The following is a 57671-nucleotide window of genomic DNA, read 5'->3' as shown; positions in this document are numbered from 1 at the left end:
GAAGTAAATAATAAACAAAGAGTCGGAGTTGCAAAGCAACAAAGCCTTCAAAATATTAAAAAGCTGTTTGCAATTCTTGCAAACAGCTTTTTATTTACACCTTTGAACCTTCAAAAGAATGTTAAACCCCATTCTCTTTTCATCAGATATTCGTAAATTTAAGACATGAAAAAGTGCATTTCCATATTAATTGTTTTATTTACCATTATTGCGTGTTCATCGGCTTCTAAGAATATCGCCAGTACAGATACTGCTACACCAAACAAAAAAGTAAATGATACCGTTAGAATTGCAAATGATTCATTAGAATACGAAGTTATCATCATTGATAATGGATTCTCTACTTGGCTCGCTTCTAGAGCCTATCCACGAAACTATTATTCATTGCAATATCTTGAAAACAAAAACAATCTGTACGTAACCGAATGGAACAATCGTGTTTTACAACCACAGCGTTACAATCCAAATTTATACGAAATGTCTATTGATTATCGCCCAGATATTCATTATGGCTACGAAGTAAATTACTTAATTTACAATTACATGATTTATTTTCAAAATACTTACAAACAAAAGCTTTGGGGTTATGTTCCCTCAAGATAATATACTATATTTGTAATCATTACAAATAGCAATGAACAGATTAAAAAAACGCTGGGGAATCACCTCCAATTTACAAGCCATAATTATATTTATCGTTTTTGCCATCACAGGATCGGCATCTGCGTGGCTGTCTAAACCATTCTGCGTTTGGCTGGGAATTACTAAAGAAGATTTTGGAGGCTGGTTTACACTCATTCGCCTTATAATTATCTTTCCAATTTACCAAGTTTTATTAGTTGCGATCGGAACTATTTTTGGGCAATTTAAATTCTTTTGGAACTTCGAAAAGAAAATGCTTAAAAACATGGGACTTGGTTTTTTATTTAAGGATTAGTTCCTTTCTATAGCTCTTAACTTTTTTATTTTTTCTGGAAGAAATAAGTATAAATCCAAGTAAGAGTAAAAGACGGAATAACATCAGTAAAAGGCAGTATTTCCTCCAGAAAAGTCAAGACTCCTGCCACTTTCCCTACTCTTCCTTTATACATTCTTGACATAATTAGAGCAGCAATCGGCGCCCAAATTACATCTGAAAACTCCCCTAGAAACGGAATCGAAAAAGAAATCATACCAATTCCGTCCAAAACCAATCCAATGAGTAGTTTCGACATTCTGTCATCTTCTGCAACTTCTAAATCTTGCATAACACATTCATTTTTAAGTTAATCGAAATTAAAAATTATTCTCGAAATACTATTATTTCTTTTCTAAATTTAATTTTCAATATTCCCATATCAATTTACGTACCGATTTTAAATTTTAGATTTTATAAAATCAACTCGCTCTTTTTGGAATTTGGGATTTTACATATTGTAATTTGATTTTGAGCATAATCTTCGTTTCTTTGTAAAAACAGTTTCATCAAATGATACACGCAAAAAACATTCATAAATTCTACGACAAACTTGAAGTATTAAAAGGTGTCGATTTACATATTAAAAAAGGCGAAATTGTTTCTATCGTTGGTGCTTCGGGTGCTGGAAAAACAACTTTGTTACAAATTCTAGGAACTTTAGATAAACCCGATCATAATCCAGATTCATCTCTAACTATTAACGGAAAAAATGTTTTGGAACTGCAAAACATCAAAAATGACAACTCAAACCAAGAAAAAGCATTCAAAATCATTACTTGGTTAGGAGCTTTTTACTTTGTTTTATTAGCAGTTTTTGTATTATTTTTTAGAAGTAAAATAGAAAATGATATTTTCGGTTATGGCACATGGGCAGTGATACTTGCACCTACTCTATTATTGTTTTTTTATTACAGCCGATATTTCAAAAAGAAAAGCAAACAAGACAAAGTTTTATCCGATTTTAGAAATTTAAATTTAGGATTCATTTTTCAATTCCATCAGCTTTTGCCTGAGTTTACAGCCTTAGAAAATGTCTGCATTCCAGCTCATATTGCAGGCAAAAAAACAGCCGAAACAGAAGAAGAAGCAAAAAAATTATTGAATTATCTTGGGCTTTCGCACAGAATTAATCATAAACCAAGCGAACTCTCTGGCGGAGAACAACAGCGTGTTGCCGTTGCGAGAGCTTTAATCAATAAACCAGATGTCATTTTTGCCGATGAACCTTCTGGAAATCTAGATACTCATTCTGCAGAAAACCTGCATCAGCTATTTTTCCAGCTTCGTGATGAGTTCGGACAAACTTTTGTTATTGTAACACATAACGAAGAATTAGCCAACATGGCTGATAGAAAATTAGTTATGGTTGACGGCCAAATCAGTAATTAGAATAATCAGGAGCTATTTCCTGCTGTCCTTCCAATCTTTTATGCCGAACCCCGGCATAAAAGGATTTTCCCTCCCATCAGGGCTAGGGCACTCGAACACATAAGAAGATTTCATTTCAATATGAACCAAAAAGAACTCAAAGAATTTCTAGACGAAAAAGTCATTCAATATAACAATCAGGATTTCATCGAAAGTGACCCTGTTCAAATTCCGCATCTCTTCACTCAAAAAGAAGATATTGAAATCGCAGGTTTCTTAAGCGCTTCTATTGCTTGGGGAAATCGTAAAATGATTATCAAGAATTCGCATAAAATGATGGAATTAATGGGCAATACGCCATACGATTTTGTTATGTCACATTCAGATGAGGACTTGGCAAGATTGGAAACATTCGTCCATAGAACTTTTAACGGACATGATTTTGCGGGTTTCATAAAAGGTTTAAATAACATTTACAAAAATCACAACGGATTAGAATCTGTTTTTGCTAAAAATCAAGAAAAAGACAGTTTACAGAAAAGCATCAGCGAATTCAAAAAGATATTTTTTGAAACAGATCATTTAGCAAGAACTCAGAAACATATTTCAGATCCGTTGAACAATTCAGCGGCTAAGAGAATCAACATGTATCTGCGATGGATGGTGCGACAAGATGCTAAAGGAGTCGATTTAGGAATTTGGAAAAGCATTTCTCCTTCAGTTTTATCTTGCCCATTAGATGTTCATTCTGGAAATGTTGCCCGCAAACTTGGTATTCTTTCGCGAAAGCAAAATGATGCCAAAGCTCTATTGGAATTAGACACCAAATTGAGAGAAATGGATGCAAAAGATCCTGTAAAATATGATTTTGCTTTATTTGGATTGGGTGTTTTTGAAGGTTTTTAAACTTTTTAAAATCTAAAAATATACAACTGTCAGGCTGAGCGAAGTCGAAGCCCACGTTCCAATTGTTACGCTCTTCGACTTCGCTCAGAGTGACATTCAAAGTGATAATACGACATCAAAAATTACAAATTCAACAAAAAACCATGAATTTAACGTACATTTGCACAAAATTTAAAGCAAATGAGCACTTTCGAAAAATTTAATCTTCCAAAATCATTACAAAAAGCAGTTGACGAATTAGGATTTGTTACGCCTACTCCTATTCAAGAAAAATCTTTTTCTGTAATCATGTCTGGACGTGATATGATGGGAATTGCACAAACCGGAACTGGTAAAACATTTGCTTATTTACTGCCTCTTTTAAAGCTGTACAAATTTACTCATACCAATACACCAAAGATTGTAATCCTTGTTCCAACTCGTGAATTAGTAGTTCAGGTTGTAGAAGAAGTAGAGAAACTGACTACATACATGTCGGTTAAAACTTTAGGTATTTACGGTGGTGTAAACATCAATACTCAAAAAAAAGCCGTTTATGAAGGTGTCGACATTTTAGTTGGAACACCAGGACGTACTATGGATTTAGCACTTGACGCGGTAGTTCGTTTTGACGAAACACAAAAATTAGTAATTGACGAGTTTGACGAAATGCTGAATTTAGGTTTCAGACCACAGCTTACTTCGCTTTTTGCAATGATGAAAACTAAACGTCAAAATATTCTGTTCTCTGCAACAATGACAGATGAAGTTGATGATTTGTTAAATGATTATTTTGATTTTCCTGAAGAGGTGACATTAGCTCCATCAGGAACTCCACTAGAAAAAATTACACAGCTTACTTATAACGTTCCGAATTTTAATACCAAAGTAAACCTTTTAAAATATTTACTGGAAACTGACGAAAGCATGAGCCGTATTCTAGTTTTCGTAAATAACAAAAAGATTTCGGATATGCTTTTCAATCGTATCGACGAGCTTTTTGATGGACAATTTGGTGTAATTCACTCCAACAAATCTCAAAATTACCGTTTGAGTACAATGGCCGAATTTCAAGAAGGAAATCTTCGCGGTTTAATTACAACCGACGTTATGGCAAGAGGTTTGGATATTTCGAATATTACCCACATAATTAACTTCGAACTTCCAGAAGAACCAGAATTGTATATGCACAGAATTGGTCGTACGGGTCGTGCAGACGCAACGGGAACAGCAATTAGTTTTGTTACTCCAAGAGAAGAAGAATTTAAAATAGAAACGGAACTTTTAATGGATCAAGAGCTTGAAATTGCCGATTTTCCTGAAGAAGTTGAAATTTCAGAAAAGTTAATTGAAGCTGAAAAAGATAAATTACCTAGAAAGTTTCTACTGAAAAAACCAAAACTAGAAGGTGACGGTGCTTTCCATGAAAAATCTAAAAAGAACCAAAAAGTCAATCTTGGTGGTCCTTCAAAAACCAAAAAGAAAACGCATGGTTCTGTTAACAGAAATATGTTGAAGACAAGAAATGAGAAGAAGAAAAAAAAATAACTTTTTTTTAGATGCTAAGGTACTAAGTTGCTAAGGTTCTAAGTTTTTTATATAACACTAAAAAAGGGTAAAGATTCTTTGAATCTTTACCCTTTTTTAACCTTAGAAGCTTAGCAGCATCTCAGCACCTTAGAATCTTTTTTACTAAATCTTCGTAAAAACCAATCCAACTGGCGAACACAACTGGATTCTTCTGCCAGTATCTGTAAGTTTTCCTGTTGCTATATCTCTTTTAAAAATAACTATATCATTAGTATATTGATGACCTACTAAAAGGTAATTTCCTGTAGGATCGATAGCAAAATCTCTTGGACCTTTTCCTAATGTGCTTTGTTGTTCTACCAATTCTAAAGCTCCTGTTTTAAGAATTTTGTAAACCGAAATTGCATTTGCATCTACACGATCGGTAACATATAAAAAGTTTCCGTCTGGCGAAAGTTTAATTGCAGCCGCTCCTGTTCCTCCTTTAAAGTCTTTTGGAAGAATACTTGTTTCTGCTACAACTTTTAAAACTCCAGTTTTATCCCAGCTTAAAGTCGTCAAAGTTCCATCTAGCTCTTGAACTAAATACACAAATTTTCCATCTTTACTAAAAGTCAAATGTCTTGGCCCACTTCCTGGTTTTACGTCAACACTTCCTTTCAATGTCAAAATTTCGTTTTTAGCCGTTGGATTGTATTTATAAATAAACACTTTATCTAACCCCAAATCATTAGAAATCACGAACTTTTTGTCTGGAGAAAAAACCACCATGTGTACGTGAGCTTTTTCCTGACGCGCCGCATTTGGCCCTTTCCCTTCGTGCTGAATCAATTGTTGTGCTTCTGTAATGCTCCCATCAGCATTCTTTTTAAAAACTGCAATGCTTCCGCCAGAATAATTAGCCGCGATGACATGTTTATCATCATTTATCAAATGGCAAGGATCTGCTCCTAAAGCATCATTTTTATTCAAAAGATTAATTTTTCCAGACTGCGAATCATAAGAAAAAGAGCTTACAGTACTTTGAGTTCCATTTTCGTTTACGGCATAAATAAACTTATTATCTGCTGATACAGATAAATAACTCGGACTTACAACATTTTCAGAAGAACTTTTTAGCTTATATTCGCCATTAGAAGCATCAAATTCATACACATAAACACCATTGCTTTGGCAAGTATTCGTGTAAGTTCCAACCAATAAATTGAATTTATTTTGAGCTTTAACAGCTGTAATTGATAAAGCTGAAAATAAGACTAGATATATTTTTTTCATAATTTGTTTTTTTTGATTAGCTAAAATAAGCAATATATCCATTTGAAACAGTCCCTTTATTGCAAGAAATTACAAAAGTTACATTTTTTTTTGCCTCGTAAGTTCATCACAGTTATAAGTCTTACATTCTACTTTTAAGTTTACTTACAATCTCTTACACGAACTTATATGGTTTAATAAATTTTTAATTTGTATTTTTGACCAGCATCTTCGCGAAAAACAAAACGTAGTGAAGTAAATCGAAGCCAGAATGCATTTTAAACATCCCGAAATTCTATACTTTCTGTTTTTATTGATCGTTCCAATTTTGGTTCACTTATTTCAATTAAGACGATTTAAAACTTCCTATTTCACCAACGTTCGATTCTTAAAAGAACTTGCTATTCAGACTCGCAAGAGTTCTAAAATCAAAAAACGTCTTTTATTAGCTACACGATTATTATTGCTTGCTTGCGCAATTATTGCATTTGCACAGCCTTTTTTTGCAGCTGCTGATAGCAAAAACGCTTCAAATGAAATGTATATTGTTCTAGACAATTCTTTTAGCATGCAGGCAAAAGGAAAAAAAGGCGAATTACTAAAAAGGGCCGTTCAAGAATTACTTGAAAATACTCCAGAAAACACTCAATTTTCGCTTTTAACAAACACCGAAAATTTTTTGAATACTGATATTAAATCATCAAAAAATGCTTTACAAAATCTAAAATATAGCGCAACCTCTTTTGATCTTGCAACAATTACAGCCAAAATAAAAGCTCACAAATCGGCTCATAAAAAAGATATTGTCATTATTACAGATGCTGTTGGTTTAAAAGAAGCAGCTATTAAGAATCTAGATTTTGAAGAAAAGCCGTATTTCATAGTTCCAAAAGCAGAACAAAAAAACAATGTATCAATTGACAGCGTTTACATCAATCAGACTTTAGAAAATTTTTATGAAATCGGAATTAATTTATCCGCTTATGGCGAAGATTTTAAACCTGTTTCAACGGCACTTTACAATCAAAACAAATTGATTGCCAAAACGATTGTAACTTTTGATGCAAAGAAAAAGAAAATCAATTTCACGATTCCAAAAGAAGCTTTTCATGGTTACGTTGCAATTGAAGATAATGGTCTGACTTATGACAACAAATTGTTTTTTAGCATTTCTAAAAACAAAAAAACAAATGTTATTAGTATTGGTGAACCAGAAAAAAGCAATTTCTTATCGAGAATATATACTTCTGGCGAATTTAACTATAATAATTATTCTATCAGCGCTTTAGATTACAATAGTTTAGAAAAACAAAATACTATTATTTTAAACGAGTTGATTGACATTCCGCAAGCCTTGCAAACCACTTTAAAAGCTTTTGTTTCTAAAGGCGGAAATTTGGTTATCATTCCTTCTGACAAAACTTCTCTTTCAAGCTTAAATGCATTGCTGGGGAATTTTGGAAAAATTCAATTTGGGAATTTAGAGACCAACAGTAAATTAATCACTAAAATTAATTTTGACCATCCTTTATTTTCAGGTGTTTTTGAAAATAAAATAACGAATTTCCAATATCCAAAAGTAAACAGTTCATTTGCTGTTTCTAGTCCTTATCCAGCTGCTCTTTCATTTGAAGACCAGACTGCTTTTGTTACTTCTCTTCAAAACCCAGTTTCTGGAATAACCGTTTTTACAGCACCAATAAATAGCGCCAATTCAAATTTTCAGCAATCGCCTTTAATTGTTCCGTTATTTTATAAAATCGCGCAAAACAATCAGAAAACTGGCGTAAATGCTTTGACAATTGGAAACAATCAGCCTTATTTTGTTGATGTTTTATTGACTAAAGATGCTATTTTGGAAGTAAAAGGAACCGACGATTCGTTTATCCCAATTCAGCAGATTCTAAACAATAAAGTCAAATTAACCTTTAATGATTTCCCTGAAACCGCAGGAAACTACAGTATTTTTGACAAAAAAGAATGGGTTGAGAATATCAGTTTTAATTACAAAAGAACCGAAAGCGATTTGAGTCAGGTAAACACGAACGTGGTCTCTGATTTTAAAACTGCTGATACAATTTCGACTATTTTTAATACGTTACAAACAGAACGAACTGACAGCCAAATTTGGAAATGGTTTGTTATCTTTGCACTGTTATTTTTAGCATTAGAAATGGCAATTATAAAATTTGTAAAATAGAATTCGCCTTTGTTTGAAAGGCCTTTTACTTTTACAAAAATCATTTTACGACAAAAAATTATCTACATATGAAACTAATCATCAAAAGCGCCAAAATTATCGACTCCAAAAGTCCGTTTCACAATCAGACCGTTGATCTTTTAATTGCAGATGGTGTAATAGAAAAAATAGGAGTTTCTCTTCCTAATGACGATGCAGAAGTGGTACGATTTGACGATCTTCATGTTTCTCAAGGATGGTTTGACAGTAGCGTTTCTCTTGGAGAACCTGGTTACGAAGACAGAGAAACTATCTCAAACGGATTGAATGTTGCCGCAAAAAGCGGTTTTACAGCAATTGCCTTACAGCCAAATTCATTACCTATTATTGACAACCAATCTCAGGTAAATTTTGTAAAAAATAAAGCAAATGGTTTTGCAACAGAAATTTTCCCAATAGGCGCTTTAACTAAAGCTAGTGAAGGAAAAGACATGGCCGAACTTTTTGATATGAAAAACTCGGGAGCAATCGCTTTTGGAGATTACAATAAAAGTATCGACAATGCCAATATCTTGAAAATCGCTTTACAATACGTGCAAGATTTCGACGGATTAGTTATCGCATATTCGCAAGATCCGAACATTAAAGGAAACGGAGTTGTAAACGAGGGTATTGTTTCTACAAGATTAGGTTTAAAGGGAATTCCGAATTTGGCGGAAGAACTTCAAATTTCAAGAAACTTATTTTTATTAGAATATACTGGGGGAAAACTTCATATTCCGACTATTTCTACTGCAAAATCGGTAGAATTAATTCGAGAAGCTAAAGCTAAAGGTTTAAACGTAACTTGTAGCGCATCTGTTCATCATTTGGTTTTAACTGATGAAAAACTAGACGGATTTGATACTCGTTTTAAAGTAACACCTCCGTTAAGAACCGAAGTTGACAGACAAGCTTTATTGAACGGAATTGCTGATGGAACAATCGATATGATTACTTCAGACCATAATCCGATTGATATCGAATTCAAAAAAATGGAATTTGATACTGCTAAAAACGGAACTATTGGTTTAGAAAGTGCTTTTGGAGCTTTATTGACCGTTTTACCTGTAGAAACAATTGTAGCAAAACTAACTGCTGCCAGAAAGGTTTTTGGTTTGGAAAGTCATATAATTGAAGAAGGCGCAAAAGCAAACATCACTTTATTTTCAACAGAAGAAAAATCAACTTTTGCGAAAGAAAACATTCTTTCAAAATCTAAAAATTCTGCTTTTTTAGGAACCGAAATTAAAGGTTCTGTTTACGGAATTTTAAATCAAAATCAATTAGTTACAAAATAATACAAATGAATAATTCAGTCGAAGAAGGAAAACCGATCGCTATCACGAGTTATATTCTAATCATTGGCGTTTTGATTGCCATGAGTATGAATTCTGAAAACAAAAATAGTTTTGCTTCTTTTCATATCCGTCAGTCTTTAGGCTTGTCTTTAACTTTTATCTCCTTCGGAGCAATAATCAGTAATTTTGATAGTTTTTTTATCACTTTCCCAATGTGGATTTGTATTTCAATTCTGTGGACTTTCGGTATTTTTAATGCTATTCAAGGGCAAATGAGACCGATTCCTTTAGTTGGAGAATTGTTTCAAAAATGGTTTAAGAAAATCGGATAAATTTTTCAAAATTCAATTAAAAAATTCGAAATTCCAAAGTTGGAAAATTCACAATTCACAACTTACAACTCACAATTAAAAAATGAATCTATCTTTAGAATATAAAATAAGAGAACCAAAAGCAATTTTAGATAAAAATCCGTTATTGCTTTTATTGCACGGATATGGAAGTAATGAGGCCGATTTATTCTCTTTTGCTTCTGAGCTTCCAGATAACTATTATATCATTTCTGCAAGAGCTCCTTACGATTTACAGTATGGCGCTTACGCTTGGTACGCGATCAACTTTGATGCAGATCAGAATAAATTTTCAGATAATGAACAAGCCAAAACTTCAAGAGATTTAATTGCAAAGTTTATTGATGAACTAACAGCAAATTATCCAATTGATGCCAATAATGTAACTTTAATCGGATTCAGCCAAGGATCTATTTTAAGTTATGCAACCGCGCTTTCTTATCCAGAAAAAATTCAGAGAGTTGTCGCAATGAGTGGTTATTTTAATGAAGAAATTATCAAAGAAGGTTTTGAAAACAATGATTTCAAAAATTTAAAGTTTTTCGCTTCACACGGAACTGTAGATCAAGTTATTCCGATTGAATGGGCGAGAAAAACACCTGCTGCTTTAGAAAAATTAAATATTCCGCTTACTTATAAAGAATATCCTGTTGGACATGGAGTTGCTCCTCAGAATTTCTTTGATTTTAGGAACTGGCTGCTTAGTTAGTATTCAGTCATAGTTTAAGGTCGCAGTTTTTTACTAAATAATTTATTTTATGGCAACAGATTGGTATCGAAGAAAATCTTGGTCAAAAACAGATGAAGAAGAATTCTTTGCGAAACTTTCTCGTGCCAGAAAAGATGGAAGAGCTCAATATCTTAAAGTTCAAGCAATAGAATTAGTTGACACTAAAAAACCCAAGCTTTTACAAGTTGCGAAGGAGTTATTAAGCAAAGTTCTAAATGAATATCCAGACGACAACTTCAACAAAGGTTCTGTTTATCATACTTTTGGAAATATTTTTCAACTTGAAAACAATACAGAGAAAGCACTTGAATATTTTAAAAAAGCTGTTGATTTTGAAAAAATATTTCCAAATGTAATTACTCAATCGTATTTAGATTATGCTGAAATTGTAGTTAAAAATCAATTCAAAGATTTATATCCAGTAGCTGAAGAAATGCTGGAAAATAAAATTTCAGGATTGTTATTTCCTAATGAAAAATATATTGCTTTCTCTTTACTTGCAATAATAAACTTTTACAATTCTAAAACAGAGATTGGCAAAAAATATGCTGAAATGGCAAATGAAAATGCAAACGCAGAAACCTCTGGCTTGAGTTATCATAAATACTTGGGAATCGTCTTAAAACGAGATAGCCTACTAGACAAAGTAACTAAATCATTTTTAAAATCTTAATTAAAATGAATACAAAACTTGATAATCCAGCATTAATTTTAATTGATATCCAAAAAGGTTTTCACGATGTTGCGTATTGGGGAGGAGATCGAAATAATGTTGATGCAGAGCAAAAAGCGGGCGAACTTCTGAAAATTTGGAGAAGCAAAAAATTGCCTATTTTTCATGTTCAGCATTGTTCTTCAAATCCAAATTCGATTTTAAACGAAACAAATCTAGGTAATGAATTTCAAGATATTGTAAAACCTCTTGAAGGAGAAACAATCATCAAAAAGAATGTCAATAGTGCTTTTATTGGAACGAATTTAAAAGAGCTAATTGACACTGCCAAAATCACAAATCTTGTAATTGTAGGTTTAACTACAGATCATTGCGTTTCTACCACAACAAGAATGGCAGGAAATTTTGGTTACAATGTTTACGTAGTTTCTAACGCAACAGCTACTTTCAATAAAAAAGGCGTAAACGGAGAAAATTTCTCTGCCGAATTAATACATCAAACCGCTTTAGCAAGTTTAAACGATGAATTTGCTCAAGTAGTAACTTCTAAATTTATTAAAACGAATATTTAGTCTTTGTTTTATCTGTCATGTTTTCAGTTTCTACAGAGTAAAAATTAAAAACATAACAGAAAACTAAAATTTTCCTTCTCATAAAAAAGATGTCTTTTGAGTAAACTACTTATTTATAAGTTTTTAGTTCATCTTCAAAATCGAGAAAATCTTCATGAAGTCCAGATATAATTTTTTCGGTTAAGTTACCTTCTTTATCTGTTTTTACCAGTACCCAGCCTATTTCGCCGTCAGAATTGCAATTGCCATAATCCAACAAATCAATGACATTGCTTATTATTCCCTTTGAAAAAGTCTTTAAAAAATCTGATAATTTTTCTTCCCCAACTAATTTTTGAATATCTAAATATTTCTCTTCTACCTCTTCATCAAAATCATATGCCAAAGAAATGTTTTCCTCAGGTGATTTTATAATATCAAAAAGACCTTTTAAAACCAAAAAGCGTCCAGCTTGCGGAATACCTTCTTTAATTTCACTAAAGGCCCAACCCAAAGGATCCAATGCTCCTGCTTCTTCAAGTTGTAATGCCAATCTTTCAAAATCATTTAATTCTGATTTACTAAATCCTTTGATGGCATGACGATAATATTTTTGCTCTTTTGAGCCCAAAATAAGTCTTTCAATTTCTTCCATGCTCTTAATAATTAGCAATAAACATCTTTATTCCCCTGTATAAAGAATCTTTACTCCTTTCTTCAAAACATATCCTTTCCACGGAATTAATTGCCAATCACCATTAACCCAAGAATCACCTTCAGATTTTCTTTCTAAAATGATAGATTCTTTTTGAGTATCAAGAAAAAGCTCAGCTTTATTTCCGTCAAAAATTACATAGGAAACTGTAGAATACGTTTTTCCATCTTCTGCATGATTCAGTCTTGTGCTATTTTCAAAAACTCTGATACACTCTTTTTTCAAAACCGACCAAGTATAACCAGCTGAAGCTTTACAGCCATGAGAATCAGAATCTCCGCCAACGACAGTTTCTTTTTTCGGTTCTTTTGGAGTTGTACTTACATTTTCTTGAGAAACTTTTTTCCCACACGAAATTGTACTAGCAATAATCAAAAACAAAAACATCTTTTTCATAATCCTATTTATTTAAAGGCCAAAAAAAATAGGATTATAAAATCCTATTTTTGATATAACCAAGTTTGATTTACTTCAAAGGTAATATTATCATCGTTATCAACAAAATATTTTAACAAGACTTCTCCCCATAATTCTCCATTGCTATAATCTGCAATAATCCATCTGTGGTTTAAAATTTTCACTTTATTAATGATAAATTTAGTTGGCCCAATCTGGTCTTGCCCTGTATATGGATTCCCTTTTGGATTTGAATTGAAATCTAATAGCTTTTCTGTTACAACCGGAATTAGTTTTTCATACAAAATCACTTTTCCTCCAGAGGCGCTATTATCAAAGTAATTTTGAGCATTTTCGTTATGCTCTAAAGAAAAATAATCAGCTTCAGCCAATTTGTTTTTCATGAGGCTAATGCTGTCTCTTAATTTCTTAGTTGTTTTATCATATCGGTCTTGTCCAAATTTCACTTCTCCGCTGTAAAATGCATACGTAAAGACATTCATTAAAATGGCAAGAATAAAAAGATAAAGCATTAAGGATTTTTTCATTGTGTGGTATATAATTAAATTGTAATTTCTAAATTGTCATAAGCCAAGAAAACATTATCTGGAAGTGTTTTCTGCACTTCTTCGTGAAACCCTAAAACATGGCTAATATGAGTTAAATAAGCTCTTTCAGGTTTAACAAGATTAATAAAATCAAGTGCTTCTTGTAGATTAAAATGCGTATTGTGAGGTTCGACACGCAGAGCATTGACTACTAAAACTTTCAAACCTTTTAGCTTTTCAACCTCAACTTGTTCGACTGTTTTTACATCTGTTAGATAGGCAAAATCATCTATTCGGTATCCAAAAACCTGAAGATCTCCGTGCATTACATTTATCGGAATTGCTGTTTTATCTCCAACAGCAAAAGGTGCATTATTTTGCACTTCTATTGTTTTTACGCTTGGAGCTCCTGGATATTTGTTTACCGTTTCAAAAACATAATCAAAGCGGCGTCTTAAATTATCTAGGACGCGTTTATGTCCATAAATCGGAATTTCACCCTGTCTAAAATTAAATGGGCGTATATCGTCTAAACCAGCAGTGTGATCTGCATGCTCATGAGTAAAGAGAATTGCATCCAGTTTCTGGCATCCGCAAGAAAGCATTTGCTGTCTAAAATCGGGGCCACAATCTACAACATACGAATGATCGTCCCATGTTATCCAAATGGATACACGAAGCCTTTTATCCTTAGCATCAGTGCTTTTGCAAACAGGATGATCGATTCCTATAATTGGAATGCCTTGAGAAGTACCTGTACCTAAAAAATAAACCTTCAATTGAACTTAATTTTTTTACAAAAATAGGATTATTTCTCTTTCATTAGAAGCCTAATTTACTAACTTTGTAACAAATCTATTTAAAACAAAATGGGTACAGAAATAAAACTCAAGGGTGACAAGGTCATCGAACAGATTCCTTCTATAAAAGACAAAGCGTTACGCATTAATTTAAACGAAAATATTTACGGAACATTTGCTGAGATAGGCGCTGGACAAGAGACAGTTAGACACTTTTTCAGATCAGGAGGTTCGTCGGGAACTATTGCAAAAGCGATGTCTGCCTATGATAAAGATTTTAGTGATGCCATTTATGGAACTGAAAGTGACGGAAGATATGTTACTGAAGAACGATTAAAAAAAATGCTTACTCATGAAGGACAAATCATTGAAGAGCGTTTAAGTCGTGAAAAACACCCTACAAAACTTTTTTTTAGCTACGCCAACACTGTTGCCACAATAGATTTTGCTAAACAATTTAAAGGTCACGGCTGGGTCGGAATTAGATATCAAATTGAACCCGATGAAGCTTATAACGAAATTATCCTGCATATTCGTTTTAAAGAGACTGATGCTAGACTACAACAAGAAACACTTGGTATTTTAGGAGTAAACTTAATTTACGGTGCTTTTTACAAATACAACGATCCAAAACGATTACTTCGTTACTTATATGATCACTTAGATAAAGATCAATTAGAGATCGATACTATCAACTTTTCTGGACCTCGTTTTGCTGATGTAGACAATCGTTTGATGAGTTTACAATTGGTTAAAAACGGAATGACAGATGCTGTAATGTTTAACCCAGAAGGTAAAAACATTCTTCCTGCAGCTATTTTATACAAAAAGAACCTTTTAGCTTTAAGAGGAAGCTTCCGTCCTGTTACAAAAGTAAATATGGACATGTATGAAAAGTCGTTAGAAATGTTCCTCAAAGAAAACAAGGTTGAAGAAAAGAATACTCTTGTAATTTTTGAAATTACGCTTTCGAATTTACGCTCTGATGGAGAAATTGACGAAAGAGACTTTATGGACAGAGCAGAATTGCTATGTTCTCTTGGTCAAACGGTTATGATTTCTAATTTCCAAGAATATTATAAAGTTGTAGAATACTTTGCAAATTATACCAAAGCCCGTATGGGATTGGCAATGGGCGTAAATAACCTTGTTGATATTTTTGATGAGAAATACTACCGCCATTTAAGTGGTGGAATTCTTGAAGCTTTCGGAAAATTATTCTACCGTGATATGAAAGTATTCTTATATCCAATGTTAGATGAAGATGGCTCATTAATGAACTCGAATAACTTAAAAGTTCATCCTAGAATGAAAGAATTGTATAAATTCTTTAAATTCAACGGAAAAGTGGTTGATATTGAAGATTACGATCCGAATATCTTGGATGTTTTCTCTAGAGAAATCTTAAAAATGATCAATCAAGGTAAAACCGGATGGGAACCAATGCTTCCTCCAGGAATTCCTGAAATTATAAAAGAACATCATCTTTTTGGATATCATCCGCAGAAAGAATTAGAACAAAATACATAATAAAAAAAGTCCCTTTTTCAGGGACTTTTTTTATTCAAGTTTCAAGTTATTCTCGGAACGATATTTTTTTAACGCAAAGCACGCTAAGTTTTTTTTACTTAAGCTTGTGCTAAAAAACGCAAAGTTCGCAAAGCTTTATGTAAATTCAGCTTTGCCAACTTTGCGGGTTTATTAGGTTTTGCATATAAAAAAACTTAGCGTGCTTTGCGTTAAACTAAACATTAAGTAAAGCAACTTGAAACCTGAAACAAAGAAAACCTGAAACAAAAATCTCTATTTCAAAATCTGCGAAGCGTGTTCTTTTGTTTTTACTTTTTCGATTACTTCTTCTATAATTCCTTTTTCGTCGATTACGAAAGTTGTTCTGTGAATTCCATCGTATTCTTTACCCATAAATTTCTTTGGTCCCCAAACTCCAAATGCGTTGATAACCGATTTGTCTTCGTCTGCAATTAAAGGAAATGGCAATTCGTATTTTTCTTTGAATTTTACTTGTGCTTTTTGGCTATCAGCACTTACTCCAAGAAGTTCGTAATTATTGGCTTGAAAACGGTGATAATTATCTCTCAAATCGCAAGCCTCAGCTGTACAGCCAGGCGTACTTGCTTTCGGATAAAAGAAAACAACTAATTTTTTCCCAGCGTAATCTGCCAGTTTATGTGTTTTTCCGTCTTGATCTGTACCTGAAAAATTTGGCGCTTTATCTCCTGCTTTTAGTGTTGTCATGTGTCTTTTATTTTAGATTGTTGATTTCAGATTTTAGATTAAAAGCAAAGATAACTTATAACTAATAATTCTTTATTTTTACAGGCATTAAAATCACCGAAATGAATAAAGAAGCTCGCGTACAATTTGTTATTGATAAATTAAAAGAACTCTACCCTACTATACCAGTTCCGCTTGACCACAAAGATCCTTATACACTTTTAATTGCTGTTTTATTATCAGCACAATGTACCGACGTTCGTGTGAACCAAATTACGCCACTTTTGTTTGCAAAAGCTGATAATCCGTATGATATGGTTAAAATGTCGATAGAAGAAATTAAGGAAATTATTCGTCCGTGTGGTTTATCTCCTATGAAATCTAAAGGAATTCATGGTTTATCTGAAATTTTGATTGAGAAACATAATGGCGAAGTTCCACAGAGTTTTGAAGCGCTTGAAGCTTTGCCTGCTGTTGGACACAAAACGGCAAGTGTGGTAATGTCTCAGGCTTTTGGCGTTCCAGCTTTTCCTGTAGACACGCATATTCACCGATTGATGTACAGATGGAATTTGTCTAATGGAAAAAATGTCGCTCAAACTGAAAAAGATGCAAAACGATTGTTTCCTAGAGATTTATGGAATGATTTACATTTGCAGATTATTTGGTACGGACGTGAATATTCGCCTGCAAGAGGCTGGAGTCTTGAAAAAGATATTATAACGAAAACCGTTGGAAAGAAATCTCTTATTGAAGAGCTTGAAAAGACAGTTTCAAAAAAATAAAGGTGCAGAGATAAAAACCTTTACACCTTTGTTACTTTGCACCTTTGCCCCTTTAAAAAAACTACATTCCTGCTTTTAAAGCATTGTATTCTGAATTCATATCAAGAGACCTGTAAACACCCAATAATGTTTTGGTTGCATCTGGATTTTTTGGTTCAAGAACAAGCACTTTCTTAAGATATGGAATTGCGCTTCTGGCAATATCATCTTTTTGTGCATTTAGTTTATCGTATTTCTTCATCTCTGATGGCGTAGTTCCTAATGATGATATTTCTTCTGCCAAATCCTTTTTCATTTGTAGTTTCAAATAGGCCAAGTTAATATAAGCATCAATATAATTCGGATCTAATTCTAAAACATAGTTATAAACTGATTCTGCTCTTGCATAATCTTTCTTTTCAAGATAAGCATAAGCCAAATTATTGTTTATTTCTATCTTTTTAGAAGGCACAGATTCTGTTCTTGGCTTTTCGTAAAGACCTTGCTGTATTGCCGACTCTCTTGCTTTTGGAGAAATAAAAGCATCTTCTTCTTTTGTTTTTTTGTTGGTAGCAAAATATCGAACTCCTTTTCCAGAAAAATTAATCTTTTTCAAAAGTTCGTAATAGGTCACAGCAGCGTTGTAATCTTTTCCGTTTATAGACGAAGCTGCAGCATTACACAAGTTTATAGTATCTTTTTTATCGAACAAATATACCTTATAACTCTTTTCTGCGCTTTCTTTGAATTTTCCTTCTTTAAAATCTGCCATTGCACCATTTACAAGGCTGGCTTTCATGTCTTTTAAAGCTATGTTAGCTTTAACTGTCCATTTAAATTTTCCTGATTCATTTTCGTATAAAAATACATCTTGATACGATTGCGATGCCAATGTGAAATTATTGGCTGCATCTATATTTTTTACGGCCAAATCTTTTAAAACATTTCCTTTTAAGAAGTAATAATCAGATTTGTCTTCATCAGATGCATTAAGAATAAGATATTCTGTTTTAGTTAAAATTGCCAAAGCTTCCTGGCTATTTCCTTTGTCAAATAAAGATTGTGCTTCTTTAATTTTGTCTTTTTGGGCAAATGCGCCAATACTTATCATCAATAAGCATGACAACATCTTAATGTTCTCTTTCATTTTGCGGTTAAGTTTTGGTGGTTAAATAATTTTCTAAGTTTCTTTTGAAACATAGTAAGAGGATAATTAAACTGGTCTAAAAATTATCTTACTCACTATTTTATCGAATAAACATTTGCTGGTTCAAATATTTTTTCAAAATCAAATAAGCAATAAACTTAACGCAATAAAGTTGGGTAGTTTTTCTTCATAAATAATTTGGGTTTTGGTTAAATATTTAATTTTTAAAATATTATGTTTCTATTTTTTAATCAAACAAACTTTCTAATACGAATAACACTTAATAAAAGCATATTTATCAAATAAAAAAGTAGTTTTTTAACTAAAATAGAATTAAAAACCAAATAAACACATAAATTCCGATCAAAATATTAAATTTTAACAAAACAAGAGAAAAATGCTGTAAAAAACTTATATTTTTAATTCGGAAAAAAGAAGAAATAAAAAAACTCACTACTTGTACATAAAATATACAAATAGTGAGCTCTTAAACCAAAACGACCATTTGGTTTCTTTTTTATAAACATCCGACAGGAGCAGTGGGCTGTTTAGTTAGCTATAATCTCAAAATTTTTATCTTCAATCTTAACTACTGTCAAGGCTTTAGAATAATTCAATAAAAAAGAAACGACTTCTTTTTTAGGTTTAAGATTTTTAGAAGCTAATGCTTTTTTTGAGTAAATTTTCCCCATACTATCAAAAATGTTTTATAGTAGTATAACGGACTAATTATCAAAATAGTATTAGTTGGTTAAAATAATTTGATGTTTTTCTATAATTTTTCTCAAATTCATTAATGCATAGCGCATTCTTCCTAATGCTGTGTTGATGCTTACGCCAGTAACTTCAGAGATTTCTTTGAAACTCATGTCTTGATACATACGCATAACCAATACTTCTTTTTGATCATCTGGAAGCTCTCCTATTAATTTTTTTAAATCAAGTTCGACTTGATCTACGATCATTTTGCCTTCAATTGTCAATGCGTCGTCAGACATGATAGAGAAAATAGAAAACTCTTCTGTTTCTCTGTACATTGGCATTTTCTTTGTTTTTCTAAAATGATCTACAATTAGGTTATGAGAAATACGCATTACCCAAGGCAGAAATTTACCTTCTTCGTTATAAGAATTACTTTTTAAAGTTTTAATTACTTTAATAAATGTGTCTTGAAAAATATCATTTGAAATATCTCTATCAGCAATCTTAGAATATATGAATCCATATATTTTAGACTCGTGCCTCTTTATTAATGTTGCAAGTGCAGCTTCACTACCGTCAACATAATTTTTTACTAATAGAGCGTCTGGAGTATGCAGATCAGCCATAATAACTACTTTTTTTTAGTTTTAAAATTTAAAATTTGGAGTATTTTCTAAAAAGTAGTTTTTTTATATAGGCGTTTCTTTTTTATTGGGTTATGTTAATATTTTGACCAAATTTAACAAATATTTATTTTAAAAAGCAAACAAAAGCAATAATAATTAATAATAAATCGTTAAGTTTTTTACTGCAAAGTTTGATTTTAATAAAAATAGCTAAAAAAAATGAATTCTGATGATTTTTTTTACTTAAATAAAAAACAGATGTAAATAACTCACAATTAACATTTTAAATCATTTTCATCTGTCTTATTTTTTAGTTTATACTGTCAATATATTACTGATAAACGCGTACATAATCAACGTAATATTTTTGCGGTAAAACAGAATCGTCTACCTCTGGTCCTCCAAAATTACCTCCAATTGCCAAATTTACAATGATATAAAATGGTTTGTCAAATGGCCATGTATCTTCGTTTTTAACTTCGGGATTAAAAGTATAAACTAGTTTTGTATCAACAAAAAAATCAATTTTGTCTTTGTTCCATTCGATAGCGTAAACATGATAACCTTCTTCAATATTTGGAAATTCAGTTCGTTTTGTATTGATCGTATTTCCATGACTGTCCTGCGTATGAAGCGTTGTGTATACCATATGAGGATCTCTTCCGATATATTCTAGAATATCAATTTCACCCGTTTTTGGCCATTTTACCTCATCAATATTGGCGCCAAGCATCCAAAACGCAGGCCATAAACCATGTCCGATAGGGAGTTTTGCCCTAGCTTCGATTCGGCCGTATTTAAACTCTTTTTTGCCTTTCGTTGTAATTTTAGTCGAAGTATATTTATCTCCTTCTTTTCTGGCTTCAATAATTAGATTTCCGTCTTTAAATTCGTGGTTTGTTTTTGTATAAATCTGTCTTTCATTATTTCCATAACCACATAAATTTGGACAACCGTCTCCCAATTCAAAATTCCAAACCGATTCGTTTAAGCTTTTTTTATTAAAATTTTCTTCCCAAACAAGTTTTCTTTTCGCCTCTTGGGCAAAGCCAAAACTAGTAATGAGTAATACTAAAATTATTTTCTTCATCGTATTCTTGTATTAAAAAAAGAAGGCCAGTAACCAACTGGCCTTCAAAATTACTAATTAATCAACCTATTGATAAACTCTAACATAATCAATCTCCATTGTAGATTGAGTGAAAGCAGGATCAATATTGCCTCCCATATTACCTCCCATAGCAAAATTTAAAATCAAGAAAAATTCGCTGTTAAAAGGTAAAGAACTTGTATTTGCTAATGTATGGATCAACACATCGTCTGCGTAAAGCTGGATAGTTTCTGCACTCCAAACTGCTTTGTAAACATGAAACTCTGTTGAAACATTTGGAATAGTTTTAGAAGCCGTATTGGCATTTCCGCCTGAACGACCAGGATAATGAAAAGTTCCATGAACTAAATTCTGGCTGTTTCCAACGTGCTCCATAATATCAATTTCACCACATTCTGGCCATTCTTTAGTTGCATAGTTTTGTCCAAGCATCCAGATTGCAGGCCAAGTTCCTCCACCTGATGGCAATTTAGCTCGAACCTCAACTTTACCATATTTAAAAGCATATTTCCCATCTGATTTTAATCTTGCAGATGAATATTCTGCACCGCCAGAATTTTCTTTTTTAGCCGTGATTTTCAAAAACCCACCTTCAACTACAATATTTGAAGCTGAGTTGGTATAGTTTTGTTTTTCATTATTTCCCCAGCCATTATTTCCACGTCCTAAATCGTAGGTCCATTTTGTTGGATCTGGTGCTCCATCTTTATCAAAATTATCTTCGAAAACCAGTTTTGTATAATCAATAGATGGTTCTGGATTTGGATTTGGTGGTGTAGTTGTAAAAGTATGATACCAAGCTAATGAAGGGTTTCCTCCCATTACAGCTCTAACTACCATTCTATTGGCTGTAAGCGATAAAATTTCATAAGAACTTTGACCAATATAATAGCCCATAAATCCGTTATCAGAGAAGTTCATTGTTGTTCCTCTTGTTTGTTCTGCATGGTCTGGATTATTCATTACAACAGATTCTGAAGGACTTAATGAAACTATTTTTGCAGCACCAGTATTATAGCTTAAACACATATCTTCTGATAGACCTGATGCTCCAGCAACGCTTCCAAAATCTTTATTGAAGAATGTTGCACCACCGTTATCCAATTGGAATTTAAGCACTTCACCATCAAGAGAGAATGTTAATACATTATCATACAAACAGCTGCTGTTTGGAGAACCTGCTTTTTCAAATGGTCCTGCTTTATAATAATTAGGGAAGAAGTTATTCGCTGCATCACCATCGTTCTGTCCTACACCAAGATGTGCTGGTTCTGCTGCTGCCCAATACCATTTTTTAGAAGAACCGCCTGTAAGCAATTGAACTGCTTCATCGTCGCTGAAATCACTTTGCACCTCAACATCGATTGTGGTATTTGTAGCCACTCCTCCTGCTCCTGTTGCTAGAACAGTTACTGTATAGGTATTAACTCCAGTTTTGGTAAATCTTTTAGTGATTTTCCCACTTGGAGCATTATCTGAAGATCCATCTGGATAAACATATTTATACGAAATGGCATTATCTGCTGTTGCTACAAACTTTACTATTCCAGATCCGTCTCCATAAGGAGCATCGGCTGTTTTACCCACAATTTCGGCTGTTACCTTTAAATTAGATGGCGTAGTTATTGATCCGAATGTATAATCGTCTTTCTGACAACCCGTCATCAAGAGAATCGTAAATAAGGATACTATCTTTATAATTAATTTTTTGCTCATGATTTCTTGTTTTAATTGGATTGTTTTATATCATCAAAGTAATACGTTTCTCCTGTTCCTGTTGTTCCAAAATCTGGAAACAAAATTACTCTGTCGTATTTTATAGTGCTATTGAAAGAAGCTTCAGTTGTAAGATCAAATGTCAATACTTCCCAGCCATTAGCAACCGTTGTCGGCACCTCTACCTGCACAAAAACAGTTGGATTTCCATTACCGTCTTTTGGTGACGTAGAAAGCTCCATTTTGTATAATATTTTTGCTCCTGCTTTTGGCGACCAAACTGTTACTTTTACTTTAGTTCCTTTTGAAGCGTCAAATGAATTTTCAAGATTTAAACTTGCTCCTCCCCAAGTTTCTGCTCCTATCTTTTTGTCTAATTTGACTACTTTATCAGAAACATTTAGTCCGGTTTTATTAGGATTTGCAACGACAGAAGCATCTACACTTCCAAATCCGCCCCAAGCGTAAGTTAAACTCGTAGATTCGAAATCAATTGGCAACCCTATTGATTGAGAAGCTGTTTTATAGAAATAAATATTATCGATATAAATATTCTTACCTGGTGTTGGATCTGAGTCTAATTTTAATTGGTAAATATCTGTAACTGTAAAACCAGTCTGACTTGTAAAGTCCGAAATTGGAATATCAATACTTGTCCATTGTTTTGCCGTAAGATCTTTTACAACCTTTCTTTCTCCATTTGGTTTATTTTGACTAATAAGGAATATGGCCAATTTATCTAAATCTGCTGTCCATACGTCCATGTGAATGTATTCCATTTCTGAAACATCTATAGTTACACCGTCTGCCAAACCAATTCCTTGATAGTTTAGGTTATTATAGTTCAACATTTTATCTCCGTCTAAATCAAATTCAGCAAACGTTGTTGATTGTCCCCATCCTGGATTAAAATTAGTTCCTGCAAGGTCTGTATATTTAGAACTGAAAATAGAAATAACATCTCCCGCTTGTCTACCTGGCTGCGCAGGTGCAGATGTTGTTGGGTTTAACACCAATTTTGCGGTAACTTCTTCTGTATGTTCAGTTGTTTTAATAGCTGCACTTTTAGAAACTACTCTAATCGTATAAACTCCTGGTGCCTGATAAGTATATGAAGCTGGCTCTCCATTATTAGCCGAAATTGGATCAGGATGTCCTGCTTCTCCAAAATACACATCGTAAAACAAAGCAAAATCTGCAGTTGCTGTAACGGTTACTTTATTAGAAACTAATTTATCATTTGTTACTACAACTTTTAAATTTTCTGGAGCTCTAAAAGAAACCACTACTTCTTTTTCTATTTCGGCTGTTTTTCCGTTAAGTCCAGATGCAATAATTTTAGACTTATAAACACCTTCTTTATAAATATGAGAAATAGTCGATCCAACTCCTGCATAATCAGAGTCAGGTGTTCCGTCGCCAAAACTAATTTTGTACTGTGATGCACCTTCACCTTTTGGCAGGAAAGTAACTTTTCCAGTATTATCCTGCGTAACTGTTGTTAAAACCGAAATATTTGTTGGTGCAGCTATTCCGTCTAAATCAATATCTAAGTCATCGTTTGCACAGCCTATGAGTACTGCCAAAACGAAAAAATTTATAATAAAATGTATTTTTTTCATAATTGATGTTTTTTAGTATCCAGGATTTTGTGCCCAGTTTCCGTTTGCAAACTGAATTTCTTCAATTGGAATTGGAAATAATTCGTTTTTATTTGCTTTAAAGCCAGGAATAGTTCCTGCAGCTTTACCAGTTCTTACTAAGTCAAAGAAACGATGTCCTTCTCCAAAAAGCTCAAGTCTTCTTTCGTCTAAAATATTATCTGTAAGAGCTGCGCCAGAAGTTGCAATGTCATGATTTGTATCTCCAAATGCACGTCTTCTCACCTCATTTAAATACGTTCTTGCTTTTCCATCATCAATTCCGCCTCTATTATAAGCCTCTGCAGCCATTAACAATACATCTGCATAACGAATCGCTCTGTAGTTGTTTGGATTTGTTAAATTCAAATCTCCTGCTGCATCTTTACTTCTTTTTCTTGGCAGATATTTTCTATTGAAGAAACCTGTATCTTCATTTCCTTTTCCGAATGTAATACCGTTTCCATTGTCGTAAGAAGCATTAGCCAAAGCCCATGCGTTGATATCTAAGATGGCAACGTCTTTACGTTTATCTCCAGTTTTAAAGGCATCAAACGAATCTTGAGTTGGAATATTAAAACTGTACCCAGAAGAAAATAAAGGACCTGAATAGTTACGAATACCGTTAAAACCAACTGCTACGTTTCCTTCACTACACTGCAAACATCCAAATCCTGCTCCTTCAACATCTGTATACTGAACTTCAAAAATAGATTCTGTTCCGTTTTCTCCTTCTGCTTCAAACATTGAGTTGTAATCTGTTACCAATTTGTATTTTCCAGAAGTAATAACAGCGTCAAACGAAGCTGCTGCCTGTGCAAATTTATTTTGGTACAAATATGCTTTTCCTAATAATGCCTGAGCTGCACCTTTTGTTATACGTCCTTGCTGTGCTGCGTTTGGAGATAGATTAGCAGATGCGAAAATTAAATCGGCTTCTATAGAAGCGTAAACTTCTTCAACAGACGATCGGGGAATTGTCTTTTCATCGCCAATTTTAAATCTCGCATCGCCTTTCATTGGGATACCTCCAAACCATTTAACTAACTCAAACTGATAGTACGCTCTTAAAAAACGTGCTTCTGCAATAACTTGGGCTTTTCCCGGAAAATCTGTTTTGTTTTGAAATTCAAGAATATAATTGGCTCTTTGAACACCAGCAAACATCCAATTCCAGATGTCTCTTAAATTGCTATTTACAGGTGTATGAATCATATCATCGATCTGCTGAAAACCAATTACATCGGTTGGACTTTCTCCTCCACAAAGTGTATTATCTGAAGCAATTTCTCCTAATAAAACATTTACATAAGAAGACTGCAGTAAATCGTAAGCTGCAATTAATGCATTGTCATATTCTTCTTTAGAATTAAAATAATTCTCTGAGTCGATAGAATATTCTGGTTTTGGATCTACAAACTCATCCGAACATGATGTTAGTACGGTCGAGAAAAAAACCAGTGTTATAGTGGATATAAATAAATACTTTTTCATTTTAACTGAAATTAAAAATTAATGTTTAAGCCCATTAAATATGTTCTTGGAATTGGATAGAAACCATAATCGATTCCAGCTCCAATAGGAGACTGTGAAGTATTGTCTCTATTAGTAGGACCAAAAGAAGCACCTGGATCAAAACCTTTGTATTTTGTAAAGGTGTAAAGATTATTTACTCCTGCATAAAGTCTTAATTTAGAAACTCCTGCTCTTTTTGATATTTCCGGATTAAGTGTATAACCAAGTTGTACATTTTGAATTCTTAAATAAGAAGCATCTTCTACAAAATAATCAGAGAATACATTATTAGATGTTGCTCCTGTTGTTACTCTTGGCGTAGAATTACTTGTGCCTGGTCCTGTCCATCTGTCTAAAACATAATTAATACGATTAGCATCAGAAAGTGTTCTTTCGTAGTTACGAACCATATCGTTTCCTATTGATGCAAATGTAAATACAGCAAAATCAAGAGCTTTGTAATTTAATTGCAAATTGAAACCCATTGTAGCATCTGGAATTGGATCTCCAATATTGGTTTTATCTTTTGTATCAATTACACCGTCTCCGTTTAAATCAACATAACGAATGTCTCCAGGCGCAGCATTTGCTCCTAAAGCTAACTGTGATGGATGTGCATCAACTTCGGCTTGGCTTTGAAAAATTCCATCGGTTTTATATCCATAAAAATATCCCATTGGTCTACCTACTTCCATTCTTGAAGGAGCTGGCTGTCCGACACCAAAAGCACCGCCTTCAATAAATCCTGTTCCGTTATTTACTTCAGTAACTTTGTTTTTCAGGAAAGTAACATTGTAACCTATACTGAAAGTAAAATCATCAGAAAATTTATCTTTATAATCGATCGCAAATTCAAAACCAGAATTTTTAACTGTTCCTGCGTTCAAAGTTGGCGCGCTGGCACCCGGCGCTCCGGTACCGTTAATACCTGAAACTGGAATATTAGGAATCAATAAATCTTTTCTGATATCTGAAAAATAATCTGCTGCGATAAATATTTTATCATTTAATATTTTTAAATCTAAACCAACATCAAACTTTTGAGCTTGTTCCCATTTTAAATTTGGATTTGGCACTTGCCCGTTTGCTGTTCCGTTTACTAAAGTACCATCAAATACGTAGGTTGCTTCTCCATTTAAAAGTCCTAAATAGCCAAGATTAGGAATCTGATCATTTCCTAAAGTTCCATAACTTGCTCTAAATTTCAAGAAGTTTACAAATTTTGACTCTCCAAAGAAACTCTCATCAGAAACTACCCATCCTGCCGTTACAGAAGGAAAATAACCTACTTTATTGCCAGGGCCAAATTTTGTAGAAGAATCACGTCTAATTATAGCAGAAAGTAAATATTTTCCTTTGAAATCGTATTGTAATCTTCCAAAATAAGAAAGTCTTCTTTGATCATACACATAAGCACTGTTTGTAAGTGTATTTGAAATTCCTTTTGTTAAAGAGATATCTGCATTTTCCCATGCATTATTTGGTACATCAAAACCAGTTGCATATAATCCGTTACCCCATTCTTTAAAAATTGTTGTTCCTAAAGTTCCGGTAATATTATGTGCTTCTGCAATTTTTGTATTGTATGTTCCAAAAAGGTCAAATGAATAATTGTTATCATTTACAGCTCCTTGAGTAACAGAACTTCTCTGTACATCAAAAACTTTTCCGCCATAACTAATTTGTTTATTAAACGTTTTTGATTCGCTGTTTGACGTATTAAAACCTATAGAACTTGATAAGGTAAATCCTTTAAAGATTTTATAATCTAAACCAAAATTTCCGTTTAATTTTTTGTAGTTATAATCATTGTACGTATTTGCAATTTGTGCTAACGGGTTAATAATTTCTGTTCCTAAACCTGTTGTACTAGGTACTAGACTAAAATCACCATTTGCATCGTACGGACTTAAGGTTGCCGGAACGTTTAAAGCATTAAATAGTACAGAACCCAGACCATTTTCATTTAATGTATTTCTCGTAAAATACGTATAAATAACGTTAGTCTTTAATTTGATTTTATCACTTAAATCAGCACCAAGAGCAATTCTGGCTGTATTTCTTAAAAAGCCAGATTTATCTCCGCCAACAATACCTTCCTGATCTAAATGAGAACCACTGATAGAATAAGTAATTTTATCTGATCCTCCAGAAATTGTCAAATCGTTATTAATAATTGGAGCATTTTGAAAAACTTCATCCTGCCAATCTGTTCCTTTTCCTAACCCACTTACATTAGGATAAGGGATTGGTTTTCCACCGTTTGCATAACTTTCATTTAAAAGCAAAGCATATTCTGTAGCATTTAAAGTTGGCATTTTTCTTGAAGTCTGCTGAAAACCGGCATAACTATTAAAAGAAACTCTAGTTTTAGAATTCTTTTTCCCCATTTTAGTAGTAACCAAAATGATTCCGTTTGCTCCAAGAACTCCATAAATAGCTGCCTGCGAATCTTTTAAAACCGTAATTGTTTCAATGTCGTTAGGATTCAAAAGTCCTAAATCACCAACATATCCATCAATAATAGTGGCAGGTTTGTTTTCACCATTTGTGGCTATACCACGAATACGGATATCAAGCGGTGCTCCTGGCGCTCCTGACTGCGTCGTGACATTCACACCCGAAATTGTTCCTTGTAGAGCTTGTTCGATTCTTGCTGGTTTCAAGACATCTAGTGTTTTACTGTCTACAACAGCTACAGCTCCAGTAACCTCTCTTTTCTTTTGAGTACCGTAACCAATAACAACGACTTCGTCAAGTGACTTGGTATCGTCGTTCATTCTAATCGTCATTTTAGTTCCAGAAACAGCAACTTCTTGCGTTCTGTAACCAATATAACTTACAACAATTGTGGTTCCTTTTGGAACATCAGTCAGTTTAAAAGATCCGTCAAAGTCTGTGGTTGTACTTTTAGACGAATTTTTAACCTTTACGTTTACGCCTGGCAATGATAATCCAGAAGCATCAAGTACCGTTCCTGATACATCTAAGTTTTGCGAAAATGCAAAAGATGTAAACAGTAATAATACTGGCAGTAATAATTTAGATTTCATAATTAGTTAGTTTTTATTGAAAGCTAAATTTATTTGTTCCATTTATGAAAACGATAAAATTAACCTCAACAAAAAACATACATCACAAAAAAATATACTGCAAAATCAGGATATAATAAAAAATACCGTTGTATAACTATAATTTATCAATGTTAATTTTCTTAACATTTAGCGCGCAATTTCCCAACAAAAGCTTAATGTTGAGGTAATGTATAGTTATTTAGAGCCGTTTTTTAAAATACTATACAGCCAAAATATATTCAACTAAACCGTTTTCGTGCTGCAAATCCATTTTCTTTCTCAAACGGTATCTTTTTATTTCAACGCTTCTCACTGAAATATTAAACATTGGAGCTATTTCTTTTGATGAAAGATTTAGTCTCAAATAGGCACATAAACGCAGGTCGTTAGGCGTTAAGGCGGGATGCATTTGTTTAATCCTTTTCAAGAAATCTTTGTCGGCGTTATCAAATGCTTCCTTAAATACATTCCAAGAATCTTCTTCGGTAATATTTTTATTTATGGTGCTAATTACAGATTTGATATTTGAACTATCGTTTTGAGCAGTTTTTTTCAAATCTTCCTTAATAAAAGCCAATAATTCGTTTTTACTATTCAAACTCATGGTCGAAACTGCCAATTCGCGGTTTTTATTATCAACATCCTGCGAAAGCTGTTCGTTGCGAAGTTTCATTAACTGCTGTTCGTTTTCAAGCTCTTTAATTTCTAACAAAAGATTATTTTCTTCTATTAGTTTTTCTTTTTGCTTTTGATAATAATTTCGATATGCCTTATTAATAAAATAAGCCATTGTTAGCAGTAAGAGGAAATAAATAAAGTAAGCCAGATTTGTTAAATACCAAGGTTTTAAAACTACAAATGTATACGAAGCAGTATTCTGCAAAATGGTATTCGCATATTTAGCTCTTACTCTAAAGGTATATTTTCCTGGAGGTAGATTTTTAAAATTTACAGTTGCTTTTGTACTCCATTCGCTCCATTCATTCTGAAAACCTTCCAATAAATATTGGTATTCAGAATTAATGTACTTATTATATTCTGGAACTGTATAATTGAGCGTTATATTATTTTCATCAAATTTGAAGCTTCCTTCACTTAAAATACCCACATTTTTAAAAGTTTCATTTTGCTTATTGATGGTAATATCTGTAATAAAAACATTGTAGTTTTTAAAACTTAAGTCGTCAATATTTAATGTATAATACCCGTCTGTAGTTCCTATTAAATAAGTAGATTTAGAAATCTGCGTGATATTCTCATAACCTAACATCGAGTTGGTCAAAGAAGAAGGTATCGGAATTAAATTTTCTTTTAATTGATTACTTAGTTTACTTGCCGAGAAATAATGAATGTAGTTTTTGGAGAAAAGCCAGATTTTATTAGAATTATCAACTATTAATTTACCAGATGTATATTCGTCTTTTTCAAAAATGGAACTTAATACGCTGTCTTTTACAAATTGTCTTGTCTTAGCATTCAATTTAAAAATACCGCCTTTATAAGCATAGTAAATCGAATTGTTGAATTTTGTTAAACTAGCATATTTACCTTTATCTGGACTTTTGTAAGCAAAAAAGCCTTGTGTTTTTAATAATGATTTATCAAGTTTTAATCTAAAAATTCCTTTGTATTCATGGCTTACATAAACATCAAAATCGTTTCCTATTTCAAAATATCGAGAAGAATAATCAAAACCTTGAATTTTATTTCTAAAAACCCATTGATTGTTTCTTTTTTCTAAAACCGAAATGCCATAATAATTTCCTTGAAGCAACTGATTTTTATTTCCTGGAATATGCTCGAATTTCCAGGTTCCAGAAGCCGAAAATATACTCTTGGCGGTTTCATTTACCACAATAAAAGTTCCCGAATCATGTCCGCAGAAAAGCGTATTATCATAAACAAATAAAGACCATACCTGCCCTTTTGTTCCATTTATAAACTTAAATTCTGAATTACTTTGATTAGGCTTGCAAAACAATCCCTGATTGGTTCCTATATATAGCATTCCGTTATGAATGGCAGATGCATAAACCGTTCCTAAAACTCCCGTATCATCTGTAAAACTATGCACTGGCGACTGCATATTGATGCAGTTGATTCCGTTATCAAGTCCCGTCCATAAATTTTGGTCTTTATCTTCAAAAAGCGATAAAGCAGTGTTATTACTTAAACCTTTACTCTGCGTAAGATGGTATTTGAGCTTTCCTTTATCAGATAAAATAAAAATTCCGTTTGATACAGTTCCTAAAGCAAAACTTCCGTCCTGCAAGCGCTGGCTGCTGTATACAAAACTCGATTTTAATTCAGCATCAACATCAGTAACAACATGGGTTAAAGAATTTCCCGAAAGTTTGTAAATACCATCTAATTGCGTTTGAAGCAATAAACCATCATCTATCGTAAAAATATTGGCAACTGTAAACTTTTTTAAAATCGGATCATCTGAAATTAATTTTGCTCTACCGCTTTCAATTTCAAAAAGCCCTTCTTTAGAAGTTTGAAAATAAATTGCATTTGTCGAGGCAAACGATTTTACAACACCATTTTTGGGCGCAATTATTTTAAACTTTCCCGTTTTGGTATCGTAAATATAAATTCGGTTTAAAGACTGAAATAAAATCCAATGATCATATTTAAGAATATTCCAAAACTGTTCATCATCTAGGATCTTATTTTTTATACCGTCGCTTAGCGAAGTATATTTAAGTTTTCCATCTTCTTTTCTGGTCCAAAAACCAAAATTCATATAACTTCCTGTATAAATTTTATTGCCAATTACTTTTACAGAACGAATAATAGTTTCGTTTGGCCCCGGATATAATTGCCAACTAGTTCCGTTATATTCTAATAATCCGTCGTTATTGGCGAAATACAAATAATTATTATGATCCTGCGAAATCATCCAGCTTTGATTTCCAGCTCCATAAACAGAAGGAGAATATTTAATGATTGGCGGAAATTCCTGAGAAAACAACAGGGAATTTATTAAAAAAAGTAAGGTAGTTAGTGTAGTTTTCAAAATTTGGTCAGGATATTAAAATAATACTAAAACAATTCTAAAGTAGGGTATTTTAATATGAAATAACAAATTTTGCCGAAAAAAAATCCCCATAAAATCAAAAACATATGTCGTAATTCTGTTAAGATTTGGAACAATATCCTTAACAAAACTCTACTCAAAATTGATTACTTTTGTAAAAATTGACTTTTTTATGCAAATTGACCTTTCTAAAATAGATCCAAAATCAAATATTATAATTAAAGGAGCACAAGTACATAATTTAAAAAATGTAGATGTGGTTATTCCGAGAAATAAACTGGTTGTTATTACAGGTCTTTCAGGATCAGGAAAATCGAGTTTAGCTTTTGACACTTTATATGCAGAAGGACAAAGACGTTATGTAGAAAGTCTATCTTCTTATGCACGTCAGTTTTTGGGCCGTTTAGACAAACCAAAAGTAGAATACATTAAAGGTATTGCTCCAGCAATTGCCATAGAGCAAAAAGTTAACACAACCAATGCTCGTTCAACCGTTGGAACTTCTACTGAAATTTACGACTATATCAAACTTCTGTTTGCTAGAATTGGGCGTACCTATTCTCCTATTTCTGGACAAGAAGTCAAAAAAAATACCGTTACAGATGTAATCTCTGATGTTAAGAGTCTTCCTCTTGACAGCAGGTGGCTATTACTTGCTCCTATTCATCTTGAAGAAGGCAGACTTTTAGAAGACAAACTGAAAGTGCTTTTGCAACAAGGTTTTGCTCGTATTTTAGTGGATAACGAAATGGTTCGTTTAGATGAATTTTCTGCTTCAGACTTACATCAACTTGACAATAAAGACATTTTACTGATTATTGATCGTATCGTTGTAAAAGAAGAAGAAGAATTCTTCAATCGTCTTGCTGATGCTGTTCAAACTGCTTTTTTTGAAGGAAAAGGAATTTGCTATTTGCAAGAATTAAATGCTGAAAAGAGATTTTCTTATTCTAATAATTTTGAGCTTGACGGAATGACTTTTCTAGAGCCAAATGTTCACTTGTTCAGTTTTAATAATCCGTATGGAGCTTGTCCAGTCTGTGAAGGTTATGGAAACATAATCGGCATTGATGCTGATTTAGTTGTTCCAAATACTTCATTATCGATTTACGAAAGTGCTGTATATCCTTGGCGTGGCGATAGCATGAGCTGGTATAAAGACGAATTGGTAAAACACGCTTACAAATTTGATTTTCCAATTCACAAACCTTATTTCCAATTAACTGATGAACAAAAAGATTTAATTTGGACTGGAAATCAGTATTTTCAAGGACTTAATGATTTCTTTAGAGAACTAGAAGAGAAAAACTATAAGATACAAAACCGAGTAATGCTCTCGCGCTATCGTGGTAAAACAAAATGCCATACTTGTAAAGGAAAACGCTTACGAGAAGAAGCATCTTATGTAAAAATAAACGGAAAAACAGTTTCTGATCTGGTTGATTTACCAATTAAACATTTGGTTACTTTCTTTAAAAACATCGAATTAAATCAATACGAACAGCAGATTGCTAAACGTTTAATGGTCGAAATCAATAATCGTTTGTCATTTTTAACAGAAGTTGGTTTAGATTATCTTACTTTAAATAGAAATTCTGCCACTCTTTCTGGAGGAGAATCACAACGTATCAATCTAGCAACTTCTCTTGGAAGCAGCTTGGTTGGATCAATGTATATTCTTGATGAGCCAAGTATTGGTCTTCACCCAAAAGATTCTGAAAGATTAATTAAAGTTTTGCTTTCTCTACGCGATCTAGGTAACACTGTAATTGTGGTTGAACACGATGAAGATATCATGAAAGCTGCCGATATGATTATTGACATTGGTCCAGAAGCTGGAACTTTTGGAGGAAAGTTGGTTGCACAAGGAACTTATGACGAAATCCTAAAATCGGATTCTTTAACTGCAAAATATTTAAATGGAGATTTAGAGATTTCTGTACCTAAGAAGAGAAGAAAATTCAAGAATCATATCGACATAATTGGCGCGCGCGAAAACAACTTAAAAAATATTAACGTTACTTTTCCTTTAGACGTTTTAACCGTAGTTACAGGTGTTTCTGGAAGTGGAAAAAGTACTTTAATTAAGAAAATCTTATTTCCTGCGGTACAAAAAAAGTTGGAAAGTGCTGCCGAAAAAGCTGGACAGTTCACTGAAATTTCAGGTTCTTTTTCTCAGATTAAACATATTGAATATGTAGACCAAAATCCGATTGGAAGAAGTTCAAGATCAAATCCTGTTACCTATATCAAGGCTTATGACGATATTCGTGATTTATATGCGAAAGAAAAATTATCAAAAATAAGAGGCTATCAAGCTAAACATTTCTCTTTTAATGTCGATGGAGGCCGATGCGAAACTTGTAAAGGAGAAGGCTCTATAAATGTTGAAATGGTTTTTATGGCCGATGTTTCGCTTCCTTGTGAAACTTGTGGTGGAAAACGATTTAAAAAAGAGATCCTAGAAGTTACTTTTGACAACCAGAACATCAATGACATTCTAACCATGACAATTGATGATGCGATTGCTTTTTTCGAAAAAAATAAGCAGTCAAAAATCACTCAAAAATTACAGCCTCTTCAAGATGTCGGTTTAGGCTATGTTCAATTAGGACAATCTTCTTCTACGCTTTCTGGTGGAGAGGCACAGCGTATTAAACTAGCTTCCTTTCTGGTTAAAGGAGCAACAAAAGATAAAGCTTTGTTTGTTTTTGACGAACCTACAACTGGTCTTCATTTTCATGATATTAAAAAGCTTTTAGCTTCGTTTGATGCTTTAATAGAAAAAGGACATTCCATAATTGTAATCGAACATAATCTTGATTTAATAAAATGTGCTGACTGGATACTTGATTTAGGTCCTGAAGGTGGAGAAAATGGAGGCTATTTACTTGCTTCTGGAACTCCAGAAGACATTGTAAAAGTAAAAGAATCTGTTACCGGAGTTTACTTAAAAGACAAGTTATAAAAGTTACCCGATTTGAAATAATAAAGCCATAAATACAATTGATTAGTTTGTATTTATGGCTTTATATTTTATTTCTCTTTTTTTTAAATGTTACTAGGCTACCAAACATCTTTCCTCAAAAGGAAATCCATCTTCGTCTATAGCTACTAAAATCTTTTTCTGTTTTGAAGCCTCAAGGGTGAGATAAAGCCACGCAAATGACCATAAACCTAGAGTTAAACAAAAAATCAGAAAATTTAAACTGTGATTAACTACTTTTCCTCCTTTAGATAAGACCGCGAAAAGCAACTCATCATTTCTCTCTTCTAAAGTAAATCCATTATGAACCTTGTTTGAAATCATATTAGAAAATACTTGCATGCTTTGTTCCTGGCTGAGATGATTGTTTTTCATAATTAACTTTAATCTACAATTAATCCAATAACTTTTTATTCGTCCACAATTTCTTGCAAAATTATTTAACCTGAAAAAATAAAACAATACCTGTAATTAGGTATTTTGTTAGAAATATTTTTGCAATTTCTTCAAAGTAATGCTAAACTTTCATGTTAAAGTTAATTTTAATTCGATTAATTACAAAATATTCAAGTGTTAAATTTTTAAATTTAATCACACGTTATCAATAATTTAACCTTTATTTTTAATATTAAAAACAGGAGATTCATAATCTTCTTTTAAATAATTTGGCGGAATCGTTGTGGTATTTCCATCACGCAAAGCACCGTAATGTGGCGACATGATCTCAATTCCTGCAGCATTAAAAGAATCCTGAATATTCTGGTGAAGCGACGAATAAATTCGTGGTTGCTTTGTTGGCTCTTTGGTATAAACGTTAATCTGATAGGAAACATAAAAATCGTCTAAACTGGTTTGAAGCACAAACGGTTTAGGTTCTTTTTCTATCATATCAGTATTTAAAGCAGCGTGTATCAAAGCGGCATGTATATCTTTCCAAGGCACATCATATCCAATTGTAACTGTGGTATGAATTAATAATCCGTTTGTGGACTGATTTGTGTTTGCCGAATAATTAGTAGAAGTGCTTGATAAAACAGTAGCATTTGGAATCGTAATATCTTCAAATTTTGGCGTTCTGATTCTGGTAACTAAAGCCGTTTTTTCAATTACTTCTCCACTTACATCTCCAATTTTTATATAATCTCCAATTTTAAACGGACGCATATAGGTAATTACCAAACCCGCTACCATATTAGCAATAGCATTAGAGGAACCTAGTGAAAATAAAACTCCAACAAAAACCGAAACTCCTTTAAAAATAGGCGAATCTGACCCAGGCAAATACGGAAAAATGATTACCAGCATGAAAGCATACATCAGCAATCTAATCACATTAAATGTCGGCAAAGCCCAGTCGCTGTAAAAGCCATCAATTTTAATGTTTTCTGATTTTATTTCATCAAAGAAAAATTTAATAACCTTAAGCGAATATTTAAAAATAATGATAATTACAATTATAGTAAACAAACTTGGAAGAAAGCTTACGAATCCCATAACCGCAGATTTTGCTGGTGTCAAGATCCATTTGAGCAATGTAGTAGTATAGTCTTTTGTAGCAGGGAAAATACTAAATAAAACAGGAAGCGAAAGATATACAATTAAAATAAGCGTGATTATTTTTATGATTCCAAAAAAACGGAGCGCCAAAAACTGTTGTTTCTCTGGAGATAATATTTTTATGGAATTATAACTTACTCCTTTAAAATATTTTGCTCTATTCTTTACAATATATTTTCTGATATAATTGAAAATTCTGGCTGTTAAAAATAAAACCAACCCAATTATAAGGGTTAGTAATGCTGTATAACCAATTCGTTTAGGAAGTTGCGAATAATTTTCATTCTGATATATTATAGCACTTTTAATTTTAGCCAGATTGCGATTAGCAATAGCCTTTATCGTAGTATTTTCCGCTTTTGCATCGGCTTCCAAAACAGACATTATTACCAAATCGCTTTGGTACACAATATCCATAGAAACATCTGAAGGAATAATTTTTATAGAATCTTTCTCGAAAAACGATTCATTGTACAGCCTTTTAATCTTATTCGTTATGTATTGCGCCCTCTCTTTTGCAGAAAAGGAACCAACATTATGATAAACAAAAAAAAGTGTGTCGTTAAAAGGTTTTACTGGATAACCTTTTAATTTTACTGTTACAGGTTCTTTTTCAAGGCTTTTCAGATTATTTTTCTGAGCAATTACCGAAAAAGAAAACAAGACAAAAAAGAAAGCTAATAACCTAAGTACTTTTATTTTCATATTCAATTAGAAATAAGTCAGTTATCCTTTCTAACAAATATAAAACAAAAAAGCTATGATTTTTAAATTACTTTCTTTTTTACAGAAAAATCAGATCAAATTTTAAAACCTAATTTCTTAAAAATAGAATCTATAACATTATTGATATCAGATGAAATTTTGAATTTATAATTCAAATACACATACGCTATCGTCACTAAAATAGATTTTAGAGCAATACTAATCAATTGGAAAAATGGAAACTCCCAGAAAACAAAAACCAAAAACAATACAAAAGTTAAAAGTATCGAATGAATAGTTTGTTTTGTAAAAGGATACAAATCCAGCTTTTTAACCACAAAAAGCAATTTCGCCAAACTATATAAGGTAATTGAAAGAAGTGTTGCAAAAGCAGAACCAAAAATTCCTAAAATAGGGATAAAAATAACATTTAAAATTACCGTTAGAACAACCAACATTAATCCTAAATAAAGTACCATTCGGTAATATTTTGTATTGAAAATAATAGCATTATTATTTCCTAAAATCAAATCGAAATACTTCGAAAGACCAATCATAAAAACTACTGGGATTCCGCCACTATATTCTGCAGGAACTAATTCATACAGCTGATGAATATTTACAAAGATGCAAAGCATTACAAATCCGCCCACTATCTGCAAGTTAATAGACGTCTTTTTGTAAAGTCTATTTAACTCATCATGCTTGTTTTCATGCATTAATTTAGCCGTAATTGGATACACAATTTGGTGCATTGCGCGGCTCGGAACTGAAATTACTAAAGCGATATAAGTAGCAACCGAATAATATGCAATATTTTCAATTTTCATGTACTGATTCAAAATCAGTTTATCTCCATCTAAAAGCAAATTGGCAACACTTCCTGAAAGAATAATGTAAAAAGTATATTCCATTACCGCTTTTACATTCTCTGGAATACTAATTTGGAAATTCGGTTTTTTGATATAAAAGGCATAAAACATCGTAATCAAAAATGCAAAAAAATAGATTCCTGCCGTTATATAAACGAATTCAACCAGCGAAATCCAATTGAAATATAATCCGACTAAGGCAATTGTAGAAAGCAATCGCAAGCCAACTTCTTTAATAAAGTTTCCAAAAACAGAATGCATATGCACTCTCGCCCACGCGTAAAAAATCTCAAAATAAGCCATGCAGATTCCGATAAACGGAATTAGAAGCATAAATTCGCGAACTACAGGATTTTCTTTAGAAACAAAATCGGTTATATCATCATAAAAGAAGATTCCGATAAGTCCTAACGGAATACACATTAAAACAGGAAATAACGCTGTAAAAGACAAAAACTGCTCTCTTTCTTCTTCTGTTTTATATTGCGAATAAAACTTTACAAGCGTATTCTGCATTCCAATTGCAAACAAAGGCATGATTACATTTGCCGCAGATGTAATATAATTGGTTAAAGCATAATATGTTGCCCCAAGAAAAACGGGATAAAGATATAATGTATTAATGGCTCCGATACCAAAACCAATGTATGTAATTATAGTATTTTTAAAAGACTGATTTAAGACAATACCCATTTCTTGAGTTTAGATTGTATTTGATGTTTAATGATTATCCTTTAATCAGCTGTGCCAATTGTTTGGTTAGGTTTTTTCTTGAATATTGCTGTAAACCAATTCCATGCGATTGCAGCTTCCCTTCCAAAAACTGATTAAAAAAGTCCAAAATTACACTTTTTAACTTCGCTTTCTCAGAATAATCAAAAAATACTCCAGTATTGGTCTGCGTTACGATATCGGCAAAGTCAGAACCTTGAGGCCCAATTGCAACAATTGGACGGTTTGAAACCATATATTCGAACAATTTTCCTGGAATAATACTTTTCGTATCTTCAGAATTAATCTCTATTAAAAGTAAAACTTGAGATTTTCTTTGATGCGCAACAGCTTCTTTGTGAGAAACGTAACCTACTAAATTTAAATATTCTTTCAGCTGATTTTCTTCTATCGCATCTAAAACTTCCTGACTTACCGCTCCAATTAATTTAATTTCTAAATGAGATTTAAATTCTGGAACTTCTTTCAGCAATTCAACCAAAACCTCCCATAAAAATGGCGGATTTCTATCAGACAAGAAAGATCCAATATGAGCCAAAGTAAATTTCGTGTCTAAAGTTTGTTTTTCGACTGTTTCTACGTCGTAACCATTTGTAATTACCGTAATTGGCTTATTGGTAATAGCCTCAAATTCAGTTTTAGTAGTTTTACTTGTTACAATAATTTCATCTGCAGCATTAAGCACTTTATGCTCTAAACTTTTATGTTTTTTTTCAGCATAAGAAGACAAACGAAGCGCTTTATGATAGCCTATTGTTGTCCAAGGATCGCGAAAATCGGCAAACCATTTTACGTTTAATTTCTGCTGTAATTCTAGACCAATTAAGTGCAAACTATGTGGTGGTCCAGAAGTTACAATCGTATCAATATTATTATCTTGAATGTATTTTTCTAAATAAGAAACAGATGGTTTAACCCAAAAAACACGTGCATCTGGAATAAAAAGATTTCCTCGAACCCAAAGAAATGTTTTATCCAAAAAAGTTTGTTTTTTCTTTTGCGGAAAAATACCTGAACTAATTTTCTTGGTTTTATTTTTCGAAAAAATGGAAGCCAATTGGTAAGGCTCCCAAATCTTATTTTTTAAAACAATTACTTTATCTGATATTTCATTTACTAACCCCTCATCAACAATTGGATAAGTTGGGTTTTCTGGAACATAAACTATTGGCTGCACATCAAATTCTGGCAAATATTTTACAAATTTCAGCCAACGCTGTACACCAGGTCCTCCCGCAGGTGGAAAATAATAGGTAATTATTAAAAGTTTTTTTTGTTCCAATGGAAATCAGTTTTCTATTTTAAAGTGCAAATTTAGAGTTTAGAAGTTCTAGGCCTCTTTTTTCTTGCTAGAATTTTTACTCTCAAAATAAATTCCCCCAGCTAAAAGCAACAACATTCCTATTGAACTTATTAAAGTAATTGTTCCTCCTGTTTTAATAATTTGAGGTTCAAATTTAAATTCAATTTTATGTTTACCAGCAGGAATTTCCATTGCTCTTAGAACATAATCAACAGGGAAATGATCTGTTAGTTTACCATCTATATAAGCGTTCCAACCATTTTTATAATACATTTCAGAGAAAACAGCTAAACCGTCTCCATTATTTTCTGATTTATATTTGATATAATTTGGCTTGTAAGTAACAACTTTAATAGTTCCTGTTGTGTCAAAAGCTTTCTTTAATCTTGCATTTTGAAATTTGCTTTCATGCTCATGAACATTGAAAACTGCAACTTTCTTAGTATCTAAAGTATTCAAAGCTTTCATTACATCATCTGGTTTATTTACCAGTTTTACTGCACCTACGAACCAAGCATTTCCGTTTGCATCTGGATTAACAGCAGGAATTTGGTTTCCGTCTTTATCCACTTGAATTACATACTTAACATTAAGCATATTAAGCACTTCTAAATTGTTTTTAGCAATTTGATAATCGTACAATTGCTGCATTCTTCTCGGTCTTACAGCGCTATAACCTCCAATAGTTTTATGGAAGTATGAAGATCTACCTTGCAATTGTCCTTGAAGATCAAATACACGGTAAACAGAAGTATCTTTTAATATTTGAGCATCTGCTGGTGTTTCTTGAAAAGGCGCTGCAATTTGAACTGGACTAACAAAATCTTTAGCAGAAACGTATTTTTTATCCACAAAAAACAAATCAAAAATCATTACAATTCCAATAACGATTAAAGTTGTAGTTTGAGAAAATCTGTTTTTAATAAACATCCATAACACGACAAATGTAACTACGATTAAGAACCCAGATCGTAATAAATCTGCATAATACATTGTCATTCTATCTTCTCTCAAAGCATCGACAAAACCTGGCCCGTAGCTTTCCAAATAAGCATTATCGTTCATTCCTGTAAAATGGAAGAAACTTTTAGCAATTAATAAAATAACAAGAATTCCTAAGCCAAAAACTCCTGTTTGCAATAATGCTTTTTGCTGCAATTTTGGTTCGTCTTTAGCTTTAAAGAATGATTGTAATCCCATAACAGCTAAAACAGGGAAACATAATTCTAAAATAACTTGAATCGAAGATACTGCTCTAAATTTATCGTATAAAGGAACATATTCAATAAAAAAGTTTGTCAGCAAAGAGAAGTTTTTACCCCAAGAAAGCACTAAAGTGAAAAGCGCTCCAGCAAGGAAAACATATTTGATTTTTCTTTCGTCTATAAATAGCGCTAAAACGGCCAAAAAGAAAACTACTGCTCCAATATAAGCTGGCGCAGAAACAATTGGCTGATCTCCCCAATACGTTGGCATTCCTGAAACAAAATCCTGAGCTTGAGAAGCGGGAACTCCTTGCTCAACCATAAACGCATACATACGGCTGTCTGTACCAACGTTTTCATGGCTTGAACCTCCAAAAATTCTTGGAGCAATTAAATTTAAACTTTCTGCAATACCATAACTATATTCAGTAATATAATCTGTGGTCATAGAAGCAGTGGTTTCATTTTTAGATCCATCTGGATTAAAAGTCAACTCGCTTTTATCTCTGATACTGTATTTAGCATATTCATTTGTTGCCATTAAATTACCTGCATTTGCTCCTAAAGCAAAAATTCCAGCAACTAGCAAAACGCCACAAGAAATTAAAAGTCCTTTAAAATCTTTTTCTTTGATAAAATTATAAGCATAATAACCTGAAAGAATCAATAAGAAAATCAATAAATAATAGGTCATTTGGAAGTGATTGGCACTAATTTCTAATGCCACTGCAAACATGGTGAGCAGACCGCCCTTAATATACTTCTTCTGAAAGACGAGTATAAACCCAGCAATTACCAAAGGCATATAGGCAATAGCATGTGCCTTGGCGTTATGACCAACTCCTAAAATGATGATCATGTAAGTTGAAAAACCAAAAGCAATAGAGCCAATGAAAGCTTTCAACGGATCTGTTTTTAAAACCAATAGCAAACCGTAAAAACCTAGGAAATATAAAAACAAATAATCTGCAGGACGCGGAAGAAAACGTAAAACGTCATCGACTTTACCAATAAAATCGTTCGGATAATTTGCTCCCAGCTGATATGTCGGCATACCTCCAAAAGCGGAGTTTGTCCAATAAGGTTCAGCATTTTCCATTGCTCTAAAGTCATTTTGCTCTTTTGCCATTCCGGTGTATTGAGCAATATCAGACTGGAATATCTGTTTTCCTTGTAGAACTGGATAAAAATAAATTAACGAAACAAAAATAAAGCCCAAGATAACAAGGGCATGCGGATAGAACTTATTTACTATTTTCAATTTTGGCTAGTTTGGGTTAAAATGAATCCTAAATTTTCAGGACACAAATCTAATCTATTTCTTCGTAATCGACATACTCTCCCACTTTTTTGGTTTCGCGCGGATTTTTAGCATTAGCAGTATTAATGATTATTTCATCATTATTATTTGTATTGCGATTGTTCTGATATGTATTGCCTTGATTATACTGCTGTTGTTGTCTTTGAAAATTTTCACTAGCATTTTCTACTGCCTTTTTAACCAATACTGGCAAAAAGATTCTAGCTAAAAATTTAAAAATGTAATAAAAAGCTATAACCCACATGATGGTCTTAAACAAACCTGAAAATGATGCTTCTTGCATAACTATATATTTTTTTCCAAAATTAATAAATCCATTTCTTAAAAATAAAATATGAATCTTAAATAAATAATAAAATATGTACATTTGAAATGCGTTATTATTTTTTAACCCAAAAAAATTTATATGTTCAAAATTAAAAACTTACTTGCCCCGGTACTTTTTTTTATTCCACAACTGTTTTTTGCGCAATATACTGACGTTATTAATTCCAATCGCCCAGGAGAAACCATGTCGGCATATGCTGTTGGAAAATCTGTAATTCAGGCCGAACTTGGCGTTTATGGCATTAAAGAAAAACACGATTTATTAGGATATGATGCAAGCGGATTCGGCACAGATCTTACCATTCGTTATGGAGCTTTTCTCGAACAATTAGAATTTATTGCTGACTTACAATACCAAACAGAAAGCTTTGACACTCCGTACATTAGCTACAAAAAAAATAACTTTAGACAAACGGTTTTAGGAGCTAAATACCTTATTTATGATCCTTATAAAAATTATAAAAGAGAAGTAAACATTTACAGCTATAAAGCCAATCGTAATTTTCAATGGCGCGAGTTAATTCCAGCTGTTTCTGTTTTCGCAGGTGCTAATTTTGTTGGAGCAAATAATCCTTATTACTTTTCTCCTGATGGTGCTATTTCTCCAAAGGTTTCGTTGATTACTCAAAATTTATTGGGAGGCGGCGCTTGGGTTTTTGTAACCAATATTATTGCAGATTATATTGGAACAGACTATCCAAGTTACGGATATGTATTAACTTTGACGCACGGATTTAACGACAGATGGTCTGGTTTTGTTGAAAATCAAGGATATAAAAGCGATTTCTATAGCGATTCAATTCTTCGCGGAGGAGCTGCTTTCCTTCTTTCTTCCAACATGCAAGTTGATGCGTCGATAAGTACTAATTTTAAAAATACGCCATCTATTTTATATGGAGGTGTAGGTGTATCATGGCGTTATGACGGATGGTACAAAGAAAAACAAATTGAAAATAAAGCTGCAGACAGAGCTAAAAAGAATCCTGATAACGACAAAAAAGTTGATTATCAGGAAAAAGAAAGAAAACGTAAAGCAAAATACGAATAAAGCGTAAAATAACCCAGAGTCTTTTTATTAAAAACTCTCAATACCACCTTAATGATTACAATTAAAGAAGCCAAAAGCAAGAAAGAATTAACCGAATACATCAAATTTCCTTTTTCATTATACAAGGACAATCCGTATTGGGTGCCACCCATTATTTCAGACGAATTGGAATCTTTTGATAAAACCAAAAATCCAGCATTTGATAATGCTGAAGCTTATTTTTATTTAGCTTATATGGACAATAAAATTGTTGGACGTATTACTGCTATCATCAATTGGGCTGAAGTTAACAATCAGCATAAGAGAAAAGTGCGTTTTGGATGGTTTGATGTAATTGATGATATTGAGGTTACAAAAGCATTGCTTGAAAAAGTTTTTGAATTAGGAAGAAAACATAATTTAGAGCATGCTGAAGGACCAATGGGCTTCTCTAATTTAGATAAAGTAGGAGTTCTGACAGAAGGATATGATCAAATTGGAACTATGATTACATGGTACAACCACGCTTATTATGTAACGCATTTAGAACAATTAGGATTTCAGATTGAAAAACAATTTATCGAAAGTATATTTCCTTTCTCAAATGTAAAACCAGAGTTTTTTCAAAAAGCTCAAGAACTAATCAAAAAACGCTACGGATTAAAATCTCTTACGTTTACCAAAACAAAAGACATTATGCCTTATGTAGACGAAATGTTTGATTTGTTCAATGAATCTTACGAAAAACTGGCTTCATTTGTAGCAATTTCAGATGTTCAAAAAGAATATTTTAAAAAGAAATACATTAGCTTTATCAATCCAGAATACATTAAATTCGTTTTAGACAAAGACGATAAGCTAGTAGCTTTTAGTATTGTAATGCCGAGTTTTGTAGAAGCGTTGCAAAAAATAAGAGGTAAATTATTTCCGTTTGGTTTTCTGCAATTACTAAAGGCTAAAAAACATAGTAAAGATGTTGTTTTTTACCTCATCGGAGTTCATCCTGAATATCAGAATAAAGGTGTAACCGCTATTATTTTTGATGAATATTACAAGACTTTTTCTGCCAAAGGAATTCAGACTTGCATTAGAACTCCAGAGTTATTAGAAAATAATGCCATCCATTTACTTTGGAAAAACTTTGACCCAATTATTCACTGTCAGAGAAAGACTTATTTGAAGAACCTTTAAATTTAGTTTTCAGTCGCAGTCTCAGTTTTCAGTTATTATGGACTTAAATAAATCTTCAATAATAGTTTGCGACGAATGTCGTAGCGAATTTTACGTAGATTCATCTGTCATGAAAAACCTATGTCCAGAATGTGCGCATTATATTTATGGATATGAAAATTGCAAACACGAATTTAACAATGATCGTTGCTCAAAATGTTACTGGAACGGAAATTCTAGCGATTATATAAATAGACTTAAGTCTACAGATAAATCATAATTTCAAAAATAAAAAAATCCATTCGCCCCCAAACGAATGGATTTTTCAATTTATAAAACACATCATTACTCTACTTTGCAATCTACTTTAACCAAAGTATTTTTAGCATCAAATTTTAGTTTTGATTTATCTTTAAAAGAAACTTTATTATTTGCTTCTACAACATCTCCGTATCCTTCAATAAAAGTTCCGTCTTTTTGTAGAAAAACAACTTCTCTTACAGAAGAAACTCCTTCTGAATTAAAAGTATAATCGGCAACTAAAGTATCACCTTTCATATTTCCTATTAAAGTTCCTTCGTTTTTATCTTTTCCAACCAAATTATAACTTAGTTTTCCGTTTACTTCCTGATGGGAATTAACATTAAAACTCATTTCTATTACGCTTCCGTTAGATTTCCAAGCGTAGCATTGATCTCCAGCTGGTTCTAAAATTTCAGCTTCTTTTGGCGGACTTGGTGTAATTTGTACCGGTTCTGTTTTTGTTGTTTCTTTTTTACAAGAAGCAAAAATTGACAAGACAAGTACTGCTGTTAGTGTTAGTACTTTTTTCATAATTCCTCATTTTTATTTTGTGATTATGATATAAAGTTACCTCAAATAAAAAAAAATCCATTCGTAGAACAAATGGATTTTTTTACATAATTCCCATTTAAGAGAATCTATTTTTAGTGAAATTTACGAAACATCAACAGTTGTACGTTCAGCAATTTCTTTATAAGTTCCGTTAGTCAATTTCTCACGAATTGCCTCGAAAGCTGTTAAAGTCTCTTCGATATCTTCTAATGTGTGAGAAGCTGTTGGGATCATTCTCAATAAGATAATTCCTTTTGGAATAACTGGATAAACCACGATAGAAAGGAAAATACCATAATTTTCTCTTAAATCGTTTACCATCACCATTGCCTCAGGAATACTTCCTTCTAAGTAAACTGGCGTAATACAAGTATTTGTATCTCCAATATTAAATCCTTTTTCTTTAAGACCGTTTTGCAATGCATTTACGTTTTCCCAAAGTTTATCTTTAATTGCAGAAGATTTACGCAACAATTCTAAACGTTTCAAAGAACCAATTGTCTGAATCATTGGCAATGCTTTAGCAAACATTTGAGAACGTAAGTTGTATTTCAAATAATCGATAACCGTTTTATCTGCCGCTACGAAAGCTCCAATATTAGCCATAGATTTTGCAAAAGTAGAGAAATAAACATCGATTTCATCTTGAACTCCTTGCTCCTCACCTGCTCCAGCACCAGTTTTACCTAATGTACCAAATCCGTGAGCATCATCTACTAAAAGTCTGAAATTGTATTTTTCTTTTAAAGCAACTATTTCTTTTAATTTTCCTTGCTGTCCGCGCATTCCAAAAACACCTTCAGTAATAAATAAAATACCTCCGCCTGTTTCTTCTGCCATTTTAGTAGCACGCTGCAAGTTTTTCTCCATACTTTCCAAATCATTGTGTTTGTATGTAAAACGTTTACCCATGTGTAAACGAACACCATCAATGATACAAGCATGTGAATCTACATCATAAACAATAATATCATTTTTAGTAACCAAAGCATCAATAATAGACACCATTCCTTGGTAACCAAAATTCAATAAATAAGCAGATTCTTTCATTACGAATTCAGCCAATTCATTTTCTAATTGTTCGTGATACGTAGTGTGTCCAGACATCATACGAGCTCCCATCGGATAAGCTGCACCAAACTGAATTGCTGCATCTGTATCTGCCTGACGAACTTCTGGATGATTAGCTAAACCTAAATAATCATTTAAACTCCAGTTTAAAATATTTTTTCCGTGAAATTGCATTCTAGGACCCAACTCTCCTTCTAACTTTGGGAAAACATAATAACCTTCTGCTTGAGAAGCCCATTTTCCTAAAGGTCCTTTATTGTCCTGAATTCTTTCGAATAAATCTTTTACCATAATATATGTAGTAATTTTTTTTACTTTATCAGCGAGCAAAAATAATCAATATTAATTTAAAATGAAGAGCCTCAATTATTTTTATTGAAAAATATTATGCTATCATAAAATAGTAAGATTTTACATATATTAAATTAATACCCAAAAAGTCTTTAGCTCTGTAATGATGTAAAAACATGATTAATATCATAATAAAGGACAAATAAGTCTTTTATTTTTGTTTAGAAATTTAACCCAAAATAAATCTAAACATATCATGAAAAGAACTAACAAAACCTGGATTAAAACAAGCGTTCTTATCTGCTCGTTATTTATGCTGTTAATTTTAGCAAGTTGTAAAAAAGAAGAAGCTAAAAATTATGCAAACATTATGACTGAAGGTGAAATGGATGCTGAACTTACATCGCCTCCTCACGTTCCAAAACCAGTCGGAAACAGAACAGCGATGAAACTGAAACTAAACATGGAAATTAAGGAACAAGAAGGTACAATGACTGATGGTGTAAAATATACCTATTGGACATTTGGAGGTTCTGTTCCAGGAAGTTTTATTAGAACCCGTGTTGGTGATGAAGTTGAATTTCACTTAAAAAATCATCCTGATAATAAATTACCTCACAATATCGATTTGCATGCCGTAACTGGACCAGGTGGTGGAGCAACCTCATCTCTTGTAGCGCCAGGACATGAAAAAGTTTTTAGTTTTAAAGTGATAAATCCTGGATTGTATGTGTATCATTGTGCGACAGCTCCCGTAGGAATGCACATTGCAAATGGTATGTACGGATTGATTTTGGTTGAACCAGAAGGCGGACTTCCTCCAGTTGATAAAGAATACTACGTAATGCAGGGTGATTTCTATACGCAAGGCGAATATGGCGCAAAAGGTCTTCAGCCGTTTGATATGAACAAAGCCGTAAAAGAAACTCCTGATTATGTTGTTTTTAACGGAAAAGTAGGTTCTTTAACCAATGGAAATGAATTAACAGCAAAAGTTGGAGAAACTGTTCGTCTGTTTGTTGGAAACGGAGGACCAAACTTAGTTTCTTCTTTCCACGTTATTGGAGAAATTTTTGACAGTGTGCATATAGAAGGCGGAAGTGTTGTAAATAAAAATGTGCAGACAACTTTAATTCCTGCCGGTGGAGCTGCTATCGTCGATTTTAAAGTAGAAACTCCAGGAACTTTTATCTTGGTTGACCACTCTATTTTTAGAGCATTTAATAAAGGTGCGTTGGGAATGTTGAAAGTGGAAGGGAAAGAAGATAAAAACATTTATTCTGGAACAATCCAAGAAGGTATTTATTTACCAGAAGGAGGAACAATACAGAAAATGCCTGGAACGGCAGCAACAAAAGTTACTGTTCCGAAACGCACAGTCGAAGAGAAAGTTAAAATTGGTAAAGAAATCTTTGGAACAACTTGTTTTGCGTGTCACCAATCTGAAGGGCAAGGAATACCGAGCACTTTCCCTCCTTTGGCAAAATCAGATTATTTAAATGCCGATTCTAAACGCGCTATTAAAACGATCTTACACGGTTTAACTGGAGAAGTAACCGTTAACGGTAAAAAATACAATAACGTAATGCCTGCTCAGAATTTATCTGACGATGAAATCGCAAATGTTCTAACCTACATTTATAACAGTTGGGGGAATAACAAAACTGAAGTTACGCCAGAAATGGTAAAAGCTTTAAGATAACAGCAAAACTTCTAGCATGAAAAAAACCCTTTTCATACTTACAATTCTCTTTTTCTCTGCAGTTAGTGTCATGAAAGCTCAGGAAAAAGGAATGGTTTTCATAAAAGAGGGATCTTTTGTCCCTCTTTATGGAGCCGTTTCTAAAAACCCTGTAACGGTAAATTCTTTTTACATAGACATTTATCCTGTAACAAATAGTGAGTTTTTAGAATTTGTCAAAAAGAATCCATCGTATCAAAAATCAAAGATTAAAGGAATTTTTGCTGATAAAAGTTATCTCTCATACTGGACAAATGATTTTGATTTTGGAAATGCAAAACCTAAATCGCCAGTAACAAGCGTTTCTTGGTTTGCTGCAAAAAAATACTGCGAGTGCCAAGGAAAACGTTTGGCAACAATGGATGAATGGGAATATGTGGCAATGGCAGACACTAAAAAAATAGATGCTAGAACCAAAAAAGAATTCAACGAATACATTTTGTCTTGGTACGAGAAATCAAGAACGTATGAAAATGAAATTGGAAAAACTTTCAAAAATTACTGGGGAGTTTACGACATGCACGGTTTAGTTTGGGAATGGACATCTGATTTCAACAGCATTTTTTTATCAGGAGAATCTAGAAAAGACAAAAGCACTGACAAAAATCTTTTCTGCGGAAGCGGATCAGTTAATGCTTCTGATTTAATGGATTATGCCGCTTTTATGCGTTACGCATTCAGAGGAAGCTTAAAAGCGCAATATTCAACACGAAATCTTGGGTTTAGATGTGCTAGCACAACAAAACCAAAAATCTAATTTAAAATTAGTTTACAATGAAAAAAATAGCAATTGCTTTTCTTCTCTTATTTTCTTTTTACAGCTGTAAAGAATCTGATAAAAAAGAGGTTAAGACAGAAACAAATAAAGAAATAAGCGATTTATCGATTTATAATCTTCCTTCAAAATGGACGACACAAAATGGAAAAGATATTGAATTAAAATCGCTAAGAGGAAATGTTCTCGTAATGGTAATGATTTATACAAGCTGTAAAGCTGCCTGCCCAAGATTAGTGGCCGATATGCGCGATATTGAATCTAAACTAGAGAAAAAAACAAAACAGCATGTCAAATTGATTTTGGTCAGTATAGATCCGAAAACAGATACGCCTGAAAGATTAAAATCGTTTGCAATTGAAAATAAAATGAATCAAGATCCTTGGATTTTTCTTCGTTCATCTGAAGAAAACACTAGAGAATTTGCGGCAGTTTTGGCTGTCAATTATAAAAAAATCTCTCCAATAGATTTTTCGCATTCTAATATTATTAGCGTTTTTAATCCAGAAGGAGAATTGGTATTTCAGCAGGAAGGTTTAGGAGTTAATAATGAAAAAACAATCGAAACCATAAATTTAGAAGCGGCAAAAATATAGATATTTAAATAGGTTAATTAGTAAGGAACAAGAGCAAGTTTAGAAATAAAGTTGACTCTTGTTTTTTATTTATCTAAAAAGCTAAGTTAAGCTTCGGAGAAGCGAAATATTTATAGAAAAATCTAAATCACCCACATAGAAAGCTCCAGCGGAGCGAAATATTTATCAGGTTAACAAATTACAATCCTAATATATGATTCTATAAATATGTCGCTCCGCTGGAGCTTTTTATCTTCGCCAAACGTTTTCTATACATATTTCGCTTCTCCGAAGCTTTATAATATTATCATCCCTCTTCTATAAATATATCATTTCTCCGGAACTTATTTATTGAAATTATTGGAATGAAAATTTACTAGTGATGCCATTATTAAAACCAATCCCAAAACCAAAAGAATACTCAATATCAAAATACTTTGAAAATATCCTGGAATTGCTCCTTCTCCAAAAAAGAAAAACCAGCCTTGAAGAAACAATAAAACTTCTGTAAAAATATATCCTGAAATAAAACACTTCACTCCTATTTTTAATATTGAAGAATCAGCAGAAAGCATTTTATTCTGCAATAAAATTCCAAACAAAAATCCTGTTATAATTCCTAAAGTCGTTAAATGAATAAATCCAATTACAAAATTTCTGATTTGATGTGAAACTTCTGCCAGATTAGGAAAAAGAGTCAGCAATTGAATTCCTACTTTCAAAAACAAAGAACATAATGCCAAACCATAAACCATTTTAGTCGTTTTATCTAAAGTGCTTTTAAAATGACTAATTTGAGGTTGGAGCATTTTATAGAAATAAATAAAAGCTCCTAGCTGAATCAAAACTCCCAAAACATTAATATAACTTAAAACATCATTTTCTATAAACCAGCGAACTGGAAAACAAACCGTCAGTAACGTAGAAACAACCATTAGAAAGTAAAACTTCTTAAACTTTACCTCATCAATTTTATTTTGAAATTGTTTTAAAAACAAAGCTAAAATTGCCAATATAAACCAGCCATTAAATTGAAAATGAAGAAAAAACTGAATCGCTATCTGATAAAAAGCACTTTGTTTTCCTAATGTGCTTACAGCTGGGCCAAGACACCAAACGCCTAAAGTCGATAAAACCATAAATAAAATCGAAACCGACAAAAGTCTTTGCGATGGAGATTTATCTCTTAAACAATCTTTCCAAACCAAACGGCAAAAAACATAACTCAGCAAAATATGCATGGTTGAAAATACAATCGAAAACAAAGCATATCCTTGAATTGGAAAAGCAATCATCATTCCGATAACTGAAAACTCCGTCAGCCAAAAAAGACGGTTATAAATTGGTCTCTGGCTTTTTTCTTTTGGAATAAAAAAATGAACCACCAAAACATAAACGATCATATAAACCCAGCCTAACATGGCAACATGCGAATGCGCATGAAGCAGAAAACTATAATTTAAAAAATCTAAAGGAAACAGATACATAAACCGCATTAACAATCCGAAAACACAGGCAATCAGAAAATTAAAAAAACAGCAAAGTATCCAGCTTTTTTGAGAATTCATTTTAAAAATATTTTTTTAAACACATAGAAAAGTAGATTTTATTTTTTCTGCGCAATCTTGTCATTTCGAGGAACGAGAAATCTTCGTGAGAAACTCTACAAAGATTGACTTTTAGCGACGGAGTTACTTGCGAAGATTTCTCGTTCCTCGAAATGACAAGCGTTGTCGAAAAGTTAAATAAAGAGGAAACTAACTTCTTTTTAAACCCTTTTTCAAAATCAAAATCTATGTTTCTATATGTTTAATTTCAATTAAAAATAACATTTCTTGAAAAATAAAACACCGATAATTATCATTTTAGAGGATTATTACCGATGTTTTCAAACTATTAAAATTAACCTTTATTCTACTTCAATAAAGTCTTTTTCTAGCGTCACAGCTTTTGGAAATAAGATATTATTTTCCAAATGAATATGCTTGTGTAAATCAGCTTCAAACTCTTTCAGCATAGCAAAAGTCACTCTGTAAGTCGTACAAGCATCTGCTGGCGGAGTGTAATTATTGGTCAATTCTGCAATTTCTCTAAAACGTTCACCCTCATTGTCATGTTCGTGCATCATCATTGCAATCGGATTTGAAACGGTTACAAAAGATGGCTGAGATAAAATCCCGTCTGATTCTTTGGTTTTAACCATTCTTTTTACAAATGGAAATAAAATCAATTCTTCTTTTTTCATGTGCTGAGATAATTCTCCTGCACAGCCAATAAACAATTCATTGATTTTAAATAACTCAGGATGATTTGCTCCATGCACCTTGCATAATTTATCTAAAAACGGCAATAAAACGTTTATTTTTTCTTCTACATATCGGTGATGTGTTTTCTCAATATAATCTGCCAATAAATCTAATGGCCATGAATTGAAATCAATGCTTCCACTATTTTCTGATTGTACAACTTGCAGCACATTTTCCAATAAAGCATCTGCGTCGATATTTTGCTTTTCGCATACTTCGGTTACTGTTCGGTTTCCTTTGCAGCAAAAATCTATTCTATATTTTGAAAAAACTGCAGCCGTTCTAAAATCCTCAGCCACAAAAGATCCTATTGTTTTGTTTTTTAAATTTTCCATGATAATCAATTTATATTTTTGTGTTTTATTTTTTGTTTTTTAATGTCAGTTCAAATACAAACCAGGCCATCGTTATAAACCCGATTCCGAAAATTGAATCTCCAATGGCGCGAAGCCATTTTAAAGTAATCATTGCTGGCTGCTGCATTAATTCTGATGAACGAGCATACCACATTCCGTGACTAATACTTTCAATTGCCTGCCAAACTCCAATTGGTAATAAACTCAAGATTGCCATTAGAAATAAACCAATATTTAAAGACCAGAAAGTAATTTTAAGCAGTTTTGTATTCCAGCTTACATTTCTATATAAACTTCTCAACACGAATAATACTAAACCAATTCCAAGCATTCCGTAAACTCCGAACAATGCAGTGTGTCCATGTAAAGGCGTTGTGTTTAATCCTTGAACATAATACAAGGCAATTGGTGGATTAATAATGAATCCGAAAATTCCAGCACCAAGGAAATTCCAAAACGCTACAGAAATCATAAAGTAAATTGGCCATTTGTAATCTGCAATCCATTGCGTTGATTTCGAGATTTTATAGTTTTGATACGCTTCAAAACCTATTAATGTTAACGGAACCACTTCTAAAGCGCTAAATGTTGCTCCTAAAGCCATAATCGCCGTTGGTGTTCCTGAAAAATACAGGTGATGAAATGTTCCTAAAATACCTCCAGACATGAAAATAATGGTTGCAAAAAGTACATTTAAAGTCGCTGTTTTCGTTTTCAATAATCCCAAACGAACAAACAAGAACGCAATTACAACTGTTGCAAAAACTTCGAAGAAACCTTCAACCCAAAGATGAACTACCCACCATCTCCAATATTCGGCAATTGCTAAATTAGTCTGTCTTCCCCACATTAATCCAGCTCCGTAAAACATGGCGATTGCAGTACAAGAAACTAAAAACAAAATGATTAAGTTTTTCTCTTCTGTTTTTTTCTTTAAAACTGGAAGTAACGGACGAATCATTAAAGCCAACCATAAAAACAGTCCAACTAAAAGGAAAATCTGCCAGAAACGACCTAAATCAACATATTCATAACCTTGATGTCCGAACCAGAAATTTTGAACTAAATTTAATTTCTGCATTACTCCAAACCATTGTCCAGCCATAGAACCTAAAACAATAATCAACAGTGCAACAAACAAGAAATTGACACCAAAACATTGAAATTTAGGATCTTTCCCCGAAACAGCTGGAGCAATATACAATCCTGTTGCCAACCAAGCTGTAGCAATCCAGAAAATCGCCAATTGTGTGTGCCATGTACGCGTTACAGCATAAGGCAGGATTTTATCAATCGGGATTCCGTATAAACCATTTCCTTCCACTCCATAATGCGCTGTTATAATTCCGAAAACCATTTGCAGAACCATCAGCAAACTTACAATCCAGAAATATTTGGTCACCAAGCCCATAGATTTGGTTTTGCCTTGCTTAATCAATGGATCTTCTTTTGGAAGCGGAAATTCTTCTTCTTCACCCGATTTTGCATGATAGAAAACTAAGATTCCAACGCTTAAAATCAATAAAATTATGCTTACTCCAGACCAAGCCAAAAGTTCTGTTGTTGCTTTATTCCCAACCAATTCATCTGACGGCCAGTTGTGTGTATACGAAATATCTCCATTAGGACGATTGGTAACTGTTGCCCAAGTTGCCCAAAAGAAAAAGGCATTCATTTTATGCATTCTCTCCACATCTTTAATCGAGTTTTTCGGAATCGCATATTCTTCTCTCAACTTATCAAATTGAGGATCATTTGTAAAAAGTCCTTTATAATATTCGCTTAAATACTCAATTGCGGCCAAACGATTTTCCGAAATGGTGAGCACTCCTGTCTCAGCATCGTATCGATTGGTTCTTAAATCTTTCTGCAAACGAACCTTAAGAGCCGATTGTTTTTCGGCGTCTAATTCATCATATTTTTGATTAAAATCTTTCTTAGCATAAATATCCAATATAAAAACGGCTTCTCTATGCAACCAATCTGCGGTCCAGTCTGGGGCCACATAAGCGCCGTGTCCCCAGATAGATCCCACTTCCTGGCCACCTATACTTTGCCAGATATTTTGTCCGTCTTTAATTTCGCTTCCGCTAAAAACGGCTTTACCAGAATCGGTTACAATTTCTTTCGGAACTGGTGGTGCCTGCTGATAGATTTCGTAACCATAATAACCCAGCACTGCAAATGATATACTCATTACCAATGCAAAAACCAGCCATAATTTTTTTTCTCTTTTCATTCTTTTCCCATTCAATAAAAGACATTTTTATCCTTTATTAGTTTTTAAAAAAACTCCAAAGCCAGTTACAGCATTTGGAGCTTTTGATTATTTACTCTACAATTAGCATACCTTTCATCATGGCTACGTGACCAGGGAAAGAACAAATAAATGGATATGATCCTTTTTTATCAATTGTAAACTCGATTGTATCTTCTTCTCCACCACCAATTAATTTAGTATGTGCAATGATTGAAGCTTTTTCAGATTCAGGAATATAATCAGTTGCTTTGGCATCATTCGCTTTTAAAGCAAAAGCTGCTTGGTCTGTTCCTTCTTGCAAAATCACTAAATTATGTCCCATTGCTTCTTTCGGGATTTTACCAACGTGTTTCAAAGTCAATTTGATTGGTTTTCCGGCAACAGCTTTCAATTCATTTACATTAAATTGCATTTGGTCATTTCCTTCAATAACTAAAACATTTTCTTCTGTGGCTGCAGCCGCTGGAGCTTGTTCGCCTTCAGTAGAAGTTTCGGTTGTTTCTGTCGGTTCAGCTGGAGTAGTTTCTTTTTTACCGCAAGAAGTAACTGCTAAAAATCCCATTAGGATTAGTACTGAAATTTTGGTTTTTGTATTCATTTTTAAGATATTTAATAATATTAATTGTTCGCATTTGTCGCTTTAAGAAAGAAATCTCCCGATTTCACATCAGAAGCTAACTGTTCTAAAGTTGTATTTTTAAGCATTTCTAACAGCAGTCCTCTTATTTTCTTAAACTCGTGATGAACTGGGCAAGGATGTTCTTCTGAGCATTCTTTTAATCCGATTCCACAACCGCTGTAAATTTTGTTTCCATCAATAGCATCAACAATCTGAATTAACTTTATTTTTTTCGATGCTTCGGGCGAAACTTCAAATCCGCCCCCAACTCCTTTTGTTGAATGAATTATGCCGCTTTTGGTTAAAACCTGCATAATCTTGGCTGTAAATGGTTCTGGCGAATCAATTTCTTTCGCAACATCTTTTATTCCAACCCTAATCCCTTTAGACGATTTGGTTGCAATAAATATTGAAGCTCTTATTCCGTACTCACACGCTTTTGAAAACATACATCCCTAATTAATTCCACACAAAGATATACAGGTTTTAAATAAAAGACAAATTTATCTTTAATTATTTTTCTAATGATCAAATATTATTTATAATGAAACTAATTAGTGCCAATAATTACACATATTCATCATTCAATTCTTATAAAACCCAATTTTAATTTTAACTTTGAGAGTATTAAATTTTAAATATTTAACAAATGCCTTTAAGCAATTCAAAAGATTTAAAACTGGCAGTCCTTATTGATGCAGACAATGTGCCATATAGCAATGTAAAAGGAATGATGGAAGAAATTGCAAAACTTGGAACGCCAACTACAAAAAGGATTTATGCCGATTGGACAAAACCAAACGCAAATGGCTGGAAAGGTGTTTTATTAGAACATGCTATTACTCCTATTCAACAATATAGTTACACGGTGGGAAAAAACTCATCAGATTCTGCTCTAATTATTGATGCAATGGATTTGCTTTATTCTGGAAAATTAGATGGTTTTTGCATTGTTTCCAGCGACAGCGATTTTACACGTCTTGCCATTCGGCTTCGTGAATCGGGTATGAAAGTAATTGGCATTGGAGAAAAGAAAACGCCAAACTCGTTTATTGTGGCCTGCGACCGATTTATTTATATTGAGGTTTTGGATGGAGCTATTCAAAAGAAAAAACCTAAAACAACCACTACCGATACCAAAAAGCCAATTGAAAAACCTGCCGAGAAAGCACTTCATAAAATTGACAAACAAACCATTGAACTTATTGAGGCTACAATCGAAGATATTGAAGATGACGATGGTTGGGCATTTCTTGGTGATGTCGGGAATCTGATCGTCAAGAAAAAACCCGAATTTGACCCTCGAAACTATGGTTTCTCTAAATTGACTCCGATGCTTAAATCATTGACTGATATTCTGGAAATCGACGAAAGAGAGTCAGACAAAAAAGGAATCAAACACGTTTATGTACGTCTAAGATTCAACTAATTATCACATTTATTACCTATTTAATTTTTTAAAAACATGAGAAAAAAATTCTTTATTTACGGATTCTTATTGTTTCTAATTGTTGCTGCAATTCATTACTATACTGGACGAGGTTATTTGCTCGTATTTATTATTCCAATCTTACTAATTGTAGGAGTTTATAATGCATCTCAAGAAAAACACGCTATTTTAAGAAACTTTCCTGTTCTAGGTTATTTCAGATATTTATTTGAAATGATCGCGCCTGAGATTCAGCAATATTTTATTGAAAGATCTACAGACGGAAAACCTTTTTCAAGAAACCAGCGTTCTTTAGTGTATCAAAGAGCTAAAAATAT

The 57671-nt window shown here is 32.9% G+C and carries 50 protein-coding genes and 2 pseudogenes (2 of these 52 running past the window's edge); 23 read left to right on the top strand and 29 right to left on the bottom strand.

Annotation, left to right across the window (positions count from 1 at the left end; translation table 11 throughout):
* From JC605_RS15665 to JC605_RS15655, 3 genes are all read left to right on the top strand, one after another.
* On the top strand, nucleotides 1–11 hold the 3' portion of the coding sequence (locus JC605_RS15665; protein WP_198857089.1) for a hypothetical protein. 553 nt of this gene lie to the left of the window's left edge; the window shows 11 of its 564 coding nt (coding positions 554–564); its start codon lies beyond the left edge, outside the window; the stop codon is at nucleotides 9–11.
* A 154-nt stretch (nucleotides 12–165) separates the two neighbouring features.
* Nucleotides 166–603, top strand: a complete 438-nt coding sequence (locus JC605_RS15660; protein WP_198857088.1) for a DUF6146 family protein — start codon at nucleotides 166–168, stop codon at nucleotides 601–603.
* A gap of 31 nt (nucleotides 604–634) precedes the next feature.
* Nucleotides 635–937 (top strand): DUF6787 family protein, encoded by a 303-nt coding sequence (locus tag JC605_RS15655; protein WP_111366773.1) that lies wholly within the window; start codon nucleotides 635–637, stop codon nucleotides 935–937.
* 25 nt (nucleotides 938–962) lie between these two features.
* On the opposite strand, the gene JC605_RS15650 is transcribed toward JC605_RS15655, so the two are convergent.
* Nucleotides 963–1247, bottom strand: coding sequence for a hypothetical protein (locus JC605_RS15650; RefSeq protein ID WP_198857087.1), 285 nt, complete (start codon nucleotides 1245–1247; stop codon nucleotides 963–965).
* 221 nt (nucleotides 1248–1468) lie between these two features.
* Here JC605_RS15650 and JC605_RS23875 point away from each other — a divergent pair.
* The 4 genes and pseudogenes from JC605_RS23875 to JC605_RS15635 all read left to right on the top strand — a co-directional run.
* A pseudogene (locus tag JC605_RS23875) lies at nucleotides 1469–1681 on the top strand (ATP-binding cassette domain-containing protein); the annotation flags it as partial.
* A gap of 216 nt (nucleotides 1682–1897) precedes the next feature.
* A pseudogene (locus JC605_RS23870) lies at nucleotides 1898–2347 on the top strand (ABC transporter ATP-binding protein); the annotation flags it as partial.
* A 120-nt stretch (nucleotides 2348–2467) separates the two neighbouring features.
* Nucleotides 2468–3232: a TIGR02757 family protein gene (locus tag JC605_RS15640; protein WP_198857085.1), complete on the top strand. Its 765-nt coding sequence runs from the start codon at nucleotides 2468–2470 to the stop codon at nucleotides 3230–3232.
* A 180-nt stretch (nucleotides 3233–3412) separates the two neighbouring features.
* Nucleotides 3413–4759, top strand: coding sequence for a DEAD/DEAH box helicase (locus JC605_RS15635; RefSeq protein WP_198857084.1), 1347 nt, complete (start codon nucleotides 3413–3415; stop codon nucleotides 4757–4759).
* Between the two features lie 144 nt (nucleotides 4760–4903).
* Here the strand turns inward: JC605_RS15635 and JC605_RS15630 are convergent, their stop codons facing one another.
* The gene (locus JC605_RS15630; protein WP_198857083.1) at nucleotides 4904–6016 is read right to left on the bottom strand and encodes a lactonase family protein; all 1113 of its coding nucleotides are present in this window, start codon (nucleotides 6014–6016) and stop codon (nucleotides 4904–4906) included.
* 250 nt (nucleotides 6017–6266) lie between these two features.
* On the opposite strand from JC605_RS15630, the gene JC605_RS15625 reads away from it, so the two are divergent.
* From JC605_RS15625 to JC605_RS15600, 6 genes are all read left to right on the top strand, one after another.
* The gene (locus tag JC605_RS15625; protein WP_198857082.1) at nucleotides 6267–8195 is read left to right on the top strand and encodes a BatA and WFA domain-containing protein; all 1929 of its coding nucleotides are present in this window, start codon (nucleotides 6267–6269) and stop codon (nucleotides 8193–8195) included.
* Between the two features lie 68 nt (nucleotides 8196–8263).
* Entirely contained in the window at nucleotides 8264–9514 is a 1251-nt protein-coding gene (locus tag JC605_RS15620) for a dihydroorotase family protein (RefSeq protein WP_198857081.1), read from the top strand.
* Nucleotides 9515–9519: 5 nt separating this feature from the next.
* Nucleotides 9520–9846 (top strand): hypothetical protein, encoded by a 327-nt coding sequence (locus tag JC605_RS15615; protein ID WP_111366791.1) that lies wholly within the window; start codon nucleotides 9520–9522, stop codon nucleotides 9844–9846.
* A gap of 82 nt (nucleotides 9847–9928) precedes the next feature.
* A complete protein-coding gene (locus tag JC605_RS15610) occupies nucleotides 9929–10573 on the top strand; it encodes an alpha/beta hydrolase (protein WP_198857080.1) in 645 nt (214 codons plus the stop codon).
* Between the two features lie 49 nt (nucleotides 10574–10622).
* Nucleotides 10623–11267 carry a hypothetical protein gene (locus JC605_RS15605; RefSeq protein WP_198857079.1) on the top strand — a complete coding sequence of 215 codons (645 nt, stop codon included), beginning with the start codon at nucleotides 10623–10625 and terminating at the stop codon, nucleotides 11265–11267.
* 5 nt (nucleotides 11268–11272) lie between these two features.
* On the top strand, nucleotides 11273–11839 hold the full coding sequence (locus JC605_RS15600) for a cysteine hydrolase family protein (RefSeq protein WP_198857078.1): 567 nt from the start codon (nucleotides 11273–11275) through the stop codon (nucleotides 11837–11839).
* Nucleotides 11840–11948: 109 nt separating this feature from the next.
* Here the strand turns inward: JC605_RS15600 and JC605_RS15595 are convergent, their stop codons facing one another.
* The 4 genes from JC605_RS15595 to JC605_RS15580 are packed head-to-tail and all read right to left on the bottom strand — an operon-like array spanning nucleotide 11949 to nucleotide 14256.
* A complete protein-coding gene (locus JC605_RS15595; RefSeq protein WP_198857077.1) occupies nucleotides 11949–12473 on the bottom strand; it encodes a hypothetical protein in 525 nt (174 codons plus the stop codon).
* A gap of 27 nt (nucleotides 12474–12500) precedes the next feature.
* Nucleotides 12501–12929 (bottom strand): hypothetical protein, encoded by a 429-nt coding sequence (locus JC605_RS15590; RefSeq protein ID WP_233074127.1) that lies wholly within the window; start codon nucleotides 12927–12929, stop codon nucleotides 12501–12503.
* A 44-nt stretch (nucleotides 12930–12973) separates the two neighbouring features.
* Entirely contained in the window at nucleotides 12974–13477 is a 504-nt protein-coding gene (locus tag JC605_RS15585; RefSeq protein ID WP_198857076.1) for a hypothetical protein, read from the bottom strand.
* 14 nt (nucleotides 13478–13491) lie between these two features.
* On the bottom strand, nucleotides 13492–14256 hold the full coding sequence (locus tag JC605_RS15580; RefSeq protein WP_198857075.1) for an MBL fold metallo-hydrolase: 765 nt from the start codon (nucleotides 14254–14256) through the stop codon (nucleotides 13492–13494).
* A gap of 90 nt (nucleotides 14257–14346) precedes the next feature.
* Between JC605_RS15580 and JC605_RS15575 the strand changes: the two genes are divergently transcribed.
* On the top strand, nucleotides 14347–15807 hold the full coding sequence (locus JC605_RS15575; protein WP_198857074.1) for a TonB-dependent receptor: 1461 nt from the start codon (nucleotides 14347–14349) through the stop codon (nucleotides 15805–15807).
* Nucleotides 15808–16080: 273 nt separating this feature from the next.
* Here the strand turns inward: JC605_RS15575 and bcp are convergent, their stop codons facing one another.
* A complete protein-coding gene (bcp, locus tag JC605_RS15570; RefSeq protein ID WP_198857073.1) occupies nucleotides 16081–16533 on the bottom strand; it encodes a thioredoxin-dependent thiol peroxidase in 453 nt (150 codons plus the stop codon).
* Between the two features lie 101 nt (nucleotides 16534–16634).
* Between bcp and nth the strand changes: the two genes are divergently transcribed.
* Nucleotides 16635–17297, top strand: coding sequence for an endonuclease III (gene nth / locus JC605_RS15565; RefSeq protein ID WP_198857072.1), 663 nt, complete (start codon nucleotides 16635–16637; stop codon nucleotides 17295–17297).
* Nucleotides 17298–17358: 61 nt separating this feature from the next.
* On the opposite strand, the gene JC605_RS15560 is transcribed toward nth, so the two are convergent.
* The 9 genes from JC605_RS15560 to JC605_RS15520 form a co-directional block, all read right to left on the bottom strand.
* Entirely contained in the window at nucleotides 17359–18423 is a 1065-nt protein-coding gene (locus JC605_RS15560) for a tetratricopeptide repeat protein (RefSeq protein ID WP_198857071.1), read from the bottom strand.
* 548 nt (nucleotides 18424–18971) lie between these two features.
* On the bottom strand, nucleotides 18972–19115 hold the full coding sequence (locus JC605_RS15555) for a hypothetical protein (protein WP_198857070.1): 144 nt from the start codon (nucleotides 19113–19115) through the stop codon (nucleotides 18972–18974).
* A 51-nt stretch (nucleotides 19116–19166) separates the two neighbouring features.
* Nucleotides 19167–19751 carry an RNA polymerase sigma factor gene (locus JC605_RS15550; protein ID WP_198857069.1) on the bottom strand — a complete coding sequence of 195 codons (585 nt, stop codon included), beginning with the start codon at nucleotides 19749–19751 and terminating at the stop codon, nucleotides 19167–19169.
* 331 nt (nucleotides 19752–20082) lie between these two features.
* The gene (locus tag JC605_RS15545; protein ID WP_198857068.1) at nucleotides 20083–20841 is read right to left on the bottom strand and encodes a family 16 glycosylhydrolase; all 759 of its coding nucleotides are present in this window, start codon (nucleotides 20839–20841) and stop codon (nucleotides 20083–20085) included.
* A gap of 66 nt (nucleotides 20842–20907) precedes the next feature.
* A complete protein-coding gene (locus JC605_RS15540; RefSeq protein WP_198857067.1) occupies nucleotides 20908–22578 on the bottom strand; it encodes a family 16 glycosylhydrolase in 1671 nt (556 codons plus the stop codon).
* A gap of 11 nt (nucleotides 22579–22589) precedes the next feature.
* Nucleotides 22590–24200: a hypothetical protein gene (locus tag JC605_RS15535; RefSeq protein WP_198857066.1), complete on the bottom strand. Its 1611-nt coding sequence runs from the start codon at nucleotides 24198–24200 to the stop codon at nucleotides 22590–22592.
* A 12-nt stretch (nucleotides 24201–24212) separates the two neighbouring features.
* A complete protein-coding gene (locus tag JC605_RS15530; RefSeq protein ID WP_198857065.1) occupies nucleotides 24213–25712 on the bottom strand; it encodes a RagB/SusD family nutrient uptake outer membrane protein in 1500 nt (499 codons plus the stop codon).
* Nucleotides 25713–25723: 11 nt separating this feature from the next.
* Nucleotides 25724–28786, bottom strand: a complete 3063-nt coding sequence (locus JC605_RS15525) for a TonB-dependent receptor (protein WP_198857064.1) — start codon at nucleotides 28784–28786, stop codon at nucleotides 25724–25726.
* A 241-nt stretch (nucleotides 28787–29027) separates the two neighbouring features.
* Nucleotides 29028–31829, bottom strand: coding sequence for a triple tyrosine motif-containing protein (locus tag JC605_RS15520; protein WP_305069446.1), 2802 nt, complete (start codon nucleotides 31827–31829; stop codon nucleotides 29028–29030).
* Nucleotides 31830–32022: 193 nt separating this feature from the next.
* Here JC605_RS15520 and uvrA point away from each other — a divergent pair, with 193 nt between their 5' ends.
* Complete coding sequence (gene uvrA / locus JC605_RS15515) at nucleotides 32023–34818, top strand: excinuclease ABC subunit UvrA (protein ID WP_198857063.1); 2796 nt, start codon at nucleotides 32023–32025, stop codon at nucleotides 34816–34818.
* A 93-nt stretch (nucleotides 34819–34911) separates the two neighbouring features.
* Here the strand turns inward: uvrA and JC605_RS15510 are convergent, their stop codons facing one another.
* From JC605_RS15510 to JC605_RS15485, 6 genes are all read right to left on the bottom strand, one after another.
* A complete protein-coding gene (locus JC605_RS15510; protein WP_198857062.1) occupies nucleotides 34912–35211 on the bottom strand; it encodes a hypothetical protein in 300 nt (99 codons plus the stop codon).
* Nucleotides 35212–35445: 234 nt separating this feature from the next.
* The gene (locus tag JC605_RS15505; protein WP_198857061.1) at nucleotides 35446–37098 is read right to left on the bottom strand and encodes a mechanosensitive ion channel family protein; all 1653 of its coding nucleotides are present in this window, start codon (nucleotides 37096–37098) and stop codon (nucleotides 35446–35448) included.
* A gap of 95 nt (nucleotides 37099–37193) precedes the next feature.
* On the bottom strand, nucleotides 37194–38663 hold the full coding sequence (locus JC605_RS15500) for a lipopolysaccharide biosynthesis protein (protein WP_198857060.1): 1470 nt from the start codon (nucleotides 38661–38663) through the stop codon (nucleotides 37194–37196).
* 34 nt (nucleotides 38664–38697) lie between these two features.
* Complete coding sequence (locus JC605_RS15495; RefSeq protein ID WP_198857059.1) at nucleotides 38698–39984, bottom strand: glycosyltransferase family 4 protein; 1287 nt, start codon at nucleotides 39982–39984, stop codon at nucleotides 38698–38700.
* 48 nt (nucleotides 39985–40032) lie between these two features.
* Nucleotides 40033–42471, bottom strand: a complete 2439-nt coding sequence (locus JC605_RS15490) for a YfhO family protein (protein ID WP_198857058.1) — start codon at nucleotides 42469–42471, stop codon at nucleotides 40033–40035.
* Between the two features lie 49 nt (nucleotides 42472–42520).
* Entirely contained in the window at nucleotides 42521–42814 is a 294-nt protein-coding gene (locus JC605_RS15485; protein WP_111378714.1) for a DUF4834 family protein, read from the bottom strand.
* A gap of 123 nt (nucleotides 42815–42937) precedes the next feature.
* On the opposite strand from JC605_RS15485, the gene JC605_RS15480 reads away from it, so the two are divergent.
* Together JC605_RS15480 and JC605_RS15475 are read left to right on the top strand one after the other, a co-directional pair.
* The gene (locus tag JC605_RS15480) at nucleotides 42938–43906 is read left to right on the top strand and encodes a transporter (RefSeq protein WP_198857057.1); all 969 of its coding nucleotides are present in this window, start codon (nucleotides 42938–42940) and stop codon (nucleotides 43904–43906) included.
* 51 nt (nucleotides 43907–43957) lie between these two features.
* Nucleotides 43958–45076: a GTP cyclohydrolase gene (locus JC605_RS15475; RefSeq protein ID WP_198857056.1), complete on the top strand. Its 1119-nt coding sequence runs from the start codon at nucleotides 43958–43960 to the stop codon at nucleotides 45074–45076.
* A gap of 324 nt (nucleotides 45077–45400) precedes the next feature.
* Here JC605_RS15475 and JC605_RS15470 read toward each other — a convergent pair whose 3' ends face one another.
* Nucleotides 45401–45889, bottom strand: coding sequence for a hypothetical protein (locus JC605_RS15470; protein WP_198857055.1), 489 nt, complete (start codon nucleotides 45887–45889; stop codon nucleotides 45401–45403).
* 123 nt (nucleotides 45890–46012) lie between these two features.
* On the bottom strand, nucleotides 46013–47272 hold the full coding sequence (locus JC605_RS15465) for an aminotransferase class I/II-fold pyridoxal phosphate-dependent enzyme (protein WP_177210237.1): 1260 nt from the start codon (nucleotides 47270–47272) through the stop codon (nucleotides 46013–46015).
* 256 nt (nucleotides 47273–47528) lie between these two features.
* Here JC605_RS15465 and nirK point away from each other — a divergent pair, with 256 nt between their 5' ends.
* The 3 genes from nirK to JC605_RS15450 are packed head-to-tail and all read left to right on the top strand — an operon-like array spanning nucleotide 47529 to nucleotide 50384.
* A complete protein-coding gene (gene nirK, locus JC605_RS15460) occupies nucleotides 47529–48974 on the top strand; it encodes a copper-containing nitrite reductase (protein WP_198857054.1) in 1446 nt (481 codons plus the stop codon).
* A 16-nt stretch (nucleotides 48975–48990) separates the two neighbouring features.
* Nucleotides 48991–49770, top strand: a complete 780-nt coding sequence (locus JC605_RS15455) for a formylglycine-generating enzyme family protein (RefSeq protein ID WP_198857053.1) — start codon at nucleotides 48991–48993, stop codon at nucleotides 49768–49770.
* Nucleotides 49771–49787: 17 nt separating this feature from the next.
* Complete coding sequence (locus JC605_RS15450) at nucleotides 49788–50384, top strand: SCO family protein (RefSeq protein WP_198857052.1); 597 nt, start codon at nucleotides 49788–49790, stop codon at nucleotides 50382–50384.
* 323 nt (nucleotides 50385–50707) lie between these two features.
* On the opposite strand, the gene JC605_RS15445 is transcribed toward JC605_RS15450, so the two are convergent.
* The 5 genes from JC605_RS15445 to JC605_RS15425 all read right to left on the bottom strand — a co-directional run bounded on the left by JC605_RS15445 (nucleotide 50708) and on the right by JC605_RS15425 (nucleotide 56353).
* Complete coding sequence (locus tag JC605_RS15445; RefSeq protein ID WP_198857051.1) at nucleotides 50708–51931, bottom strand: hypothetical protein; 1224 nt, start codon at nucleotides 51929–51931, stop codon at nucleotides 50708–50710.
* A gap of 341 nt (nucleotides 51932–52272) precedes the next feature.
* Nucleotides 52273–53004, bottom strand: a complete 732-nt coding sequence (gene ric, locus JC605_RS15440; protein ID WP_198857050.1) for an iron-sulfur cluster repair di-iron protein — start codon at nucleotides 53002–53004, stop codon at nucleotides 52273–52275.
* A gap of 25 nt (nucleotides 53005–53029) precedes the next feature.
* The gene (locus tag JC605_RS15435) at nucleotides 53030–55264 is read right to left on the bottom strand and encodes a nitric-oxide reductase large subunit (protein ID WP_198857049.1); all 2235 of its coding nucleotides are present in this window, start codon (nucleotides 55262–55264) and stop codon (nucleotides 53030–53032) included.
* 91 nt (nucleotides 55265–55355) lie between these two features.
* Nucleotides 55356–55883 carry an azurin gene (azu, locus tag JC605_RS15430; RefSeq protein ID WP_198857048.1) on the bottom strand — a complete coding sequence of 176 codons (528 nt, stop codon included), beginning with the start codon at nucleotides 55881–55883 and terminating at the stop codon, nucleotides 55356–55358.
* 20 nt (nucleotides 55884–55903) lie between these two features.
* Entirely contained in the window at nucleotides 55904–56353 is a 450-nt protein-coding gene (locus tag JC605_RS15425; RefSeq protein WP_198857047.1) for an Rrf2 family transcriptional regulator, read from the bottom strand.
* A 200-nt stretch (nucleotides 56354–56553) separates the two neighbouring features.
* Here JC605_RS15425 and JC605_RS15420 point away from each other — a divergent pair, with 200 nt between their 5' ends.
* Together JC605_RS15420 and JC605_RS15415 are read left to right on the top strand one after the other, a co-directional pair.
* Nucleotides 56554–57333, top strand: coding sequence for an NYN domain-containing protein (locus JC605_RS15420; RefSeq protein ID WP_198857046.1), 780 nt, complete (start codon nucleotides 56554–56556; stop codon nucleotides 57331–57333).
* Nucleotides 57334–57369: 36 nt separating this feature from the next.
* On the top strand, nucleotides 57370–57671 hold the 5' end (the start) of the coding sequence (locus JC605_RS15415; protein WP_198857045.1) for an FMN-binding glutamate synthase family protein. Its footprint extends 1213 nt past the window's final position; 302 of the gene's 1515 nt are visible here — the first part of the coding sequence; the start codon lies at nucleotides 57370–57372; the stop codon falls past the right edge of the window.

This window comes from Flavobacterium sp. IB48, assembly GCF_016405855.1.
Lineage (GTDB): Bacteria > Bacteroidota > Bacteroidia > Flavobacteriales > Flavobacteriaceae > Flavobacterium > Flavobacterium ginsengisoli.
Note: the sequence above shows the minus strand (reverse complement) of the source record. Positions and strands in the feature narration are given on the sequence as shown.

What these genes read in the sequence shown, in the direction of transcription:
- JC605_RS15660 (WP_198857088.1), top strand. Translation starts at nt 166, where the DNA reads ATGAAAAAGTGCATTTCCATATTAATTGTTTTATTTACCATTATTGCG.
- JC605_RS15655 (WP_111366773.1), top strand. Translation starts at nt 635, where the DNA reads ATGAACAGATTAAAAAAACGCTGGGGAATCACCTCCAATTTACAAGCC.
- JC605_RS15650 (WP_198857087.1), bottom strand. Translation starts at nt 1,247, where the DNA reads ATGCAAGATTTAGAAGTTGCAGAAGATGACAGAATGTCGAAACTACTC.
- JC605_RS15640 (WP_198857085.1), top strand. Translation starts at nt 2,468, where the DNA reads ATGAACCAAAAAGAACTCAAAGAATTTCTAGACGAAAAAGTCATTCAA.
- JC605_RS15635 (WP_198857084.1), top strand. Translation starts at nt 3,413, where the DNA reads ATGAGCACTTTCGAAAAATTTAATCTTCCAAAATCATTACAAAAAGCA.
- JC605_RS15630 (WP_198857083.1), bottom strand. Translation starts at nt 6,016, where the DNA reads ATGAAAAAAATATATCTAGTCTTATTTTCAGCTTTATCAATTACAGCT.
- JC605_RS15625 (WP_198857082.1), top strand. Translation starts at nt 6,267, where the DNA reads ATGCATTTTAAACATCCCGAAATTCTATACTTTCTGTTTTTATTGATC.
- JC605_RS15620 (WP_198857081.1), top strand. Translation starts at nt 8,264, where the DNA reads ATGAAACTAATCATCAAAAGCGCCAAAATTATCGACTCCAAAAGTCCG.
- JC605_RS15615 (WP_111366791.1), top strand. Translation starts at nt 9,520, where the DNA reads ATGAATAATTCAGTCGAAGAAGGAAAACCGATCGCTATCACGAGTTAT.
- JC605_RS15610 (WP_198857080.1), top strand. Translation starts at nt 9,929, where the DNA reads ATGAATCTATCTTTAGAATATAAAATAAGAGAACCAAAAGCAATTTTA.
- JC605_RS15605 (WP_198857079.1), top strand. Translation starts at nt 10,623, where the DNA reads ATGGCAACAGATTGGTATCGAAGAAAATCTTGGTCAAAAACAGATGAA.
- JC605_RS15600 (WP_198857078.1), top strand. Translation starts at nt 11,273, where the DNA reads ATGAATACAAAACTTGATAATCCAGCATTAATTTTAATTGATATCCAA.
- JC605_RS15595 (WP_198857077.1), bottom strand. Translation starts at nt 12,473, where the DNA reads ATGGAAGAAATTGAAAGACTTATTTTGGGCTCAAAAGAGCAAAAATAT.
- JC605_RS15590 (WP_233074127.1), bottom strand. Translation starts at nt 12,929, where the DNA reads ATGAAAAAGATGTTTTTGTTTTTGATTATTGCTAGTACAATTTCGTGT.
- JC605_RS15585 (WP_198857076.1), bottom strand. Translation starts at nt 13,477, where the DNA reads ATGAAAAAATCCTTAATGCTTTATCTTTTTATTCTTGCCATTTTAATG.
- JC605_RS15575 (WP_198857074.1), top strand. Translation starts at nt 14,347, where the DNA reads ATGGGTACAGAAATAAAACTCAAGGGTGACAAGGTCATCGAACAGATT.
- bcp (WP_198857073.1), bottom strand. Translation starts at nt 16,533, where the DNA reads ATGACAACACTAAAAGCAGGAGATAAAGCGCCAAATTTTTCAGGTACA.
- nth (WP_198857072.1), top strand. Translation starts at nt 16,635, where the DNA reads ATGAATAAAGAAGCTCGCGTACAATTTGTTATTGATAAATTAAAAGAA.
- JC605_RS15560 (WP_198857071.1), bottom strand. Translation starts at nt 18,423, where the DNA reads ATGAAAGAGAACATTAAGATGTTGTCATGCTTATTGATGATAAGTATT.
- JC605_RS15555 (WP_198857070.1), bottom strand. Translation starts at nt 19,115, where the DNA reads ATGGGGAAAATTTACTCAAAAAAAGCATTAGCTTCTAAAAATCTTAAA.
- JC605_RS15550 (WP_198857069.1), bottom strand. Translation starts at nt 19,751, where the DNA reads ATGGCTGATCTGCATACTCCAGACGCTCTATTAGTAAAAAATTATGTT.
- JC605_RS15545 (WP_198857068.1), bottom strand. Translation starts at nt 20,841, where the DNA reads ATGAAGAAAATAATTTTAGTATTACTCATTACTAGTTTTGGCTTTGCC.
- JC605_RS15540 (WP_198857067.1), bottom strand. Translation starts at nt 22,578, where the DNA reads ATGAGCAAAAAATTAATTATAAAGATAGTATCCTTATTTACGATTCTC.
- JC605_RS15535 (WP_198857066.1), bottom strand. Translation starts at nt 24,200, where the DNA reads ATGAAAAAAATACATTTTATTATAAATTTTTTCGTTTTGGCAGTACTC.
- JC605_RS15530 (WP_198857065.1), bottom strand. Translation starts at nt 25,712, where the DNA reads ATGAAAAAGTATTTATTTATATCCACTATAACACTGGTTTTTTTCTCG.
- JC605_RS15525 (WP_198857064.1), bottom strand. Translation starts at nt 28,786, where the DNA reads ATGAAATCTAAATTATTACTGCCAGTATTATTACTGTTTACATCTTTT.
- uvrA (WP_198857063.1), top strand. Translation starts at nt 32,023, where the DNA reads ATGCAAATTGACCTTTCTAAAATAGATCCAAAATCAAATATTATAATT.
- JC605_RS15510 (WP_198857062.1), bottom strand. Translation starts at nt 35,211, where the DNA reads ATGAAAAACAATCATCTCAGCCAGGAACAAAGCATGCAAGTATTTTCT.
- JC605_RS15505 (WP_198857061.1), bottom strand. Translation starts at nt 37,098, where the DNA reads ATGAAAATAAAAGTACTTAGGTTATTAGCTTTCTTTTTTGTCTTGTTT.
- JC605_RS15500 (WP_198857060.1), bottom strand. Translation starts at nt 38,663, where the DNA reads ATGGGTATTGTCTTAAATCAGTCTTTTAAAAATACTATAATTACATAC.
- JC605_RS15485 (WP_111378714.1), bottom strand. Translation starts at nt 42,814, where the DNA reads ATGCAAGAAGCATCATTTTCAGGTTTGTTTAAGACCATCATGTGGGTT.
- JC605_RS15480 (WP_198857057.1), top strand. Translation starts at nt 42,938, where the DNA reads ATGTTCAAAATTAAAAACTTACTTGCCCCGGTACTTTTTTTTATTCCA.
- JC605_RS15475 (WP_198857056.1), top strand. Translation starts at nt 43,958, where the DNA reads ATGATTACAATTAAAGAAGCCAAAAGCAAGAAAGAATTAACCGAATAC.
- JC605_RS15470 (WP_198857055.1), bottom strand. Translation starts at nt 45,889, where the DNA reads ATGAAAAAAGTACTAACACTAACAGCAGTACTTGTCTTGTCAATTTTT.
- JC605_RS15465 (WP_177210237.1), bottom strand. Translation starts at nt 47,272, where the DNA reads ATGGTAAAAGATTTATTCGAAAGAATTCAGGACAATAAAGGACCTTTA.
- nirK (WP_198857054.1), top strand. Translation starts at nt 47,529, where the DNA reads ATGAAAAGAACTAACAAAACCTGGATTAAAACAAGCGTTCTTATCTGC.
- JC605_RS15455 (WP_198857053.1), top strand. Translation starts at nt 48,991, where the DNA reads ATGAAAAAAACCCTTTTCATACTTACAATTCTCTTTTTCTCTGCAGTT.
- JC605_RS15450 (WP_198857052.1), top strand. Translation starts at nt 49,788, where the DNA reads ATGAAAAAAATAGCAATTGCTTTTCTTCTCTTATTTTCTTTTTACAGC.
- JC605_RS15445 (WP_198857051.1), bottom strand. Translation starts at nt 51,931, where the DNA reads ATGAATTCTCAAAAAAGCTGGATACTTTGCTGTTTTTTTAATTTTCTG.
- ric (WP_198857050.1), bottom strand. Translation starts at nt 53,004, where the DNA reads ATGGAAAATTTAAAAAACAAAACAATAGGATCTTTTGTGGCTGAGGAT.
- JC605_RS15435 (WP_198857049.1), bottom strand. Translation starts at nt 55,264, where the DNA reads ATGAAAAGAGAAAAAAAATTATGGCTGGTTTTTGCATTGGTAATGAGT.
- azu (WP_198857048.1), bottom strand. Translation starts at nt 55,883, where the DNA reads ATGAATACAAAAACCAAAATTTCAGTACTAATCCTAATGGGATTTTTA.
- JC605_RS15425 (WP_198857047.1), bottom strand. Translation starts at nt 56,353, where the DNA reads ATGTTTTCAAAAGCGTGTGAGTACGGAATAAGAGCTTCAATATTTATT.
- JC605_RS15420 (WP_198857046.1), top strand. Translation starts at nt 56,554, where the DNA reads ATGCCTTTAAGCAATTCAAAAGATTTAAAACTGGCAGTCCTTATTGAT.